Source organism: Micromonospora zamorensis, from assembly GCF_900090275.1.
GTDB lineage: Bacteria > Actinomycetota > Actinomycetes > Mycobacteriales > Micromonosporaceae > Micromonospora > Micromonospora zamorensis.
The window spans coordinates 2,688,354-2,744,681 of record NZ_LT607755.1 but is presented as its reverse complement, the minus strand read 5'-3'; the positions used below and the strand labels follow the sequence as shown (position 1 = coordinate 2,744,681).

56 protein-coding genes (1 of these 56 cut by a window edge) are annotated in these 56,328 nt (G+C 70.5%); 23 read left to right on the top strand and 33 right to left on the bottom strand.

What is annotated here, in order from left to right:
• Positions 1 to 211 precede the first annotated feature (211 nt).
• Positions 212 to 1,996, bottom strand: a complete 1,785-nt coding sequence (gene arc / locus GA0070619_RS11835; protein WP_088948109.1) for a proteasome ATPase — start codon at positions 1,994 to 1,996, stop codon at positions 212 to 214.
• 177 nt (positions 1,997 to 2,173) lie between these two features.
• Between arc and GA0070619_RS11830 the strand changes: the two genes are divergently transcribed.
• Complete coding sequence (locus GA0070619_RS11830; protein WP_088948108.1) at positions 2,174 to 2,464, top strand: ferredoxin; 291 nt, start codon at positions 2,174 to 2,176, stop codon at positions 2,462 to 2,464.
• A gap of 52 nt (positions 2,465 to 2,516) precedes the next feature.
• On the opposite strand, the gene GA0070619_RS11825 is transcribed toward GA0070619_RS11830, so the two are convergent.
• The 3 genes from GA0070619_RS11825 to GA0070619_RS11815 are packed head-to-tail and all read right to left on the bottom strand — an operon-like array spanning position 2,517 to position 5,216.
• Positions 2,517 to 3,089, bottom strand: coding sequence for a hypothetical protein (locus tag GA0070619_RS11825; protein ID WP_088948107.1), 573 nt, complete (start codon positions 3,087 to 3,089; stop codon positions 2,517 to 2,519).
• A gap of 46 nt (positions 3,090 to 3,135) precedes the next feature.
• On the bottom strand, positions 3,136 to 4,128 hold the full coding sequence (locus tag GA0070619_RS11820; protein WP_088948106.1) for a tRNA (adenine-N1)-methyltransferase: 993 nt from the start codon (positions 4,126 to 4,128) through the stop codon (positions 3,136 to 3,138).
• Complete coding sequence (locus tag GA0070619_RS11815; RefSeq protein WP_371410010.1) at positions 4,125 to 5,216, bottom strand: M50 family metallopeptidase; 1,092 nt, start codon at positions 5,214 to 5,216, stop codon at positions 4,125 to 4,127. Before GA0070619_RS11815 ends, GA0070619_RS11820 begins: the two co-directional genes overlap by 4 nt.
• A gap of 140 nt (positions 5,217 to 5,356) precedes the next feature.
• On the opposite strand from GA0070619_RS11815, the gene GA0070619_RS11810 reads away from it, so the two are divergent.
• The 5 genes from GA0070619_RS11810 to GA0070619_RS11790 all read left to right on the top strand — a co-directional run bounded on the left by GA0070619_RS11810 (position 5,357) and on the right by GA0070619_RS11790 (position 11,396).
• Positions 5,357 to 6,271 (top strand): RecB family exonuclease, encoded by a 915-nt coding sequence (locus GA0070619_RS11810; RefSeq protein WP_088948104.1) that lies wholly within the window; start codon positions 5,357 to 5,359, stop codon positions 6,269 to 6,271.
• Between the two features lie 218 nt (positions 6,272 to 6,489).
• Complete coding sequence (locus GA0070619_RS11805) at positions 6,490 to 7,176, top strand: response regulator (RefSeq protein WP_088948103.1); 687 nt, start codon at positions 6,490 to 6,492, stop codon at positions 7,174 to 7,176.
• Between the two features lie 360 nt (positions 7,177 to 7,536).
• Positions 7,537 to 8,304 carry an ABC transporter ATP-binding protein gene (locus GA0070619_RS11800; protein WP_088948102.1) on the top strand — a complete coding sequence of 256 codons (768 nt, stop codon included), beginning with the start codon at positions 7,537 to 7,539 and terminating at the stop codon, positions 8,302 to 8,304.
• Positions 8,304 to 10,859 (top strand): ABC transporter permease, encoded by a 2,556-nt coding sequence (locus GA0070619_RS11795; protein WP_088948101.1) that lies wholly within the window; start codon positions 8,304 to 8,306, stop codon positions 10,857 to 10,859. The genes GA0070619_RS11800 and GA0070619_RS11795 overlap by 1 nt, the downstream gene beginning before the upstream one ends.
• A gap of 159 nt (positions 10,860 to 11,018) precedes the next feature.
• Positions 11,019 to 11,396: a carboxymuconolactone decarboxylase family protein gene (locus GA0070619_RS11790; RefSeq protein ID WP_088948100.1), complete on the top strand. Its 378-nt coding sequence runs from the start codon at positions 11,019 to 11,021 to the stop codon at positions 11,394 to 11,396.
• 14 nt (positions 11,397 to 11,410) lie between these two features.
• Here GA0070619_RS11790 and GA0070619_RS11785 read toward each other — a convergent pair whose 3' ends face one another.
• From GA0070619_RS11785 to GA0070619_RS11775, 3 genes are all read right to left on the bottom strand, one after another.
• Positions 11,411 to 12,067: an HAD family hydrolase gene (locus GA0070619_RS11785; RefSeq protein ID WP_088951733.1), complete on the bottom strand. Its 657-nt coding sequence runs from the start codon at positions 12,065 to 12,067 to the stop codon at positions 11,411 to 11,413.
• A 120-nt stretch (positions 12,068 to 12,187) separates the two neighbouring features.
• Positions 12,188 to 12,931 carry a neutral zinc metallopeptidase gene (locus GA0070619_RS11780; RefSeq protein WP_088948099.1) on the bottom strand — a complete coding sequence of 248 codons (744 nt, stop codon included), beginning with the start codon at positions 12,929 to 12,931 and terminating at the stop codon, positions 12,188 to 12,190.
• Between the two features lie 187 nt (positions 12,932 to 13,118).
• Positions 13,119 to 13,337: a hypothetical protein gene (locus GA0070619_RS11775; protein WP_157743981.1), complete on the bottom strand. Its 219-nt coding sequence runs from the start codon at positions 13,335 to 13,337 to the stop codon at positions 13,119 to 13,121.
• Between the two features lie 248 nt (positions 13,338 to 13,585).
• Between GA0070619_RS11775 and GA0070619_RS11770 the strand changes: the two genes are divergently transcribed.
• The gene (locus GA0070619_RS11770; RefSeq protein ID WP_231927465.1) at positions 13,586 to 13,978 is read left to right on the top strand and encodes a YciI family protein; all 393 of its coding nucleotides are present in this window, start codon (positions 13,586 to 13,588) and stop codon (positions 13,976 to 13,978) included.
• Positions 13,979 to 13,981: 3 nt separating this feature from the next.
• On the top strand, positions 13,982 to 15,229 hold the full coding sequence (locus GA0070619_RS11765) for an RNA polymerase sigma factor (protein ID WP_088948096.1): 1,248 nt from the start codon (positions 13,982 to 13,984) through the stop codon (positions 15,227 to 15,229).
• Positions 15,230 to 15,232: 3 nt separating this feature from the next.
• On the opposite strand, the gene GA0070619_RS11760 is transcribed toward GA0070619_RS11765, so the two are convergent.
• A complete protein-coding gene (locus GA0070619_RS11760; protein ID WP_088948095.1) occupies positions 15,233 to 16,333 on the bottom strand; it encodes a calcium:cation antiporter in 1,101 nt (366 codons plus the stop codon).
• A gap of 112 nt (positions 16,334 to 16,445) precedes the next feature.
• Here GA0070619_RS11760 and GA0070619_RS11755 point away from each other — a divergent pair, with 112 nt between their 5' ends.
• Both GA0070619_RS11755 and GA0070619_RS11750 read left to right on the top strand, forming a co-directional pair.
• Positions 16,446 to 16,808 carry a metalloregulator ArsR/SmtB family transcription factor gene (locus GA0070619_RS11755; protein ID WP_172862031.1) on the top strand — a complete coding sequence of 121 codons (363 nt, stop codon included), beginning with the start codon at positions 16,446 to 16,448 and terminating at the stop codon, positions 16,806 to 16,808.
• Positions 16,805 to 17,320, top strand: a complete 516-nt coding sequence (locus GA0070619_RS11750) for an SRPBCC family protein (RefSeq protein WP_088948093.1) — start codon at positions 16,805 to 16,807, stop codon at positions 17,318 to 17,320. Before GA0070619_RS11755 ends, GA0070619_RS11750 begins: the two co-directional genes overlap by 4 nt.
• Here the strand turns inward: GA0070619_RS11750 and mug are convergent.
• Positions 17,317 to 17,886, bottom strand: a complete 570-nt coding sequence (gene mug / locus GA0070619_RS11745) for a G/U mismatch-specific DNA glycosylase (protein WP_088948092.1) — start codon at positions 17,884 to 17,886, stop codon at positions 17,317 to 17,319. The two genes, GA0070619_RS11750 and mug, sit on opposite strands and share 4 nt — an antisense overlap.
• A 74-nt stretch (positions 17,887 to 17,960) precedes the next feature.
• Between mug and GA0070619_RS11740 the strand changes: the two genes are divergently transcribed.
• On the top strand, positions 17,961 to 18,704 hold the full coding sequence (locus tag GA0070619_RS11740) for an SAM-dependent methyltransferase (protein WP_088948091.1): 744 nt from the start codon (positions 17,961 to 17,963) through the stop codon (positions 18,702 to 18,704).
• 37 nt (positions 18,705 to 18,741) lie between these two features.
• Positions 18,742 to 19,551, top strand: coding sequence for a CPBP family intramembrane glutamic endopeptidase (locus GA0070619_RS11735; RefSeq protein WP_157743980.1), 810 nt, complete (start codon positions 18,742 to 18,744; stop codon positions 19,549 to 19,551).
• A 15-nt stretch (positions 19,552 to 19,566) separates the two neighbouring features.
• Here GA0070619_RS11735 and GA0070619_RS11730 read toward each other — a convergent pair whose 3' ends face one another.
• From GA0070619_RS11730 to GA0070619_RS11720, 3 genes are all read right to left on the bottom strand, one after another.
• Positions 19,567 to 20,430, bottom strand: coding sequence for a phosphatase PAP2 family protein (locus GA0070619_RS11730; RefSeq protein WP_231927382.1), 864 nt, complete (start codon positions 20,428 to 20,430; stop codon positions 19,567 to 19,569).
• A gap of 104 nt (positions 20,431 to 20,534) precedes the next feature.
• Complete coding sequence (locus tag GA0070619_RS11725) at positions 20,535 to 22,178, bottom strand: MDR family MFS transporter (RefSeq protein WP_088948089.1); 1,644 nt, start codon at positions 22,176 to 22,178, stop codon at positions 20,535 to 20,537.
• A complete protein-coding gene (locus GA0070619_RS11720; protein ID WP_231927381.1) occupies positions 22,175 to 22,648 on the bottom strand; it encodes a MarR family winged helix-turn-helix transcriptional regulator in 474 nt (157 codons plus the stop codon). Before GA0070619_RS11720 ends, GA0070619_RS11725 begins: the two co-directional genes overlap by 4 nt.
• 109 nt (positions 22,649 to 22,757) lie before the next feature.
• On the opposite strand from GA0070619_RS11720, the gene GA0070619_RS11715 reads away from it, so the two are divergent.
• From GA0070619_RS11715 to GA0070619_RS11695, 5 genes are all read left to right on the top strand, one after another.
• Positions 22,758 to 23,378: a TetR/AcrR family transcriptional regulator gene (locus tag GA0070619_RS11715; RefSeq protein ID WP_088948088.1), complete on the top strand. Its 621-nt coding sequence runs from the start codon at positions 22,758 to 22,760 to the stop codon at positions 23,376 to 23,378.
• Between the two features lie 224 nt (positions 23,379 to 23,602).
• Positions 23,603 to 25,174, top strand: coding sequence for an MFS transporter (locus GA0070619_RS11710; protein ID WP_088948087.1), 1,572 nt, complete (start codon positions 23,603 to 23,605; stop codon positions 25,172 to 25,174).
• A gap of 70 nt (positions 25,175 to 25,244) precedes the next feature.
• A complete protein-coding gene (locus tag GA0070619_RS11705; protein WP_197699638.1) occupies positions 25,245 to 26,228 on the top strand; it encodes an Lrp/AsnC family transcriptional regulator in 984 nt (327 codons plus the stop codon).
• Positions 26,229 to 26,653: 425 nt separating this feature from the next.
• Positions 26,654 to 27,832 carry a ThuA domain-containing protein gene (locus GA0070619_RS11700; protein ID WP_088948086.1) on the top strand — a complete coding sequence of 393 codons (1,179 nt, stop codon included), beginning with the start codon at positions 26,654 to 26,656 and terminating at the stop codon, positions 27,830 to 27,832.
• Between the two features lie 88 nt (positions 27,833 to 27,920).
• Positions 27,921 to 30,749 (top strand): PQQ-dependent sugar dehydrogenase, encoded by a 2,829-nt coding sequence (locus GA0070619_RS11695; protein ID WP_088948085.1) that lies wholly within the window; start codon positions 27,921 to 27,923, stop codon positions 30,747 to 30,749.
• A gap of 119 nt (positions 30,750 to 30,868) precedes the next feature.
• On the opposite strand, the gene GA0070619_RS11690 is transcribed toward GA0070619_RS11695, so the two are convergent.
• Positions 30,869 to 31,453 (bottom strand): hypothetical protein, encoded by a 585-nt coding sequence (locus GA0070619_RS11690; RefSeq protein ID WP_088948084.1) that lies wholly within the window; start codon positions 31,451 to 31,453, stop codon positions 30,869 to 30,871.
• Positions 31,454 to 31,723: 270 nt separating this feature from the next.
• Between GA0070619_RS11690 and GA0070619_RS11685 the strand changes: the two genes are divergently transcribed.
• Positions 31,724 to 32,638, top strand: coding sequence for an NAD-dependent epimerase/dehydratase family protein (locus GA0070619_RS11685; protein WP_088948083.1), 915 nt, complete (start codon positions 31,724 to 31,726; stop codon positions 32,636 to 32,638).
• On the opposite strand, the gene GA0070619_RS11680 is transcribed toward GA0070619_RS11685, so the two are convergent.
• From GA0070619_RS11680 to GA0070619_RS11670, 3 genes are all read right to left on the bottom strand, one after another.
• Positions 32,635 to 33,075 (bottom strand): GNAT family N-acetyltransferase, encoded by a 441-nt coding sequence (locus GA0070619_RS11680; protein ID WP_088948082.1) that lies wholly within the window; start codon positions 33,073 to 33,075, stop codon positions 32,635 to 32,637. The genes GA0070619_RS11685 and GA0070619_RS11680 overlap by 4 nt on opposite strands.
• Positions 33,076 to 33,120: 45 nt before the next feature.
• Entirely contained in the window at positions 33,121 to 33,324 is a 204-nt protein-coding gene (locus GA0070619_RS11675) for a hypothetical protein (protein ID WP_088948081.1), read from the bottom strand.
• Positions 33,325 to 33,476: 152 nt separating this feature from the next.
• Positions 33,477 to 34,343, bottom strand: coding sequence for a LysR family transcriptional regulator (locus GA0070619_RS11670; RefSeq protein ID WP_088948080.1), 867 nt, complete (start codon positions 34,341 to 34,343; stop codon positions 33,477 to 33,479).
• A gap of 158 nt (positions 34,344 to 34,501) precedes the next feature.
• On the opposite strand from GA0070619_RS11670, the gene GA0070619_RS11665 reads away from it, so the two are divergent.
• Both GA0070619_RS11665 and GA0070619_RS11660 read left to right on the top strand, forming a co-directional pair.
• Complete coding sequence (locus GA0070619_RS11665; protein WP_088948079.1) at positions 34,502 to 35,221, top strand: SDR family oxidoreductase; 720 nt, start codon at positions 34,502 to 34,504, stop codon at positions 35,219 to 35,221.
• A gap of 121 nt (positions 35,222 to 35,342) precedes the next feature.
• Entirely contained in the window at positions 35,343 to 35,837 is a 495-nt protein-coding gene (locus GA0070619_RS11660; protein ID WP_157743979.1) for a GNAT family N-acetyltransferase, read from the top strand.
• Between the two features lie 24 nt (positions 35,838 to 35,861).
• Here GA0070619_RS11660 and GA0070619_RS11655 read toward each other — a convergent pair whose 3' ends face one another.
• From GA0070619_RS11655 to metH, 10 genes are all read right to left on the bottom strand, one after another.
• Entirely contained in the window at positions 35,862 to 36,182 is a 321-nt protein-coding gene (locus GA0070619_RS11655; RefSeq protein ID WP_231927380.1) for a VOC family protein, read from the bottom strand.
• 627 nt (positions 36,183 to 36,809) lie between these two features.
• Positions 36,810 to 37,211, bottom strand: coding sequence for a hypothetical protein (locus GA0070619_RS11650; protein ID WP_088948078.1), 402 nt, complete (start codon positions 37,209 to 37,211; stop codon positions 36,810 to 36,812).
• A gap of 99 nt (positions 37,212 to 37,310) precedes the next feature.
• Positions 37,311 to 37,811, bottom strand: a complete 501-nt coding sequence (locus GA0070619_RS11645) for a hypothetical protein (protein ID WP_088948077.1) — start codon at positions 37,809 to 37,811, stop codon at positions 37,311 to 37,313.
• Positions 37,808 to 38,398: a CDP-alcohol phosphatidyltransferase family protein gene (locus tag GA0070619_RS11640; RefSeq protein WP_088948076.1), complete on the bottom strand. Its 591-nt coding sequence runs from the start codon at positions 38,396 to 38,398 to the stop codon at positions 37,808 to 37,810. Before GA0070619_RS11640 ends, GA0070619_RS11645 begins: the two co-directional genes overlap by 4 nt.
• Positions 38,395 to 38,622: a hypothetical protein gene (locus GA0070619_RS11635; protein ID WP_088948075.1), complete on the bottom strand. Its 228-nt coding sequence runs from the start codon at positions 38,620 to 38,622 to the stop codon at positions 38,395 to 38,397. The genes GA0070619_RS11640 and GA0070619_RS11635 overlap by 4 nt, the downstream gene beginning before the upstream one ends.
• Positions 38,623 to 38,979, bottom strand: coding sequence for an ArsR/SmtB family transcription factor (locus GA0070619_RS11630; RefSeq protein WP_088948074.1), 357 nt, complete (start codon positions 38,977 to 38,979; stop codon positions 38,623 to 38,625).
• 510 nt (positions 38,980 to 39,489) lie between these two features.
• Entirely contained in the window at positions 39,490 to 40,176 is a 687-nt protein-coding gene (locus GA0070619_RS11625) for a Type 1 glutamine amidotransferase-like domain-containing protein (protein WP_088948073.1), read from the bottom strand.
• Between the two features lie 226 nt (positions 40,177 to 40,402).
• On the bottom strand, positions 40,403 to 40,729 hold the full coding sequence (locus GA0070619_RS11620) for a zinc finger domain-containing protein (RefSeq protein ID WP_088948072.1): 327 nt from the start codon (positions 40,727 to 40,729) through the stop codon (positions 40,403 to 40,405).
• A gap of 778 nt (positions 40,730 to 41,507) precedes the next feature.
• Entirely contained in the window at positions 41,508 to 41,936 is a 429-nt protein-coding gene (locus GA0070619_RS11615) for a hypothetical protein (RefSeq protein WP_157743978.1), read from the bottom strand.
• Between the two features lie 1,255 nt (positions 41,937 to 43,191).
• Entirely contained in the window at positions 43,192 to 46,692 is a 3,501-nt protein-coding gene (gene metH, locus GA0070619_RS11610) for a methionine synthase (protein WP_247668084.1), read from the bottom strand.
• Between the two features lie 277 nt (positions 46,693 to 46,969).
• Here metH and GA0070619_RS11605 point away from each other — a divergent pair, with 277 nt between their 5' ends.
• Positions 46,970 to 47,839: a PAC2 family protein gene (locus GA0070619_RS11605; protein ID WP_030332815.1), complete on the top strand. Its 870-nt coding sequence runs from the start codon at positions 46,970 to 46,972 to the stop codon at positions 47,837 to 47,839.
• Between the two features lie 126 nt (positions 47,840 to 47,965).
• Entirely contained in the window at positions 47,966 to 48,757 is a 792-nt protein-coding gene (locus GA0070619_RS11600; RefSeq protein WP_088948070.1) for a GntR family transcriptional regulator, read from the top strand.
• A gap of 178 nt (positions 48,758 to 48,935) precedes the next feature.
• Here GA0070619_RS11600 and mshC read toward each other — a convergent pair whose 3' ends face one another.
• The 4 genes from mshC to GA0070619_RS11580 all read right to left on the bottom strand — a co-directional run bounded on the left by mshC (position 48,936) and on the right by GA0070619_RS11580 (position 52,478).
• On the bottom strand, positions 48,936 to 50,174 hold the full coding sequence (mshC, locus tag GA0070619_RS11595) for a cysteine--1-D-myo-inosityl 2-amino-2-deoxy-alpha-D-glucopyranoside ligase (protein ID WP_088948069.1): 1,239 nt from the start codon (positions 50,172 to 50,174) through the stop codon (positions 48,936 to 48,938).
• Positions 50,175 to 50,240: 66 nt separating this feature from the next.
• The gene (locus GA0070619_RS11590; protein WP_088948068.1) at positions 50,241 to 51,059 is read right to left on the bottom strand and encodes an SCO1664 family protein; all 819 of its coding nucleotides are present in this window, start codon (positions 51,057 to 51,059) and stop codon (positions 50,241 to 50,243) included.
• Complete coding sequence (locus GA0070619_RS11585; RefSeq protein WP_088948067.1) at positions 51,056 to 51,640, bottom strand: DUF3090 domain-containing protein; 585 nt, start codon at positions 51,638 to 51,640, stop codon at positions 51,056 to 51,058. The genes GA0070619_RS11590 and GA0070619_RS11585 overlap by 4 nt, the downstream gene beginning before the upstream one ends.
• Positions 51,641 to 51,755: 115 nt before the next feature.
• Complete coding sequence (locus GA0070619_RS11580) at positions 51,756 to 52,478, bottom strand: MSMEG_4193 family putative phosphomutase (protein ID WP_088948066.1); 723 nt, start codon at positions 52,476 to 52,478, stop codon at positions 51,756 to 51,758.
• Positions 52,479 to 52,637: 159 nt separating this feature from the next.
• On the opposite strand from GA0070619_RS11580, the gene GA0070619_RS11575 reads away from it, so the two are divergent.
• The gene (locus GA0070619_RS11575) at positions 52,638 to 53,366 is read left to right on the top strand and encodes a YoaK family protein (protein ID WP_088948065.1); all 729 of its coding nucleotides are present in this window, start codon (positions 52,638 to 52,640) and stop codon (positions 53,364 to 53,366) included.
• A 27-nt stretch (positions 53,367 to 53,393) separates the two neighbouring features.
• Here the strand turns inward: GA0070619_RS11575 and GA0070619_RS11570 are convergent, their stop codons facing one another.
• The 3 genes in view from GA0070619_RS11570 to GA0070619_RS11560 are tightly spaced (at most 27 nt apart) and all read right to left on the bottom strand, a layout consistent with a single transcriptional unit that may run on beyond the window.
• On the bottom strand, positions 53,394 to 55,055 hold the full coding sequence (locus GA0070619_RS11570; protein WP_231927379.1) for an ammonium transporter: 1,662 nt from the start codon (positions 55,053 to 55,055) through the stop codon (positions 53,394 to 53,396).
• Between the two features lie 27 nt (positions 55,056 to 55,082).
• Positions 55,083 to 56,108, bottom strand: coding sequence for an urea transporter (gene yut, locus GA0070619_RS11565; protein ID WP_088948064.1), 1,026 nt, complete (start codon positions 56,106 to 56,108; stop codon positions 55,083 to 55,085).
• A gap of 21 nt (positions 56,109 to 56,129) precedes the next feature.
• Positions 56,130 to 56,328, bottom strand: the end of a protein-coding gene (locus GA0070619_RS11560) for an urease accessory protein UreD (RefSeq protein ID WP_088948063.1). It continues 719 nt past the right edge of the window; 199 of the gene's 918 nt are visible here — the last part of the coding sequence; the start codon falls outside the window, past its right edge; it ends in the stop codon at positions 56,130 to 56,132.

Genomic DNA, 56,328 nt, shown 5'->3' with positions numbered 1-56,328 from the left:
ACGGGTGCACCGTGCGGATCCGGTCGATGGGCGGCCGGGTCGGCCACGATGGGCCGGCTACGACGCAGGCTCTCCTCGGGCCGGGCGGGCTCGCCGACGGCAGCGACGTAGCTGTGCCGGGCCGGATCACCGGGGAAAGCAGCGAAGCGGCGTCTCGCGGTGGGACGCACACAGCGGCGGCACCGGACGGGTCCGGTGCCGCCGCTGGCGGTCAGAGGTACTGGCCGGTGTTGCTGGCGGTCTCGATGGACCGACCGGCCTCGGCGCCCTTGCCGCCGGAGACGAGCGTGCGGATGTAGACGATCCGCTCGCCCTTCTTGCCGGAGATGCGGGCCCAGTCGTCGGGGTTGGTGGTGTTGGGGAGGTCCTCGTTCTCGCGGAACTCGTCGACGCAGGCGTCGAGCAGGTGCTGCAGGCGCAGCCCCTTGCGGCCGGACGTGAGGAACTCCTTGATGGCCATCTTCTTGCTCCGGTCGACGATGTTCTGGATCATCGCGCCGGAGTTGAAGTCCTTGAAGTAGAGGACTTCCTTGTCACCGTTGGCGTAGGTGACCTCGAGGAAGCGGTTCTCCTCGGTTTCGGAGTACATCCGCAGCACCACGGCGTCGATCATGGCCGCCACGGTGGCCTGGGCGTCGGCCCCGTGCTCGGCCAGGTCGTCCGGGTGCAGGGGCAGCCCGGAGAGGATGTACTTGGAGAAGATGTCCTTGGCCGCTTCGGCGTCCGGTCGCTCGATCTTGATTTTCACGTCGAGTCGACCGGGGCGCAGGATCGCCGGGTCGATCATGTCTTCCCGGTTGGAGGCGCCGATGACAATGACGTTCTCCAGGCCCTCCACGCCGTCGATCTCACTGAGCAGCTGCGGGACGATGGTGTTCTCCACGTCGGAGGAGACACCGGAGCCGCGGGTCCGGAAGATCGAGTCCATCTCGTCGAAGAACACGATCACCGGGGTGCCCTCGCCGGCCTTCTCCCGTGCCCGCTGGAAGATCAGCCGAATGTGCCGCTCGGTCTCGCCGACGTACTTGTTGAGCAGCTCAGGGCCCTTGATGTTGAGGAAGAAGCTGGTGTGCTTCTCCTTGCCCTGCCGTTCGGCGATCTTCTTGGCCAGCGAGTTGGCCACCGCCTTGGCGATGAGCGTCTTGCCACAGCCGGGCGGGCCGTAGAGCAGGATGCCCTTGGGCGGGCGGAGCTGGTGCTCACGGAACAGGTCCGCGTGCAGGAAGGGAAGCTCCACCGCGTCGCGGATCTGCTCGATCTGCGACTGAAGGCCACCGATGTCGCCGTAGTCGACGTCGGGCACCTCCTCCAGGACCAGCTCCTCGACCTCGCTCTTCGGGATCCGCTCGTACGCGTAGGCCGAGCGGGGCTCGATCATGAGCGAGTCGCCGGCCCGGATCGCCGAGCCGATGAGTGTCTCGGCGAGGTGCACGATGCGCTCCTCGTCGGAGTGGGAGACCACCAGCGCCCGGTCGCCCGGCCCGCCGTTCGGCCCCTCCAGGATCTCCTTGAGCATCACCACCTCACCGACCCGCTCGTAGCCGAACGCGTCGACGATGTTGAGCGCGTCGTTGAGCAGGACCTCCTGGCCACGGCGCAGGTCACCCACCTCGAGCGAGGGCGAGACCGCGACCCGTAGCTTGCGGCCACCGGTGAAGACGTCCACCGTGCCGTCCTCGTGCTTGGCCAGGAAGACACCGTAGCCGCTCGGCGGTTGCGCGAGCCGGTCGATCTCCTCCTTGAGCGTCACGATCTGCGTGCGAGCTTCCTTGAGGGTGCTCACCAGCCGGTCGTTGTTCTCGGTCAGCCGCGCCAACTGTGCCTGGGTGGCCGCCAGCCGCTCTTCGAGCTGCCGGACGTGTCGGGGGCTTTCGGTCAACTTGCGCCGCACCAGAGCGAGTTCCTCCTGAAGGAACGCGACCTGCGTGGAGAGATCGTGGGCTTCCTTCTCCCACCGTGCGGCGCGCGAGTCCGCGTCGTCGCTGCGTGCTGCCACGTCCCACCTCCCCGGGGGGCTTGAACGTTCTGCCCTAACACTAGCCGCTATGAGGCCGATTCGGTCCCACGCAACACCCTCGTCACCGAACCTTGATCGCCAAGGGTGGCCTGACGGGCCGTTACCGGCGTTCGGGTACCGTCGAAGCGTAGGACGGGAGAACATGGGGGGTGCACCGTGGCCGAGGTCGCGACCGATCAGCTGCAGGTCTGGGTGGACCAGGATCTCTGCACAGGCGACGGGCTCTGCGTGCAGTACGCGCCAGAGGTTTTCGAGTTCGACATCGACGGTCTTGCCTACGTCAAGGGCACCGACGGTGAGCTGCGGATGGCGCCGGGCAGCCGCGTCGACGTGCCGGAGCACCTGCGACTCGAGGTGATCGACTCCGCGAAGGAATGCCCCGGCGACTGCATCCACGTGGTGCGCGGCGACGGTGTCGAGGTCGCCGGCCCGGACGCCGAGGACTGAGCGACCCACCGGCCGGGCCGCACGGCCCGGCCGGCCCCGAAAGGGGTACGCCTCAGAGCATCGGACGACCGACCACCGAGGCGACCAGCCGCGCGAACTCCTCCAGCCGGGCGATCTGACCCGCTCCGCCGTCGTCGAGGGTCTTGCCGAAGCGCAACGCGTCGTGCCGTGGTGTGCCGGCCATCTCCTCGGTCGGCGGCGCCTCGTCCAGTGAGGTCAGCAGCAGGTAGACGTCGATGCTGTCGACCCGGATCTCGCCGCTCTCGGCACGGTTGAGTCGCCGCCGGCAGCCGACCTCGGTGACGGTCGAGACCGGCACCACCCGCAGCGACGAGGTCATCGAGCCCGGGGGGCCCTCCTCCGGAGGCACGTCCTCCCCGTGCCAGAGGATCAGGCGGCTGCCGTCGCAGACGACGACCTCCTGCCACACGCCGTTGACCTCGTTGACGAAGCGTTCCAGGGTGAAGCCGAGCACCGACGCCCCACGCAGCACGCCGCCGAGTGCCTCCAGGGCGACGTCCGGGTCGCGCAGGTAGGCCCGCGCCGCCGACTCCAGATCCTGGTACGGCGACCAGTCGGGAAAGACCGCGGGAAGGTCACCGCCGCCGTAGCCCGGTCGGCTCATGCCGGCGCCTCCCCCTGCTCGGCGGTGCCCACGCCCAGCTCGATGGTCACGGCCTGTCCATCTCCCCCGTACCGTCGGGCTGCGCACCGGCCGCCTGGGCGGCGGCGGCCTGTCGGGCCGCCTCCGCCTCACGCAGGTCCTGGCGGCGCTGCGCGTACGCCTCGTTGCCCTTGCTGGGCTTGCGCCGACGCGGCGGCGCTGTCACCCCCGGGGCGAGCTTGCGCGCGGACACCAGGAACGCGGTATGCGCGATCATCCGGTGGTCCGGGCGGACGGCGAGGCCCTCGGCGTGCCAGTCGCGGACCAGGGACTCCCAGGCGCGCGGCTCGGTCCAGCCGCCCCGCTCGCGCAGCGCCTCCACCAGCTCGGAGAGCTGCGGCGTGGTGGCGACGTAGCCGATGAACACCCCGCCGGGCACCAGAGCCCGCTCGACCATGTCGAGGGTCTCCCAGGGGGTCAGCATGTCCAGGATGATCCGGTCGAAGCCGGTCTCCTGGCACTGCGCGACGTCGCCGACGTGCAGATTCCACGACGGGTGCGGCCCGTTGAAGAACGCCTCGACGTTGCGCTTGGCGATCTGGGCGAAGTCGTCACGCAGCTCGAACGAGTGCAGCTCACCCTCGGTGCCGACGGCGCGCAGCAGGGAGCAGCTCAGCGCGCCGGAGCCGGCGCCGGCCTCGAGGACCTTCGCGCCGGGGAAGATGTCACCCATCGCGACGATCTGCGCGGAGTCCTTCGGGTAGATGACCTGCGCGCCGCGCGGCATGGACAGCACGTAGTCCGACAGGAGTGGCCGCAGGGCCAGGAACGCGGTGCCGCCACCGGCGGTGGTCACCACACTGCCGTCGGGGAGCCCGATCAGCGTGTCGTGCGCCAGGATGCCCCGGTGGGTGTGGAACTCCTTGCCCGGCTCCAGCGTCACGGTGTGCATCCGCCCCTTGGGGTCGGTCAACTGGACCCGGTCGCCGGGCCGGAACGGCCCTCGGTGCACGGGTGTCAGCGCCGGGGTGGCGGGGACGGTGGAGGGAGTTGCGGTCACGGTGTCATCTTCCGGTTGGGTTCGAGGAGCTGTGCCAGGTCCGCGATGTGCAGAATGCCGACGACATCTTCGCCTGACGTCACCACGTACTGCGCGCCCGGGTGGGTCTGTACGGCCTCCATCACCCGCTCGCCGTCCCACCCGAGGGTGAGCGTGGGAAGTGTGCCCAGGGACCGGGCCACGGCGTCCACCGCCAGCCAGGGCCGGCGCTCGACGGGGACCGCCTCGGCGGCGGCCGGGTCGACCAGCGCCACCGGTCGGCCGGTGGAGTCGGTGACCAGCAGGGCGGCGTCGGGTTGAGCGGCGTCGGCGCGTCGGCGCTGCGCCTCGGCCAGGGGCGTGCCGGTGCCCACCGGCCAGACCGGGCGGGCCAGCCGGGAGAGGTCGATCAGCGGGAACCGGCGGCTGACCCGGGCGGCCCGGATCGACTGGCCGGCGCCGCGCCAGAGGGTGACGGCGACCAGCAGCATCAGCGGCAGCGCCAGCGGCGCCAGGCGGTCGGTGACGGTGAGCAGCAGGACCACGACCGTGGTGCCGACGGCGACGACGCGGCCGGCCCAGCCGGCAACCTCGGTGCCGAGGTGCCGGTCGCGGGTCAGCCCCCACACCGCGGCGCGCAGCGCCCGGCCACCGTCGAGCGGCAGCCCGGGCAGGCTGTTGAACAGCGCGACGATGACGTTGCTGACCGCGAGCTGGAAGGCGAGCTGGTGGGCCACTGTCCCCTGGGGCAGGGCAAGCGTGGCGGCGACCGCGAGGACGCCGAGGACCGCGGAGACCGCCGGGCCGGCCAGGGACACCAGCAGGTCGACGCGGGGGGACGGGGCGTCCCGGTCCATCTCGGTGTAGCCGCCGAGCAGTTCCAGGGTGATTCCGCGCACACCGATGCCGTACCGCCGGGCGGTCAGGGCGTGACCCAGCTCGTGCAGCAGCACCGAGCCGAGCAGCGACACCACGAAGCCGAAGCCGATCAGATAGCCGCTGATCTGCGGCAGGTCCAGCTGCCGGCGGGCGAACTCGGCGTACAGCACGGCGATGAGCACCGCGAACAGGACCATGGAGACGTTGAGGTGCAGCGGCACCCCGAACACCCGGCCGACGTTCAGGCCGGGGCGCCGGTCGGGTCGGCGCGGCGGCCGGGATGTCTGCTCCATCGCCACGATGCTACGGACCGTCGCTGTGTGGGGCGGGCGGCGGTCGGTGTCACACCGGTGCCCTAACCTTTGCCGACATGACGGCGGAACCGGTCACCACTCCCCAACCTTCCACCCCGGCACAGGCGCCGCCGACGGTGCGGGCCTCGCTGTCGCCGTCGCGTGCGGCGGATTTCAAGACCTGCCCGCTGCTCTACCGGTTCCGCAGCATCGACCGGCTGCCCGAGCGCACCACCATGGAGCAGGCCCGGGGCACGCTGGTGCACGCGGTGCTGGAGCGCCTGTTCGACCTGCCCGCGCAGGGCCGCACACCGGCGGCGGCCGGCGATCTGGTGGCCCCACAGTGGGACCGGCTGGTCACCGAGCAGCCGGAGCTGGCCGGGGTGTTCGACGGCGCGGAGCCGGCCGACCCGGTGGAGTTCCTCCGCTCGGCCGCCGGGCTGCTGGAGGGTTACTTCGCCGTGGAGGACCCGACCCGGTTGGAGCCGGCCGAGCGGGAGAGCCTGATCTCGGCGGTGGTCGACGACGAGTTGCTGATCCGGGGTTACCTCGACCGGCTCGACGTCGCCCCGGACGGGGCGCTTCGGGTGGTCGACTACAAGACCGGCGGCGCTCCACGGGAGGCGTTCGAGGCGCGGGCGCTGTTCCAGCTCAAGTTCTACGCCCTGGTGCTGTGGCGCACCCGGGGGGTGGTGCCCCGGGTGCTGCGGCTGCTCTACCTGCGCGACGCCGAGGTGTTGGACTACACGCCGGACGCCGACGAGTTGGTCCGCTTCGAGCGCACGGTGGTGGCCCTGTGGCGGGCCATCGAGCAGGCCACCGCCCGGCAGGATTTCCGGCCTCGACCGAGCAAGCTGTGCGACTGGTGCAGCCACCAGGCGCTCTGCCCCACCTTCGGTGGCACTCCGCCGCCGTTCCCGGTCGCGGCGGCGAGTGCCGACCCGCTGCGCGACTCCCGGTCGGTTCCGGTGGTGCCGGGCGCCGACGAGTGACAGCCGCCCCCCGCGTCGCGGTGAGGTCGGTCCGGCTCCGGCGACGCTGATCGCCTCCTCGGGTCGGTGGGCGAGCCGCGCCGATCGGTTGGGGACCCGACCGCGGCGGTGCCGCTGCGGTCGGGACAGGGCGACCGGCCGGCCTCTACGGTGATCCGCGACGCACCCGCCGACGTACGCGAGGATGACCGGGTGCGGCAGGCCGGACAGGAGGCGAGATGACCGAACAGGCGACCCCGGGGCGGCCGGTGCGGATCCTGCTCGCCGACGACCAGCCGCTGCTGCGTACCGGGTTCCGGATGGTGCTGGGCGCCGAGGACGACCTGCACGTGGTGGCGGAGGCCGGTGACGGCGTGGAGGCGGTGGAGCTGTCCCGCCGGCTGCTGCCCGACGTCGTGCTGATGGACATCCGGATGCCCCGGATGGACGGGGTGGCCGCGACCCGGGCGATCGTCGACGCCCGACTCCCGGTGCGGGTGCTGGTGCTGACCACCTTCGACCTGGACGAGTACGTGGTGGGCGCGTTGCGTGCGGGCGCCAGCGGGTTCCTGGCCAAGGACGTGCCCGCCGAGGAGTTGATCGCGGCGATCCGCACGGTCGCCGGTGGGGACGCGGTGGTGGCTCCCCGCATCCTGCGGCGACTGCTGGACCGGTTCGCCGAGCTGCTGCCCGACCCGGCGGCGACGCCGTCGGCGGCGCTCGACGCGCTCACCGACCGGGAACGCGAGGTGCTGGTGCAGGTCGCCCGAGGGCTGTCCAACGCCGAGATCGCGGCGGTGCTGTCGGTCAGCGAAACCACCATCAAGACCCACGTGGGGCATGTGCTGACCAAGCTGCGGCTGCGCGACCGGGTGCAGGCCGTCGTGCTGGCGTACGAGTCGGGCTTGGTCCGCCCCAGGGCGTAGCCGCCGGCGGCCCGACTACCTCACCCGGCGTACTCGAAGATCCCACCGTGGGGTGACGGCCGCCGTTGCCTCCGTCACCTACCGTGACCGGAGACGGCCCGGCGCGGTTGACCCTCCTGTGACGTGAGGGGACACAGTCGGAGCCGGCGGGGGGGTTCGCCAGCTGGAAACACGCTCGACCGGTCGCCGGGTCAGGGGCAACCCTGATCCGACATGGGGGTGCACCCGCAGCGGAATATCCGCTCCGGGTCAGCCCCTGGGCGGACGGGGCGGGCGTGAGCAGCACCGATGATTGAACTAGTCGCGCCGGACCATCGGGGGGCGGCGTGCATTTTCGGACAGACGGAAGAGGTAGATGACGTGACCGCGACGGTAGGCCAGCAGGCGCAGGCCGCGGCCCGGGCGAACGACGTGTGGAAGGTGTACGGCAGCGGCGAGGCTCAGGTCATCGCGCTGCGGGGGGTCAGCGCGGAGTTCGAACGTGGCCGCTTCACCGCGATCATGGGGCCGTCGGGGTCCGGCAAGTCGACGCTGATGCACTGCCTGGCCGGCCTGGACTCGGTGACCCGGGGGACGGTGCAGATCGGTGAGACGACCGTGACCGGGCTGGGTGACGCGGGTCTGACGAAGCTGCGCCGCGACAAGGTCGGGTTCATCTTCCAGCAGTTCAACCTGCTGCCCACTCTGACCGCGAAGGAGAACATCCTGCTGCCGCTGTCGATCGCCGGGCGCAAGCCGGACCCGGCCTGGTACGACACGGTGATCAACACGGTCGGTCTGCGGGACCGGCTGGACCACCGGCCGGCGCAGCTCTCCGGCGGGCAGCAGCAGCGGGTGGCGTGTGCGCGGGCCCTGGTCTCCCGCCCGGAGGTGATCTTCGCGGACGAGCCGACCGGCAACCTGGACTCGCGCTCCGGCGCGGAGGTGCTCGGCTTCCTGCGCAATTCGGTGCGCGAGCACGGCCAGACCATCGTCATGGTCACCCACGACCCGACCGCCGCCGCGTATGCCGACCGGGTGGTCTTCCTCGCCGACGGGGAGATCGTCTCGGAGCTGATCGAGCCGACCGCCGAGACGGTGCTGGACACCATGAAGAAGCTGGACACTCCGGCTGAGGTGGGCAACTGATGTTCCGGGCGACACTGAAGAGTCTGCTGGCCCGCAAGGTCCGGCTGATCCTGTCCGGGCTGGCGGTCGTGCTCGGGGTCATGTTCGTGTCCGGCGCCTTCGTGCTCACCGACACGCTGGGCCGTTCCTTCGACTCGGTCTTCGCCGACGGCTTCTCCGAGATCGACGTGAACGTCGCGGCGAAGCCGAAGGTGGAGCTCAACGAGATGGAGGGCGAGCAGACCTCCGCTCCCCTGCCGGCCGCCCTGGTGGACCGGGTGAAGCAGGTGCCGGGCGTGGCCTCGGCCACGGGCATCGTGAACGCCGACGGCGCGCGGGTGATCGGCAGCAACGGCAAGGTGGTCAGCTCGTTCGGTCCGCCGCAGCTGGGCGAGAACTGGACCGGCGAGAGCGACCTGCTGCAGCTGCGCGAGGGCCGCGCGCCGCAGGCCGAGGACGAGATCGTCATCAACAAGTCCCTGGCCACCACGGCGAAGGTGCAGGTCGGCCAGAAGGTCGGCGTGCTCACCGCGTTCGAGTCGAAGAAGCGGGACTTCACCCTGGTCGGCATCGCCGGTTACAGCGGTGACCGGGACTCCATCGGCGGGGTCAACGAGGTCTTCTTCACCACGCCGGTGGCGCAGCGGCTGATGCTGGGCGAGCCGGACACGTTCAGCAGCATCACCGTGAACGCCGCCAACGGGGTCTCCGACGAGAAGCTGCGCGACGACGTGGCCCGCACCCTGGGCGCGGACTTCGACGTGAAGACCGGCGAGCAGGTGGCCGCGGACGCCTCGGCCAGCCTGAAGGAGGGCCTGTCCTTCTTCAACAAGATTCTGCTCGGCTTCGCCGCGGTGGCGCTGCTGGTGGGCACGTTCCTGATCCTCAACACCTTCTCGATCATCGTGGCCCAGCGCACCCGCGAGTTGGCGCTGATGCGCGCCATCGGGGCCAGCGGGCGGCAGATCATCGGTTCGGTGGTGCTGGAGGCCATCGCGGTCGGTCTGATCGCCTCGGTGCTCGGCCTCGCCGCCGGCATCGGGGTGGGCGCGCTGCTGGCGTTCCTGTTCGGCAAGCTGGCCGGCGGCCTGACCCTGGCCGGGATCGGTGTGCCGGCGGCTGCGGTGATCGGGTCGTTCGCCGTGGGACTGGTCATCACTGTGGTGGCGGCGCTGCTGCCGGCGCTGCGGGCATCGCGGATCCCGCCGATCGCGGCGATGCAGGACGTGGCCACGCCGGACCGGCCGTTGACCAAGATCACCGTGACCGGGTCGGTGGTCACCGGCATCGGCGCGGTGCTGCTGTTCCTCGGGCTCAGCGGCAACGCCGGCGGTCAGACCCTGGCCACCATCCTCGGTGGGGTGCTGTTCGCCTTCATCGGCGTGGCGCTGCTGACCCCGCTGATCAGCCGGCCGGTGGTGAGCCTGCTCGGGGCGATCTTCTCCTGGTCGGTGCCGGGCAAGCTGGGCCGGCTCAACTCCGGGCGCAACCCGCGCCGTACGGCGATCACCGCCGCGGCGCTGATGGTCGGCATCGCGCTGGTCACCGGCGTCACGGTGATCCTCGACTCGGCCAAGGGCAGCATCAGCGCGCTCGCCCAGGACACCATCAAGGCCCAGCTGGTGATCTCCGGTGTGCAGGGCGGTCCGCGCCCGCCGAGCTTCGACCCGGGCGTGTTGGACAAGGCGAAGGCCCTGCCCGGCGTGCAACTGGTCGACGGCGAGTACGGCGACATGGCGAGGGTCGACGGCGAGAGCACCTGGGTCGCGGCGAGCAGCGACATCGCGTCGCTGCGGCAGATCTTCGGCGCGAAGGCCACCGCCGGTGACATCGACCGGCTCGGGCCGACCCAGATGCTGGCCAGCTCGGACACCGCCACGTCCCGTGGCTGGTCGGTGGGCTCGACGGTGAACGTGCAGCTGACCCGCGGTGAGGTCCGGACCTACACGGTCAGCGGCATCTACGAGTCGTCGCAGCTGACCAACCCGGTGACGCTGCCGCCGGCCGCGGCGAAGGACTTCGCCATCCCGCAGCCCATCCAGGGCTTCATCCAACTGGCCCCGGGCGCGCGGGTGTCCGACGTGCAGCCGCAGGTGGAGGCGCTCCTCGCAGACAGCCCCGAGGTGTCGGTGGCCGACCGGGACGCGTTCATCGAGCAGCAGACGAGTTCGCTCGACGGCCTGCTCACGATGATCCAGATCCTGTTGGCCCTGGCCATCATCATCGCCGTGCTCGGCATCATCAACACCCTGGCGCTGTCGGTGCTGGAGCGGACCCGCGAGCTGGGTCTGCTGCGGGCGATCGGCCTGCGCCGCGGCCAGACGATGGGCATGATCACGGTGGAGGCGGTGGTGATCTCCGTGTTCGGCGCGTTGCTGGGCGTGGTGGTCGGCACCGGCCTCGGCGCCGCGGTGGTCGAGGCACTCAAGGACGAGGGCATCACCGACCTGATTCTCCCCTGGGGGCAGATGGGTGTCTTCCTCGGCCTCGCCGCGATCATCGGGGTGGTGGCAGCGGTGCTGCCGGCCATCCGGGCGGCCCGGATCAACGTGCTGGGCGCCATCGCCCACGACTGACCGGCACCATCGATGCCCCCGGTCGCCTGGCGATCGGGGGCATCGGCCGTCGCGGGCTGACCGATTCGACAGCGGCCGCCAGCGATCGACTGCCAGGCTGGTGGTGCCGGCAGGGCACCGGCCCGCCAGCGACCACGGCGGTGAGCGGGGGCCGGTGACATGACCGATCAGGACGCGTACCAGCGGGCACTCGACAACGCCGAGCGGCTCCTCGGTCAGCCACTGGTGCTGCCACTCGGCGAGGGCGAACCGCCGGTCGGGCACGACTTCCGTCGTCTCGCCACCGTGCAGACCTTCGGCGAGGCATGGCCCCGGGAGGGCCTGGACCTGCGCAGCCGCTGCCTCGTCTCGGTGGCGGTCGCCGCCACCCTCGGCACCCACGAGCCGCTGCGGGGCCAGCTGCGCATCGCTTTGAGCTCGGGCGTGACCAAGGAAGAGATCGTCGAGGTGTTCATCCACCTGGCCGCGTACGCGGGGGCCGCGAGAGCGTTCGACAGTTACCAGGTGGTCGGGGCGGTCTTCGCCGAACGCCCGTGACCCGGGTCGACCCGTCAGCCGGTCGCCGCGGCCCGGTCGGCCAGCAACGCCGCGAGAAACTCCAGGTCCACGCCGGTCAGGCTCTCCGTCTGGCGTACGCCGACAGTGCTCGCGAGCGCCACCTCCGCCGGTACGGCCAGCACCGCCGCGCCGGACGCGAGCGCGCTGGCCACCCCGGTCGCCGAGTCCTCGATCGCCACACAACGCTCGATCGGCACACCCAGCAGCCGCGCCGCGGTCAGGTAGGGCTCCGGGTGCGGCTTGGCCGCCACCACCTCGTCACCGGCGACCACCGTGTCGAAGTTGTCCCGACCCAGCGTGTCCAGGGCGATCTCGACCAGCGCCCGAGGGCTGGAGGTGACCAGCGCGGTGGGGATTCCCGCCGCGCGGACCGCGCGCAGCAGCTCGAACGCGCCGGGACGCCAGGGCAGGCCGGTGCGGAACAGCTCCAGGATCCGCGTGTTGATCCACGCCCCGCTGATCTCCGGATCCCGTTCGGGCTGCCCCAGGTCGTCGTGCAGGATGCGCATCGACTCGGCCATGGCGGTGCCGACGATCGAGCGGCGGGCGTTCTCGGACAGCTCCCCGCCGTACTCCTGGGCGAGTTCCTGCAGCGCGACGTCCCACAGCTTCTCGCTGTCGACCAGCGTGCCGTCCATGTCGAAGAGCACGGCGGCGGGGTGATGGCTGCTCAGCGGATCCTCCAGGGTCGTGGCCGACATCGGCGATCCTGCCAGGCCGAGCCACCGCCGACGGCCGCGACGGGTGCCGACGTGATCCGGGCAACCCGTTCAGCCCAGGTCGCAGGCCTCCAGGGAGCGCTCGTAGCCGCGGAAGAACGAGTCGGTGCGCTGCTCGGCGGTGCCGTGCGAGCCCTCCGCGAACCACGGTTGGTCGGGGTCGTCGCCGACCGCCGCCACCCCCTCGCGGAACTCGTCCAGGTCGCCTTCGGCCAGGGTCAGCGCGCCGGCACGCACCGAGTCGCCGAGGTACGCCCCGGCCATGCAGTCGGCCTGCAACTCCTGCTGGATCGTGAAGCTGTAGTTGATGCCGAGGCGCACCTGGATGCCGTGCGCGTACTCGTGGCCGAGCAGGTAGAACACGAACGCGTCGCCGACCTGGCGGAACGCCGCCACGGACCAGGCGACGTCGTACGCGATGAAGTCGCCCTGCGAGCAGTAGACGGCGTTGTTGCGGGGCAACGGCTGACCACCGCAGGACACCTCACCCGCCCGCTGGTAGGGGGTGATCCGCCGGATGGGTTGGAACCGCTGCCCGGACTCCTTGAACTGGGCCGCCCAGTAGCGCTCGGCGATCTCCTGCGCGTCGGCGACGTCCTGCTCGAACTCGGCGACGCTGGTGGTGCTGTCGGCCCGGGTGGTGCTCGGCCCCGGGGATGCCTGCGACCGGCCCGGGGTGGGACGCTCGCCCTCCGGCTCGGCCAGCCCGCCGCCCGCACAGGCGAGTGACACCAGCGCGGCGATCAGCAGGGCGGCCACCGGACCCCGGGCATCGCGCCTCGACCGTGTGCCCACTGTGCCTCCCCAGACATCGGTGCTCGCGGTGGTAGTACCCCGACGATGCGACCGAAACGCCCCGTCACCGGTTTCACGCGCGGCGCGACCGGACGGTTCACGGCGGCGGGCTCGACGGGCGGCGGGCTTTACGGGCGGCGGCTCCAACCGGCGGCACTGCCCGGGCGGGTCCTACGGGCAGTGACGCTCAACCGCCCGACTCGCGACCGCGCTGCCAGGTGCCACCCTGGTCGCCGTGCCGCTCGGCCTCGTACCGCTGCTGCCGCACCCGGGCATCCCGCCCAGCCACCGGCTCGTCGCCCCCAACCCCACCGACCCGGGTCCCCCGCCCCCGCCGAACCACAACCCCGAACGCGGAACCAGCCACCACCACAACGATCCCCAGCACCACCCACACAGTCCCCATCCCGCCAAGCTAACCCCCACCCACCACCCGTTGACTTGTCCCTGTTGCCCCGCCCCGGTGATCAAGAACTTTGCGTCAGCCCGCCCGGCGTGTCGTGACGGAAAGCTCTTGATCACCGGGGCGGGCCGGGGTGGGGTGGTGGGGTTGGGGGTGGGGCGGGTGTCCGGGGTTGGGGGTTGGGTTCGACGTTTCTGGTGAGGCGGTGCCGCGGCGGCACCAGCCAACAGGAGGGAGCACCCGTGAAGTACATGATTCTGCTCTACGGATCGCAGCAGGACTACGACGTGTTGTCGGGGCGGGCTTCCGACCGGCCCGCGATGTCGGCCGAGCAGATCGCGGCGATGCACCAGCACATGGAGACGTTCCACCAGGCGCTGGCCGAGTCCGGGGAGCTGGTCGACGCCCAGGGCTTGAGCGAGCCCGTGCACGCGCGCCGGGTGCAGGTACGCGAGGGCGCACCCGTGGTCACCGACGGGCCGTACCCGGAGACGCAGGAGGTCCTGGCGGGTTACACGATCGTGGAGTGCGCCAGCTTCGACCGGGCCACCGAGATCGCCGCCGGCCTGGTCGACCCCAACGCCCCCGGCGGGTACGTGGACGTGCGGCCGGTGCTGGAGGGCATCGAGGACCTGGCCGGCTGACCGGTGCCGCAGACACCTGTCGAGGACCTGCTGCGCGAGCTGGCGCCGCAGGTCCTCGGCGCGCTGGTACGTCGCTACGGGCATTTCGACACCGCCGAGGACGCGGTGCAGGAGGCGCTGATCGCGGCGGCGGGCGGTTGGCCGCGCGACGGCGTACCGGACAACCCGCGCGGCTGGTTGATCACCGTCGCGTCCCGCCGGCTGACCGACCTGCTGCGCCGGGAGCAGGCCCGCAGGCGGCGGGAGGACACGGTGGCGCGGTGGGTGCTGCCGGAGCAGTGGCGCGCTCCGGCGGCTGACCAGCCGACGGCCGACGCGGACGACACGCTCATCCTGCTCTTCCTGTGCTGCCACCCGGCGCTGTCGCCGGCGTCGCAGATTGCGCTCACGCTGCGCGCCGTGGGCGGGCTGAGCACCGCCGAGGTGGCGCGTGCGTTCCTGGTGCCGGAGGCGACGATGACCCGGCGGATCAGCCGGGGAAAGCAACGGATCCGCGACAGTGGACTGCGGTTCGCGCCGCCGACCGGCCCGGAGCGCGCGGACCGGCTCGCCGCCGTGCTGCACGTGCTCTACCTGATCTTCACGGAGGGGTACGCGCGCACGGCCGGCCCCGGGTTGCTGCGCGCCGACCTGACCGCCGAGGCGATCCGGCTGACCCGCCTGGTGCACCGGCTGCTGCCCGACGATCCCGAGGTCACCGGGCTGCTCGCGTTGATGCTGCTCACCGACGCCCGCGCGCCGGCCCGGCTCGGGCCGCACGGCGAGTTGGTGCCGATGGCCGAGCAGGACCGGAGCCGGTGGCGGGCCGACCAGATCGCCGAGGGGGTCGAGCTGATCACCGGGGCGCTGCCGCGCGGGGTCGTCGGGCCCTACCAGCTCCAGGCGGCCATCGCGGCGGTGCACGACGAGGCGTCCAGTGCGGCGGCGACCGACTGGCCGCAGATCACCGCCCTGTACGAGGTGCTGCTCGGCATGTCCGACAACCCGGTGGTGGCGCTCAACCACGCGGTGGCGGTGGCGATGAGCCGCGGGCCGTCGGCCGGCTTGGCGCTGCTCGCCGACCTGGCCGACGATCCCCGACTGGCCGACGACCCACGGCTGCCGGCCGCCCGCGCCCACCTCTGGGAGCTGGTCGGTGAGCGGGTCGCGGCGCGGGAGGCGTACCGGATGGCGGCGTCGCGGTCGACGAACCTGGCGCAGCAGCGCTACCTGAACGCCCGCGCGGACCGCCTCGCGGGCGGCAACGTGTGACGGTCAGGGGCTCGCGGCCAGGAAGACGAAGGCGGCCATCAACACCAGGTGTACGCCACCCTGCAGCACGTTGGCCCGACCCGGCACGACGGTCAGCACCGCGGTCACGGCGGTCAGCGCGAGCAGCGCGAGCTGGGTGCCGCCTAGGCCGAGCAGCAGCGGGCCGTCCAGCCAGATCGAGGCGATCGCGATGGCCGGGATGGTCAGGCCGATGCTGGCCATCGCGGAGCCGAGCGCGAGGTTCAGGCTGGTCTGGACGCGGTCTCGGCGGGCGGCGCGGGCGGCGGCCAGGGTCTCCGGCAGCAGCACCAGCAGGGCGATGATCACGCCGACAAACGCGTGCGGCAGGTTCGCCGCCGCGACCCCGGCCTCGATGGTCGGGGAGACCGTCTTGGCGTCGCCGACCACCGCGACCAGCGCCACCAACAGCAGGCCCAGGCTCACCAGCGCGGCGCGGGTCGTGGGCGGTTTGGCGTGCTCCTCCGTCTCGATGACCTTGCCCCGGCTGTCGACCGGCAGGAAGTAGTCGCGGTGCCGGCCGGTCTGCACGAGCACGAACAGCCCGTACAGGGCCAGCGACGCGACGGCGGCGAAGACGAGTTGGGCCGGGCTGAACTCCGGGCCGGGGCGGGCCGTGGTGAAGCTGGGGATGACCAGGCTCAGGGTGGCCAGGGTGATCACGGTGGCCAGCGCACCGCCGGTGCCCTCCGGGTTGAACACGGCCACTCGGCGGCGCAGCGCCCCGAGCAGCAGGGACAGGCCGAGTATCCCGTTACAGGTGATCATGACGGCGGCGAAGACGGTGTCGCGGGCGAGCGACTGGGTCTTCTCCGGCCCGCTGATCATGAGCGTGACGATCAGGGCCACCTCGATCACGGTGACCGCGACGGCGAGCACCAGGGACCCGTACGGCTCCCCCACCCGGTGGGCGACCACCTCCGCGTGGTGCACGGCCGCGAGCACCGCGCCGCCCAGCAGCACCGCGACGAGCACGATGACGGGCCCAGGCAGGCTCCGCCCCCAGGTGACCATCAATATCAGGACGGCGAGCACAGGTACGACAAACGTCCAGTCGGTCAAGCGGGAGCGAAGGAGGGCGGCCATGCCTTACAGAGTGCCAGGTCAAGTGATCATGTGCCCACCATCGACGCGGCGAAATGCGGCCGTCCGTGGCCTTCACCACGCTAACCCGTAACCGATAGGTTACGCTTCCCAGGTGAACGAGGTGGCCACCGCGATCGCGGATCCGGTACGACGGCACATCCTGACCCTGCTGCGCGACGAGCCGTTGTCCGCGGGTGACATCGCCCAGCGATTCGTGATCAGCCGACCCGCGATCAGCCGCCACCTGCGGCTGCTGCGCGAGAGCGGTCTGGTGCACGATGAGATGGTCGGCCGACAGAGGATCTACCGATTCGATCCGCGCCCGCTCGCCCCGCTGGTCGACTGGCTCGCCGCACTCGCGGCCCCCGACCGGTGGGAGCGGCACCTCGACGCGTTGGAGACCGAGGTCTATCGCACCCGCCGAGAGCGCCGCAGCCGCGGCCCGGCGGAGCACCGAAGGGAGCACACGGCATGACCCGTACACCCGCCGGACGCCTGTTTCGCACCGCCACCGGCCACGATCTCGTCCTGACCCGGACGTTCCGCGCCCCGGCGACGGACGTCTGGGCCAGCCTGACCGAGTCGGAGCGCACGGCCCGCTGGTTCGGCCCCTGGAAGGGCGACGCCGCGCCCGGACGGACCATCCAGGTTCAGATGGCGTACGAGGAGCAGCAGCCCTGGTGTGACGTGCGCATCGACGCGTGCGAACCAGAGCGACGCCTCGCCGTGTCGATGATCGACAGCTACGGGACCTGGCTGCTGGAGATGGTGCTGACCGAGACCGACGGCACCACCGAGCTGCGGTTCGTCCAGCACCTCACCAGCGTGGAGGGCATCGCCGAGGTCGGCGCCGGCTGGGAGTACTACCTGGACATGCTGGTCGCCTCCCGGGACGGCTCACCCCTCCCCCAGTTCGACGACTACCACCCCACGATTCAGCCCTACTACCAGGCGCTGGCCGCCGAGGCGTCCACCCCGCACGCCTAACCGTCGATCTCCTGGCGCAGCTTGCCAAACTCGGCGGTCAACGCCGGCAGCGGAAAGTGCGCGTTCAGACCGCTGGGGTTGGGCAGCACCCAGAGCCGGGCCGGGCCCAGCCGGTCCGGCTGCGGACCCAGCCCGGCCCGGGGTCGGACGAAGGCGATCCGGTACGCGGTCACCCCGAGGATGGCCACCCACCGCGGCCGGTACCGCTGCGCCTTCACCGCCAACCCCGTCACGCCGGCCACCAGCTCCGCCGACGTCAGTTCGTCGGCGCGGGCGGTGGCCCGGTTGCTCAGGCTGGTGATGCCCAGGCCCTGGCGCAGCAGCTCGTCGTGTTCCCACGGGTGCAGCTCCCGGTCGGTGAAGCCGCCGCCGTGCAGGGCCGGCCAGAACCGGCTGCCTTTGCGGGCGAAGGGCAACCCCACGGCGGCGGAATAGAGGCCCGGGTTGAAGCCACAGAACAACACCCGCAGGCCGGGGCCGATCACGTCCGCGAGGCCCCGGCCGGCCGCCGCCGCCACCTCCTGCGGGGTCGGCCGCCGAAACGGCCCCGCCTGCTGCGCGCCCATCTGACCGATCCTGCCGTACGCCGGAGTGTCGGACCCGGCGCACGCCGACGATCACGCCTTGACACCCTCAACGCATGCAGTCAACCGACCACCTCGCCGCCAGCCGCTACGCCCGGATGCGCTGGAACACTCCGCTGTCGCAGGAGCACGCGGCGTTGCTGCTGCAACGACTCGACGTCCGCCCGGGCGCGCGCGTGCTCGACCTCGGCTGCGGCTGGGGTGAGCTGCTGCTGCGGGCGGTCGCCGCCGGAGGCGTGTCCGGCCCGGTCGCGACGAGGGGCGTCGGCGTCGACACCGACGACGCTGCCCTCGCCCGGGGGCGGCGGCTGGCCGCGGGGCGGTCCCTGAACCGGCACGTCGCCTTCGTGATGGGCGAAGCGGCGGCCTGGCAGGAGCCCGCCGACCGGGTCCTCTGCATCGGCTCGGCGCACGCCTTCGGTGGCACCGACGCCGCCCTCGACGCCCTCGCCAGGGTGGTCCGGCCCGGCGGAAGGCTGCTGTTCGGTGAGGCGTACTGGGAACGTCCCCCCACGCCGGCTGTCGAGCAGACCTTCGGAGCGGAGGTCACGGATCTGCCGGGGCTCGTCGAGGCCGCCCGTGACCGGGGATGGCGGGTGCTGCACCTGAGCACCGCCGACCAACGGGAATGGGACGACTTCGAATCCACCTGGCTGGCGGGCCGCCAGGAGTGGCTGCTCAGCTACCCGGAGGACCCCCGGGCGGCCGACGTCCGCGCGGAACTCGACGACCGCCTGCGCGAGTACGTCGACGGCTATCGCGGCGTTCTCGGCCTCGCCTACCTCGTCCTCGGTCGCTGACCGGTCGCCCTTGCCACCGCTGGCTACGCTGCGCGTGGTGAGCGCCGGACCTCGTCTCGCCCTGCCCTGGCGGGTCCTCGTCGTGTCCGTCGGCGCGGTGCTGGTGTGGCTGCTTGTCGGGGCTCTTCTCGATGGCGACTACGACCGCCCGACCCATGTGGCCAGGGCCATCCTCACGACGGTGCTCGTCGTCCCCCTGGTGGTGGCCGCCCGTCGCCTGCTCGACCGTCGCCCCTGGACCGGTCTCGGGCTGCCCTCCGTGCGCACCGGTTGGCGACGACTGCTGCTCGGCATGGCCTGCTGGCTCATCCCCGCCGCCGTGGGGTTCGCGCTCTGCCTCGGCTTCGGTTGGGTCGAGATCCGCCTGCGCACCTCCGCGGCGCACGTCCTGGGCGTGGCGGCGCTGCTGGTCGTCCTCGTCTTCCTGTACGAGGCGCTGCCGGAAGAACTCGTCTTCCGCGGCTACCTTCAGCGCAACCTCGCCACCCGGTTACCGGCCTGGCAGGCCGTCCTCGGTCAGTCCGTGTTGTTCACCCTGTTCGGGTTCCTGGTCGGCGCCGCCACCTCCCCCGACAGACTGCTGCTGTTCTTCGTCTTCGCTCTGCTCCTGGGTGGCTTCCGGGTCGCCACCGGCGACATCTGGGCGGGCATCGGATTCCACGTGGCCTTCCAGACCGTCGCCCAACTGTTCGGCGACGTGGGCGCCGTCTTCGACGTGACCGGATCGGGCGTCCTGGGACTGGTCGCCATGGGTGCCCTACCGTTCACGTTCGGCTGGGCAGCCGTGCAACGGCTGCACCGCGACCGCCTGAGCTGGCAGGCACGTGAACCGGAGCCGACCGGCTGACGAGCACACCAACGGTCATGGCGTTCGCACGACGTCACCAGCGTCGGCTCGCCGGGGTGGGTGACCGGGCGGCGCCTGCGGAGCCGGTACGCGCTGGCGGGGCCATCCGCCCGGGCGCCGCGTCGGCGGGTGGGTGGGCTGGTCGCCGGCGCGGGGCCTGGGCAGCACCAGGCAGACGATGGCGAGCAGCACGGCCGCGACGATGCCGTCGAGCCAGTAGTGGTTGCCAGTGGTCACCACCACCAGCAGGGTGGCGAGCGGGTGCGCCAGCCACAGCCACCGCAGGCGCCCGCCGGTCACCGCGATGAGCGCGACGGCCACGGCGAGGGCCCAGCCGACGTGCAGGGAGGGCATGGCGGCGTACTGGTTGCTCAACGCGTCCGTGTCGGGTGGGCCGTAGACGGCGGGCCCGTAGCGGCTGCCCGTGTCCACCATGCCGGTCAGGGCGGTCAGTCGCGGCGGTGCCAGCGGGACCAGGAAGTGCAGCGCCAGTGCGGCCGCGGTGAGCCCGGCGAGCATGCGACGCGTCCAGAGATAACGCACGGGGTGTCGTACGTACAGCCAGACCAGACAGAGGACCGTGGCGGGGAAGTGCACGTACGCGTAGTAGCCGTTGGCCAGGTGCACCAACAGCTCGTGGGAGAGCACCGGGCGTTGGAAGGCGGCCTCGTCGGGCAGGTGGAACAGGCGCTCCAACCGCCAGATCCACTCCCCGTTTCCCACAGCGGTCGACACCCGGTCGGCTCCCGCCACCCGAGCCGCCTTGTAGATGAGAAACAGTGCGGCGACGAGCCCCAGCTCACGGAGAGCCCGGCGCAGTGCGGCGGCTCGCCGGGCGGGTGCCGCCGGCCGCGCCGCTGGCAGCTCCGCGGTATCCACAGACCCCTCGATTCGGTGACGTTCGCTCGTACCGGTCCTGGCTGGACAGAACGGGGCCGCCGCCGTCTTCGGACGGCGGCGGCCCCGGGTCGGACGGCCCGACGTCAGCGTCGGGGGGTCGGTCCGTCGTGCGTGGTGTCGGTGCGCACCTGGTCGAAGGCGGGTGCGCCGTCGATCGCGTCGGCGGCGACGGCGGTCGACGTGGCGGCGTCCGGCAGGTCGAGGCTGGTCCGCAGGGTGATCGGCTTGAGCAGGAGCGCGGCGACGATGCCGACGACCCCGATGGCGGCGGAGATGAGGAAGATGTGTCCGGTGGCGTCACCGTACGCGGCCCGGACAATGTCCTGGACCTGCTCAGGCAGGGCGGTGATGTTGAGGTTGCTGCTGCCACCCGCGCTGCCGGAGGTGGGGATCCCGGCGGCGGCGAGGTCGTGGGTGATCTGGTCGCTGACCCGGCGGGCGAGGACGGCGCCGAGAACGGAGACGCCGATGGTGCCGCCGAGCGACCGGAAGAACGCGACGCTGGAACTGGCCGCCCCGATGTCCTTGAGCGAGACCGTGTTCTGGACGGCGAGAACGAGGTTCTGCATGGTCATACCGACGCCGACACCGACGATGAACATGGCGGCGCCGACCAGGACGAGCGACGTCTCGTGGTCGATGGTGCCGAGCAGGGCGAACCCGGCGACGAGGAGGATCGAGCCGGCGACGATGTACGGCTTGATCTTTCCGCTCTTGGTGATCAGCCGACCGGCGACGATCGAGGAGCCGAGGACGCCGGCCATCATCGGGATGGTGAGCAGGCCTGCCTCGGTCGGGCTGTAGCCGCGGCCGATCTGGAAGTACTGGCCGAGGAAGACAGCACCGCCGAACATGGCCATGCCGACCGCGAGGCTGCCGAGGATGGCCAGCGCGGTGGTGTGCTGACGCACGATGCCGAGCGGGACGACCGGCTCGGCAGCGCGCGACTCGACCCAGACCGCCAGTGCCAGCAGGACGAGCGTGCCGCCCACCATGGCCGCGGTCTGCCAGGAGGCCCAGGCGAACGAGCTGTCGACGAAGGAGATCCAGATCAGCAGCAGACTGACGCCAGCGGCGATGAGACTGGCACCCAGGTAGTCGATCTTGACGTTCTCGCGCCGTGCGGTCGGCAGGTGCAGGGTGGCCTGGAGCAGGATCAGCGCGATGGCGGCCACCGGCACGCCGACGAAGAAGCACCAGCGCCAGCCGAGCCAGGACGTGTCGACGATGAGGCCGCCGAGCAGCGGACCGCCGACCGTCGCGACGGCCATGACTCCACCGAGGTAGCCGTTGTAGCGGCCCCGCTCGCGCGGCGGGATCATGGCCGCGATCGCCACCTGGACGAGGGCCTGCAGGCCGCCGACCCCGATGCCCTGGAACGCGCGGGCGGCGATGAGCTGGCCGGCGCTCTGCGAGAAGCCCGCGATGACCGAGCCCACCAGGAAGACCACGATGGCGACCTGGATGAGGGTCTTCTTGTTGAACAGGTCGGCCAGTTTGCCCCAGATCGGGGTGGTTGCCGTCGCGGTGAGCAGGGTCGCGGTGACCACCCAGGTGTACTGGGTCTGCGAGCCGTTCAGCGATCCGATGATCTTCGGAAGCGCGGTCGAGACGACCGTGCTGCTCAGCATCGCGACGAAGAGCACCAGCAGCAGGCCACTGAGCGCTTCCAGTGTCCGCCGATGGGTCATCGGCTCAGCGCCGGCCGTGATGGTGGGTGCGCTCATCGCGCGGCCTCCAGGTTGTCGTTGTCGTTGTTTCCGAGGGCGACCTCGATGTCGCCGGTGAACCGGCCGAGGGCGGCACTGAGCGCCGCCACCTCGTCGGGAGTCCAGTCGGCGAGCGCTCGTTCGAGCACCTCGCCGTACCAGCGGTGGCTGTCGGCCAGGGCGGCACGGCCGGCCGGGGTGACCGCCAGGAAGGTCGCCCGCCTGTCGGTCGGGTCCGGCCGCCGCTCGACCAGGCCGTGCGCGACGAGCGCCGCGACCGAGCGGCTGACGGTCGACGCGTCCAGCCGAGTGCGGTCGGCCAGGTCGCGGGCGTGGCAGTCGCTGGAGAGCTGATCGATCTGCACGAGCATGCCGAGCATGCCCGCCGGAATCGCCGGGCGTTCGTCAGCCCGGCGCTGCTTCAGCAGTCGAACGCTTCTGACCAGGTCGTACAGGCGAAGGCCGAGTTCACGAGCGCCGCTTTCCACGTCTGCTCCCACACAAGAGTTGGTTGCCTCAAGCAAGCATTCACCGATCTTGCCCACTAGGCAAGTTTGCTCATTGAGAAGTCGCTCACCCGCACGTACCCTCGGTGCGATGGACGAGACGACCGGTCTGCGGGAGCGCAAGAAGGCGGCCACCCGTCTCGCCCTGCACGAGGCGGCCCTCCGTCTCGCCGCCGACGAGGGCATCGACGCGGTGACGGTCGAGGCCATCGCCGACGCCGCCAACGTCTCGCGGCGAACCTTCTCCAACTACTTCTCGAACAAGGAGCAGGCCCTCTTCCACGGCGACACCATGCGCCTGCACCGGCTGTTGCAGCTGATCCGCGAACAGCCCGTCGACGAGGCGCCGTGGACCGTCCTGAGCCGGGCAGCCGAGCGCCTCACCGAGGAGGTCTTCGGCGGTTCCGAGCCCTCCTGGCTGACCCAACGCCGGAAGCTGCGCGGGCACCCCGGTCTGGCCCCACACCAGGTGGCGGCGTACGCCGCGATCGAGCGCGAGCTGGCCGCGGAACTCGCCCACCGGCTCACCGACGACGACGTGGCACTGCGCTCCCGCCTCCTGGCCGCGACCTTCCTGGCCATCCTCCGGGTCGCCGTCCAGCACTGGATCGAGCATCCGGGCGACCCGATGGCGGAAACCGTCCGGACCGCACTCGCCGCGGCCGCTCCTGCGGCGGCGCACCGGGGCCACCGGACCAGCACCGGCACCTGACCCCGCTCTCCGATCCCCGCAGAGTCCCCAGGGCCTTCGTGCCTCCGGTTCGCCCACGGGCTCAGCTCCCGCTGGCCGTCCGGGAATGTCGGAAAGCCTCGCCTCCGGGGGCCGATCCGTCGGTATTCCGGGATTCGACGCGATCGGCGGGCGACGCACCTCAACGGCACGGATGCTGACACGTCGGCCGGACACCCGGTCCGCCGAAGAGGAGCTGCGCGCAGATGGCAACAACGGACAAGGCGTCGGGAGACCGGCTCGGCGCGACACTCGTCATGGCCTGCCTGGGGGTGTTCGTCGCATATCTGCCGGTGACGACGGTGTCGGTGAGCCTGCCGGCGATTCAACGAGGGCTGAACGCGTCGACCGCCGACCTGTCCTGGGTGTCGGACGCCTTCGTCCTGCCGATGGCCGCCCTGATCCTGACCGCCGGCGTCTTCGGCGACGTGCACGGGCGCAAGAAGGTCTTCCAGGCCGGCCTGCTGTTCTGCGCGATCGGCGCGTCCGTCGCGCTGTCGGCGCAGTCGATCGCGATGGTCTGGGTCGGCCAGGCGCTGGCCGGCGTGGGCGCGGCCGCTCTGCTGCCCGCCACGCTGGCGCTGATCAGCCACGCCGTGCCGGACCCGAGGAAGCGCGGCCGGTACATCAGTCTCTGGGCCACCTCCCTGATGCTCGCCCTCGCGCTCGGCCCACTCCTCGCGGGGGCGATCCTCGAGCACGCGTCCTGGCGGTGGATCTACCTACCGGCCATCCCGCTCGCCCTGCTCACCGCCCTGATCGCCATTCCGCTGGTGACCGACTCGCGGGCGCCGGGAAAGCGGCACCTGGACTGGCCGGGACAGATCACCGCCGCCCTGGCCATCGTCGCTCTGGTCTTCGCCGTCATCGAGGGCGGCGCCGGCTCGTTCACCGACCCCGTCGTGCTCCTGGCGTTCGCCGTGGCCGCGCTCAGCCTCGCCGCGTTCCTCGTGATCGAGCGGCGGAGCAACTCGCCGATGCTGAGCCCCGCCCTGTTCGCCAGCCGCGGGTTCAACGCCACCGCCGTGATCGCCGCCGTCAGCTTCATGGGCGTGATCGGCAGCATCTTCGTGCTCAGCCTCTACCTCGGCCTGGTCCAGCAGCTGTCGACCATGGAAGCGGCGCTGCGGCTGCTGACCAACACGGCGGTCCCGGTCGTCGTGGGGCCGCTGATCGGCCGCCTCATGCACCGCGTGCACGTGCGCTGGCTGCTCAGCGCCGGCCTGTTCATCGCGGCGATCGCCCTTTTCCTCCTCAGCGGCGTCGACGCCGACACGTCCTTCGGGCAGCTGAGCTGGCGGCTCGCGCTGTTCGGGCTGGGCCTCGGCGCGGTGCTGACCCCGATGACCGCGACCGCGGTCAGCTCCGTACCGTTCCAGCTGGCCAGCATGGCCGCGGCGGCGAACAACGCCTTCCGCCAGGTCGGCGGCGCGCTCGGCCCCGCCGTCCTGGGCGCCCTGCTGACCAGCAGGGCGGCCAGCTCCCTGCCCGGACACCTCGCCGACGCCGCGGTCAGCGATGACCACCGGCAGGCCGCGACCGCGGCGATGGACGACAGTGGCTTCCAGGCGGTCGCCGCCGTCGACTACGGCGCTCAGCGGGACGTCGCTCTGAACGCCCTCGACAAGGCGTTCCTCGACGGCTTCCACCTGTCCCTGAGCGTGTCGGCCACGCTGATGCTCATCGCCGCCCTGGCCGCGGTCCTCCTGCTGGGCCACCCGCGCCCGGTACGCGGCCCACAGCCAGCCGCCCAGCGACCCGAATCCGTCCCGGCCTGACCTCGCCAACCGAAGGACGGCGGCGTCACCGGCTCCTACGCTGGTGACGCCGACGACGATCAGGAAGACCGTGACTCCTTCCCTGGACCAGCTCGACCTGCAACTGCTGCAGGCCCTGCAACTCGACGGTCGCGCCCCCTTCAGCCGGATCGCCGCCGCCCTCGGCGTCTCGGACCAGACCGTCGCCCGCCGTTTCCGCCGCCTGCAAACCCAGGCAGGGCTACGCGTGCTGGGCATGACCGACGAGAGCCGCGTCGGCCGCTCCAACTGGATCGTCCGGCTCCGGTGCACCCCGGACATGTCCGAACGGCTGGCCGACGCCCTCGCCCGCCGCCCGGACACCTCCTACGTCGCGCTGATCTCCGGCGGCAGTGAGGTGGTCTGCGAGATAAGGCCCCGCAGTCGCGCCGCCCGCGACGAACTGCTGCTGGGCCGGTTGCAGCGCACCCCACGGGTGATCGGGTTCAGCGCACACTGCCTGTTGCACCGCTTCTACGGCGGTCCCCTGCGCTGGCTGCAGAAGGCCAACGCCCTCAGCGCCGAGCAGGAGGCGGCGCTGCGCCCCGCGCCGCTGGACGCGGCCGCCCCGGGCACCGTCACGGTCGACGACACCGACGAGGCGCTGCTCGCCGCGCTGTTCCGGGATGGCCGGACCGGCCTCGCCGACCTGCAGAGAGCGTGCGGCCAGTCCGAGGACGTGGTGCGGCGCCGCCTGGATCGGCTGCGCGGCAACGGCGCGCTCTACTTCGCCGTGCAGTATCTGCCGGAACACGTGGGCCGCGAGATCGGCGCGATGCTGTGGCTGACCGTGGCGCCGTCCGCGCTGGCCGCGGCCGGGCACGCGCTCGCCGAGCACGCGGAGGTAGAATTCGCCGCCGCGGCCACCGGCCAGGCCAACATCATCGCTGCCGTCCGGTGCCGGGGCACCGAGGAGCTGTACGCGTACCTGAACGACAAGATCGGCGCGCTGGACGGCATCCGCACCGTCGAGACCGCGCTGATGCTGCGCCAGATCAAACAGCTGGCGCTCGCGCCTGCGGCCGTACCGGACTGAAGAGTCCCGGTGGCACCGTCCAGTGGGTGGTAGCCGGCGGGCACGGGCTTGACGGAGCGCAGACATCGGAGGTTTACTGCGTCAGCGATGCATGTCGATGAGCTTCGATCGTCCACATTGGCCGGCTGAGGTCGTCGTCGCTGCCATCGTGAACGCGTCGTCGCCGTCGCGCCAGCCGTCTCCTGGCACTGTCGGCAGCGATGCGACGCTCCCCCCTCGGCGGGCGGGGAGCACCCGGCACGGCAACCCGCACTGCGCAGCGTCGCGCTCCCCCGCAGGACGATCCCCACCGGCACGGCACCACCCCGCACCATCTCAGCCGAGCATCGGCGGCCCGGCTCCGTACCACCGCCATCTCGGCCCCGGCGAGCCCCCACAGCTCCGTGACGCGCGCCCGGGTCGACGCTCAGCAGAGGAGCAAGAGCATGCGTTCCCGTCCCCGTCTGTTAGCACTCGTCACCGGCCTCGCTGTGTTCCTGACCAGCCTGGTGGCCCTTCCGACGCCGGCCTCGGCGGCACCGCTGACCAAGGTCCTGGTGTTCAGCAAGACCGCCGGCTTCCGACACTCGTCCATCCCGAACGGCATCGCCGCGATCCAGCAGCTCGGCTCCGCCAACGGCTTCACCGTGACCTCGACCGAGGACGCCGCCCAGTTCACCACCAGCAACCTGGCCCAGTACCAGGCGGTGGTCTTCCTGTCGACGACCGGTGACGTCCTCAACGCCAGCCAGCAGACGGCCTTCGAGTCGTACATCGCCGCTGGTGGCGGGTACGTCGGCGTGCACGCAGCCGCCGACACCGAGTACAGCTGGCCGTGGTACGGCTCGCTGGTCGGTGCATGGTTCGACTCGCACCCGGCGATCCAGACCGCGACCGTGAAGATCGAGGACCGGACGAACCCGTCGACCGCCCACCTGAGCGACACCTGGGTCCGCTCCGACGAGTGGTACAACTACCGCACCAACCCCCGGTCCAGCGCGCGGGTCCTGGCCAGCCTCGACGAGTCGTCCTACAGCGGCGGCAACATGAGCGGCGACCACCCGATCACCTGGTGCAAGGCGTACGGCGGTGGACGGGCCTGGTACACGGGCCTCGGGCACACCGAGGCGTCGTACACCGACCCGAACTTCACCCGGATGCTGCTCGGCGGCCTCCAGGTCGCCGCGGGCTCCGTCACGGCAGACTGCTCGCCGCGCACCACGACTCCGCCGCCGAGCGGCTCCACGCTGCGGGCCCGGGCCAACAACCAGTACGTCAGCGCGCTCAACGCCACCACCGCGCTGATCGCCAACCGCAGCAGCGTCGGCACCACCGAGCGGTTCGACCTGGTCAACCTCGCCAACGGCAACGTGGCGCTGCGCTCCAAGGGCAACGGGCAGTTCGTCGCCGCCGAGAACGCCGGTGCCGCCGCGCTGATCGCCAACCGGGCCACCGCCGGCGCGTGGGAGACGTTCCAGCTCGTGCGCAACTCCGACGGCACGGTGAGCCTGCGGGCCACTGTGAACAACCGTTACGTCGCCGCCGAGAACGCGGGCGCCTCCGCGCTGATCGCCAACCGGACCTCCATCGGTCAGTGGGAGAAGTTCGACCTCGTCACCGGCTGACCTGGTCCCCCGCACGTTCCCCACGATCCCCATCTGGTCGTGGTGCGCCCCCGCGCGCCCGTCCACCGGTCGTCGAGAAAGGACGATCATGCTTTCGTACCCCCGGCGCTGGCCCCGGGCTCTCCTCGCGGCGGTCACCACCGTCGCGAGCGTGACCCTGGCTGTGGCCGCACCGTCGACCGCCCAGGCGGCGGTCATTCCCGCCTCCGACTATCAGCAGGTCAAACTCGCCACCGGCTCGGCCGAGCTGGGTGAGGCCATGTCCCTGGCCGTGCTGCCCAACCGCTCGGTGCTCCACACCGCCCGCAACGGTGTGCTGCGGGTGACCGACGTGGCCGGCAACACCAAGGTGTCCGGCACCCTGTCGGTCTACACCCACGACGAGGAGGGGTTGCAGGGCGTCGCCGTCGACCCCAACTTCGCCAGCAACCGGTGGATCTACCTGTACTACTCGCCCACGTTGAGCACGCCGTCCGGGGACGCACCGACCACCGGCTCGCAGTCTGACTGGGACCGGTGGAAGGGGCACCTGCGGCTGTCCCGGTTCACGCTCAACAGCGACGACACGCTCAACCTTGGCAGCGAGAAGATCGTGCTCCAGGTCGCCAACGACCGTGGGCAGTGCTGCCACGTCGGCGGTGACCTGGACTTCGACGCCGCCGGCAACCTGTACCTGACCACCGGCGACGACACCAACCCGTTCGAGTCGTCCGGCTACGCGCCGCTGGACGAGCGGACCAACCGCAACCCACAGTTCGACGCCCAACGCTCGGCGGGCAACACCAACGACCTGCGGGGCAAGGTGCTGCGGATCAAGCCGCAGGCGGACGGCACGTACACCATCCCGTCGGGCAACCTGTTCGCGCCCGGCACGTCGGGCACCCGTCCGGAGATCTACGCGATGGGTCTGCGCAACCCGTTCCGGATGAGCGTCGACAAGGCGACCGGTGTCGTCTACCTCGGCGACTACGGCCCCGACGCCGGGAGCACGAACTCCAGCCGTGGCCCGTCGGGTCAGGTCGAGTTCAACCGCATCGCGGCGCCCGGCAACTACGGCTGGCCGTACTGCACGGGCGCCAACACCAGCACGGAAACATACAATGAATACACCTTCCCGTCCGGGCCGTCGCAGTCCAAGTACAACTGCACGGGCGGGCCGACGAACAACTCGTTCCGCAACACCGGGCTCGGCACGCTGCCCGCGGCGAAGCCGGCCTGGATCAAGTACGCGGGTGACTCCGGCTCACCGTCGGAGTTCGGCAGCGGCTCGGAGTCACCGATGGGTGGGCCGGTCTACCGGTACGACGCCTCGCTCAACTCCAGCATCAAGTTCCCGGCGTCGCTGAACGGCCAGTTCTTCGCCGGCGAGTACGGCCGCCGCTGGATCAAGGCCATCGCGGTCAACTCCGACGGCTCCCGGGGGGAGATCTCCAACTTCCCGTGGAGCGGCACGCAGGTCATGGACATGGCCTTCGGCCCGGACGGCGCGCTCTACGTGCTGGACTACGGCACCGGCTCGAACAACCAGGCGCTGTTCCGGATCGAGTACATCGGTGGTGGCAACCGCAGCCCGATCGCTGTCGCCTCGGCGAACCCCACGTCGGGGGCCAACCCGTTGACTGTCACCTTCTCGTCGGCCGGCAGCGCCGACCCCGAGGGTGGGGCGCTGAGCTACCTGTGGACGTTCGGTGACGGCACCACGTCGACGGCGGCCAACCCCACCAAGACGTACACCACGAACGGCACGTACTCCCCCACGTTGAAGGTCACCGACCCGACCGGCCTGTCCGGCACGGCGAGCCTGGTCATCACCGTCGGCAACACGGCCCCGACGGTGACGCTGACCGCGCCCACCGACGGGCAGTTGTTCAACTTCGGTGACACGGTGCCTTACCAGATCTCGGTGAGCGACCCGCAGGACGGCACGATCGACTGCTCCAAGGTCAGCCTGACGTACGCGTTGGGCCACGACAGCCACGCCCACCAGATCACCTCGAAGAACGGGTGCAGCGGCTCGATCACCGTGCCGACCGACGGGGAGCACGACTCGGCGGCCAACATCTACGGCGTCTTCGACGCCGCCTACACCGACAACGGTGGGCTCACCACGCACAGCATCAAGACCCTGCAACCGAAGCACCGGCAGGGTGAGCACTTCAGCGCCCAGTCCGGCGTCCAGGCCACCGACCACACCAACGCCGAGGGTGGCCGTACCGCCGGGTTCATCGAGAACAACGACTGGATCTCGTACCAGCCGTACAACCTGTCCAACGCGACCCGGTTCACCGCCCGGGTCTCCTCGGCCGGCGCTGGCGGCACCATCGAGGTCCGTGCCGGCTCCGCGACCGGATCCCTGCTGGGCACCGCCACGGTGCCGGTGACCGGTAGCTGGGAGACCTTCGTCGACGTCTCCACCGCCATCAGCAACCCGCCCAGCGCGTCGACCTCGCTGTACCTGGTGTTCAAGGGCGGCACGGGCAACCTGTTCGACGTCGACGCGTTCACCTTCACCACCGGCACCACCACCCCCAGCGGGGGGATCACGCTGCGGGCGCAGGTCAACAACCAGTACGTGTCGGCGGTCGGCACCAACCCGCTGATCGCCAACAAGGCCAGCGTCTCGACGACCGAGCAGTTCGACCGGGTGGACGCCGGCAACGGCAACATCGCCCTCCGGTCACGCGCCAACGGGCTGTACGTCTGCGCCGAGAACGAGGGCGCGGAGCCGTTGATCGCGAACCGCACGACGGTCGGACCGTGGGAGACCTTCCAGATCATCACCAACTCGGACGGGACGGTCGGCCTGCGGGCACTGGCCAACAACCAGATCGTGGCCGCCGAGGACGCCGGGGCGGGGGCGTTGATCGCCAACCGCACGTCGGTCGGCTCCTGGGAGAGGTTCGTCCTCACTGGCTGAGCGACGGAGCCCGGCCTGGTCGGTGGCCGGGCCGGCCCGCTGATCCAGAGTGGGAGTCCGGGGCGGGCGGTGACATCCGCCCGCCCCGGTTTCTCTCGCCGTCGTCTCGGGGTGCGGACTCAGGAGTCTGCCGGCACCCCTGCCTCGAGCTGACCGATCATCGGCGCGAGGAGGTCGTTGAGTTCCCGGGCCAGCACCGCCACGGCTCGGCGCGCGGTGAGCGCCACGGAGTCGTCCGGACCGTCCGGGGCGGGCGGCAGGTCGTCGAGCGGGAGCGGTGCCTCCACCTGGAGCATCGCCCGCAGGTGCGGGCTTCGCGTCTGATCCTGCTCCGTCGGTGTGGTGAACTGGCCGAACAGCTGGGGCCAGTCTCGCCAGCCGCGGTCGCGCTGCCACTGCTTGGTCCAGGTGAGCTCGGCCGGCCAGCCGGAGACCACCGTCACGGCGCAGACCATGCTGCCGTCCCACGGGCTTCGCGTGCAGGTCGCCGACACGATCCGCCGGTGCCAGCGGACGAAGCCGGGCGACAGCTCGCCGGCGATCCGCCAGGCCGTCGCCGCGAACTCGACCGGGGCGATGTCACCCCAGGTCACGGCGAACTCGTCGATCCGCCCCAGCACCTCGGCCTCGTAGCGGCCCCGCCCGTCGGTGCCGTGCTCACGGTCGAACTGCTCATCCAGCCAGAAGGCGCGCGGCTCCGGCATCGTCTCCCCCGTTCGTCGCGATGGCACCCCGCCTTCGCACCCGGCCCCGGTTGGTGAGGACGGTTCCCGGCACGGTGCGGAGGGTGCCGCAGTCAGGCAACCGTCACTGACCGTACACGAGCTGACCACATTGGATCGGCTGTTCGCGCTTGGCGTGAGCGGTGCGACGTCGGAGCGCACCGGGCATCGGCGGCGGGATTCCGCCACTGCAAGCTCGATGACAGCCGTGGCGGCTTGACAAGTACCCGGATCCAGAGTGGACGATGCACCGTGCGAATTCTCGTGGTGGGTGGCAGTGGCCTGATCGGCGCTCATGTCGTGGACGTGCTGCGCGAGCGCGGCCATGCCACCACCACTGTGGCGCGTACCGCCCATCCGGGCGTCGACCACCTGCTCGATGTCGGGTCCGCCTCGATCGAGGAACTGCGGCCGTTGCTCGCCGGGCACGACGGCGTCGTGTACGCCACCCGCACCGACGAGCAGAAGCCGTTGCCCAAGCCGATCTATCCGGAGTTCCGCCGCGACAACGTCGAACCGGTGGTACGCCTGTTCACCGCCGCCCGCCTGGAGGGCCTCACCCGCGGGGTCGTGATGGGGTCGTACTACACCTATTTCGACCGGCTGCATCCGCAGTGGCGGCTCGCCGAGCGTCACACGTACATCCGTTGCCGGCTGGAGCAGGCCCGCGAGGGACGCGCGGCAGCCGGCCCGGATCTGCCGGTCGCCGTCCTCGAACTGCCCTTCGTCTTCGGTCGGGCCGGTGACCGGCTGCCGAACTGGGCCGGGCCGCTGGACCGGTGGGCCCGCTCCCGTACACCTCTGGTCGCGCCGACCGGCGGAAGCGCCGCGGCCTCGGCCCGCAGCGTGGCCGAGGTCGCGGCCGACGCCCTGGAGCAGGCCAGCGGCGCGGACATCCCGGTCGCCGACGAGAACCTGACCTGGGCCGACATGATCGCGCGCATCGCGGACGCGGTCGGCCGACGCCGCCGGGTCGCCCGGCTGCCGGCCGGCGCGGCGAAGGCCGCGCTGCGCCTCGGCAGCGCGCTACAGGCCCTCGCCCGCAAGGAGTCGGGCGTCAACCCCAGCTACCTCGCCGATCTCCTGCTCGCCGAGCTGTTCATCGAGCCGACGACCGGCCGGCCGCTGGATCCGGCGCTGCGGGAGACCTTCGCCCGACAGGCCTAGGCCGGTGGTCGGGCGAGATAGGCGGTCTTGACGTCGGGCGAGAACCCGCAGGCGCGGTAGAAGCCGTGCGTCGCGGGGTTGCGCGAACCCGTCATCAGCATCGCCTTGTAGCAGCCCGCGTCCCATGCAGCCTGGAGCGTGTCGGCCATGATCTGCCGCCCCAGACCGGTGCCTCGCCGTGATTCCTCCACGACGACGTTCTCGATGACGGCGTACGGGGACGCCGACCGGCTCAGGTTGGGGATCACGTTGAGGTACGTCGAGGCGACGACGGCCCCGTCCAGTTCGAGGACGAAGAGGTGCAGCCCCGGTGAGCCGAGGATCTGCCGGAAGACCGCCGCGCCGGAGTCATCGTCCAGCACCGGATCGTCCGGGTTCAGCTGTCGGTAGAGGCGGATGATCTGCGCCAGGTCGTCAGGCCGAGCCGCACGGAACATGCAGTGAGCGTAACCAGAGCCGCCACCGCGGCCGCTCCCACGTCGCTACCGATCGACGCGTCTCATGCTGCGATACACCACGGTGATGATCAGGAAGAGCGTCCCGACCAGCACGAGGGTGATCACGGCGTTGACCGCCACGGGCAGGTCCTGAACCAGGTACTGCTTCACGTAGTTGCTGCAGAGGATGACGGGGACGTAGATCCACCAGGGTGCCCACTTGCCGTTCGGTTGCTCTTCCCCGCTCACGGACGACCTCTTTCGACAGTGCTGCCAGGACCCCCGCCGACCGTGCGGCGACGCTGCATCCACCCTGGCCCCGAATGTCGGCCGTGCCATCGACGCGGGGAACGAGAACGGCCTCATCAGTTGGTACCACGACCCGACCCGGACGCCGTCGCTCACGCCTGCGCCTGCCGCGCGGCGATCTCGACGAACTCCCGCACCAGCGGCGACCGGTCGTCCTCGGCCCAGGCCAGGCACACCTGGTTGTGCCCGAGGTCGCCGACGGACACATGGACGACGTCCGGCCTGGTGTAGAACGTCGCGGTCGACAGCGGCAGGATCACCACCCCGGCGTAGGCGGCGACGTGTTCCAGCTTCTCCTCGACGGAGTTCAGCTCGGGTCGGGGGCGGGGGTCGGGATCCGTCGGACGGTTCGGCAGGTCCCGCCACTCGGGCACCGCGTCCGGGTCCTGGAGCAGCCGCTCCTCGACGAGCTCGGCCAGGTCGACCGATTCCTTCCCGGCCAGGCGGTGCTCCTGGGGCAGGATCACGACACGGGGTTCGGTGAACAGGGGGCGCAGGCTCAGGCCGCGCTGGTCGATCGGAAGCCGCACGTAGCTGACGTCGGCGCGCCCCTCGCGTACCACCTCGGCCTGGTCGTTCCAGGAGGTACGGACGACACCGACGGACAGGTCGGGGTGCCGATCGGCGATCGCGCGAGCCTCGGCGGTGACGATGATGCCGGGCATGAACGCGATGGTGAACGTCGGTCTGCCGTGCGCGGCACGTTGCACCCGCCGGTGCAGTGCCTCGGCGGAGGCGAGCAGCGGACGAGCGTCGGTCAGGAGTTGGCGGCCGGCCTCGGTCAGCACGGTGGAGCGACGATCACGGACGAAGAGCTCCGCGCGGAGTTCGTGCTCGAAGGCCCGGATCTGGCGTGACAGGACCGGCTGGGCGATGTGCAGCCGCGCGGCTGCCCGACCGAAGTGCAGCTCCTCGGCGACCGCCACGAAGTAGCGCAGCTTGCGCAGATCCACGTCCATCCGGTCCCCGTCCGGTTCGGGTTGCTGATCGTTCCACGATACCCACCGGCTTCATGCTCATCGGGTATCACAGCAGGTGAAAGAGGTCTTGGACGCGGGCGTCGGGGTCGACGCATGGTGGGAACCGTCTTCACCACGAACCCCGGAAGGACACGATCATGAACCTCAGCGACCAGCGTGTCGTCGTACTCGGCGGAACCTCGGGAATCGGGCTCGCCACCGCCACCCGGGCCGCCCGCGAGGGCGCCCAGGTCGTGGTCGCCTCCCGCAACCGGCTCAGCGTCGACCGCGCCCTGGCGACCCTGCCGACCGGCACCCAGGGGTACGTCGCCAACCTCACCGACCCCGGCGACGTGGCCCGGCTGTTCCAGGGCCTCGGGCCGTTCGACCACCTCGTCTACACCGCCGGTGAGCCGCTCGCGCTGATGTCCGTCGACGCCCTCGACCTCGCCGCCGCCCGTACCGCCTTCGACCTGCGCTACTTCGGCTCCCTGTCGGCGGTCAACGCGGCACTGCCGTACCTGCGCCCAGGTGGGTCGATCACCCTCACCACCGGCACCGCCAACCACCGGCCGAGCGCCAGCTGGTCGGTGGCGGCCAGCATCACCGGGGCGATCGACGCGCTGGTCCGCGCGCTCGCCGTCGAACTCGCCCCGATCCGGGTCAACGCCGTCTCCGCAGGCGTGATCCGCTCGCCGCTCTGGGACCCGCTTCCGGAGGAAACCCGAGAGCAGATGTACGCCCAGCTCAGCGGGTCACTGCCGCTCGGTCGGGTGGGCGAGCCGGAGGAGGTTGCCGAGGCCTTCGTCTACCTGCTGCGGGCGACCTATGCCACCGGCACGGTGGTGACCGTCGACGGCGGCACCCTGATCGCCTGAGCCGGACTCGATCACGTCGATCATGGAGTTGTGGTGCCCGGAACACGGCAAACCTTTACCTTTGTCACCCACCACAACTCCATGATCGACAGAGTGCCTGGTTCTGTGGCAGGGTTTGGCGGTGAAGGACTTCGGTGTCCGCGCGGCCAGCTCGGCAGATCGCGCGTTCCTGATCGACATGCTCACGGCGGCAGTGAACTGGTTGCCGGAGCGCAACTGGCCCCGCGAGCAGATCCTGGCTGACCCGGCGCTGGCGCACTACGTCACCGGTTGGATGCGGCCCGACGACTTCGGGATGGTCGCGACAGAGCCGGCGGATCGGCCGATCGGCGCAGCCTGGTTCCGGTACCTGACCGCCGCCGACCCGGGTTACGGGTACGTGAGCGACGACGTGCCGGAACTGACCATCGGTGTGGTGGAGTCGTGGCGGGGCCAGGGGGTGGGTCGGGCCCTCCTGCGCGCCGTCCTGAACGCCGCGCGCGAGCGCGGCGTTCGCACCGTCTCGTTGAGCGTGGAAAGGGCGAACGTCGCCAGACAGCTGTACGTGGCTGAAGGGTTCCGCACTGTCGAGTCGTTCGAGAACGCGGACACGATGGTCGCCGAGATCCAGGCCTGACGCTCACGAACACCCGCCGGGCCCTCACCTGAGCTGCTCGGCCAGCCCGACGATGATGCCCTCGGGACCGCGGACGTAGCAGAGCCGAAAGATGTCCTCGTACCGCTCCAGCTCGCCCACGAGGTCCGCGCCACGGGCACGTAGGCGGGCGACGACGTCCTCGATGTCGTCGACGGCGAACATGATGCGACGAAGACCGAGCGTATTCGCCGGCGCGTCCCTGGGCTCGGGGCTGATCGCCTTCGGCGTGTGGAACATCGCCAGCTCGACCTTGCCCTGGCCGTCCGGGGTGCGCAGCATCGCGACCTCCTGTCGGACGTCGTCGACCCCGATGACACGCTCCACCCACCGTCCCTCTGCCCTCCAGCTCCATGCCCAGTTCGACGAAGAACGCAATGACAGCGTCGAGGTCCTCGACAACGATGAGGACGTTGTCCATCCGCTGGATCGCCATGCTGGATCTCCCTGGTCCGGTACGGCCCCTGTGGCCGCATCCTCCCCCGGGACGGAGCCGCCCGGCCGTTCTCGACACAGGTTTCGTCAGTCAGTGGCTGGCCCCCTGTCGGGCCAGGGCCCGGGTCGACGGCCACGGCCGGCAGGGCCAGGTCCGCACGTTAGAGTCCGGCCGTGGACAGCGGCACGTCCCTCGGTGTTCGCCGTCGTGACGGCCACGACGACGGTGCTGTCGTCGACAACCCAAGTAGTTCCTGGCGATTGTGCGGGCGCATTAGCGGCTCGGCCCAGTTGTCTCGATCGAGTCGTCGGTTCTGAAGAACCGCACGGAGGCCGACACGAGCAGCTGCTTGTCGCGCTGGCTTAGTTCCGGGAGTCGTCTACCAACGGCTTGTCGAAGAGGTCCCCACCATCGGGGGAACCCGGTGGTGCAGGAACTTCTCTCGCCGGTGTGATGCCCCTCGCCGCCGCGCTCGTTGTTGTCCTGCAGGCAAGCAGGAGGATGCGGGTGGTGAAGCGTCAGCGGTTCCTGCGGAACTCAACGAGGTCGCAACTGTCGGGATCGCCTTCGAACCGGTACAGCCAGGGCTCAGCGCGATCGCCTGAAATCCACAGTTGGGTATCCCCGAGCCTCAGATCCTCGCTGGTATCCGAGGCGACATCGAGGGTCCAGGTGCCTTCTGCGGTGCGTTCCACGAGATCGGGCGGCACGTTGCTGGCGCCATAGTGACCGTCTTCGCGTAGCTCGATCTTCGCGCCGCCAGAACTGGTGTAGACACCTGCCAGGTCCGACACGGTGATGTCCGAGGGTGGACCGGGCGCGCATCCGAGGTACCGGGAACACCCTGCGGTCGCCGGCACGACCACGATGAGCGACAGGGCGGCGGCGAGTCGCCAGGCTCTTCCCACCAGAGGCTCCATCCTGCCCGGAGGATACGGGGTCGGGCGGCAGTGGAGTCTAGCAGTCACCTTGATCCACACCGGACCTGAATTGGTGAGGCCTCGGCTCCGACGGTCTGCTCAGTAGCCAGCGAAGTGCGGAGCCAGCGCGATCGTCACGAAGCGGATCGTCCGGCCCAGCAGGCAGGTCACCGCGAAGGCCGTGGAACGCATGGGTGTACGGCCCAGGTAGACGCTGGCGGCCAGCAACGGCGGGAACCCGGTGATGGCGCTGACCAGCAGCATCCCGGTGGCCTGGCGAGGGCGTTCCATCACCTCGACGAGTCGCGCCCCGGCCGCCTTCGGACGGGCGAGCATCGTCGCCAGCCGCCCCGCCGGCTCCCGCACGGCGGGTGTGCGCCTGCTGAGCCGGCCTTGCAGCCAGGACGAGTGGATCGCGCCGCGCGCGGCGAGGAAGATCAGGACCTTGCCGGCAGTCTGACCGGCCGCGGCAGCTACACCCAGCGCCACCGACGGCGCGCCGGTCGTCGCCACGGCCGCGATCAGGTACGGCTCGGCCGGTGTGAACGGCAGGAAGGCCGACAGGACCCCGACGGCCGCAGCCGCCAGGACGGCGATCATGGCCGGGTGTGCGGCAGGCCCGCCGGCAACTTGGCGGCGCAGACCAACGAGACGACCTTCACCGCGGCGATCGCGAGGGCGAACGTGACGGCCACGGCCGTCGGGGCGACGATCGCCAGGATCACCACCGCGGCGGTGTTCAACGCCTTCGCAGGCGGCGACCAGTTCCACAGGTAGATGCGGCGATCGACGCTGGCGAAGTAGTTCGGACTCAGCAGCGGCCAGCGCAGGAACATCAGGCTCAGCAGCTGGTCGATGACCATGAACTGGACGAGAAACACCGCGACCGGCAGGGCGGTGGCGGGCCGCAGCACGACCAGCGCGGCGGCACAGGCCGACGTGCAGGCACGGTCGGCGACGATGTCGAAGACCGCGCCGGTGCGCGTCTCCTGCCCCAAGGCCCGGGCGGCGGCGCCGTCCAGGATGTCACCGATCCAGTAGATCAGGTATGCGGCGACGAGCAGGTGGACGCTGCGGTGGGTCAACGCCGCCACGGCGAGCGCCACCGAGATGGCGGTCCGGACGGCGGTGATGGCGTTGGGGACGTTGACCAGCGTGACCGGCGGGCTGAGGCCGAGGGCTGTCATTCGGCGTCCTTGAGGATGCGGTGCATCTCGGCGGTGCGTCGGTTCAGATCGGCCAGCTGCGCGCCCATGTCGGCGAGCAGGCGCTGCGTTTCGGCGGCCTGCTCCGCGTACTGCCGCTGCAGTTCGCCGGAGACGGCGACCCGCTTGCGGACGCCGGCATACCAGATGGCCGCGATGACCACGGCGGCGATGACGATGAGGAAGACCGAGGCGGCGATGTCCATCTAACTGTTTCCTTTGGGTACGGCGTCGCCGTCTCCGGCGGTGCTCAGGGTCGTGGCGGCGACCGCCACCACGTCGGGCGTGAGGTGCAGTGAGAACGGGGTGGCCTCGTAGTACTTGAGTGCCTTGCCGTCCGCGGACAACTCCAGATGCGCGGTGACCAGCCCCGCCTTTTCCAACTTCTTGAGGTGCACCTGGAGCAGCGCGCGGCTGATGCCCAGGTCGCGGGCGAGTTGTGAGACGTAGGCGCGTTCGCCGGCCAACGCCGCGAGCACACGCAATCGGTGCGGGCTGGCCAGCGTGGCGAGGACCTCGACCAGCCGGTCACCGCTCAGCTCCCATACCTCACCTTGGCTCATGCCAACTATTATTGGCATACGCAAGTCAGAGCGTCAACTCGGGGTGGGGCGAGCGGCGCCGGAAGCGTATTTTCGACGCAACCGTCCGAATCCAATGGGGTAGCTGCCCGGCGGCGGCGCGGCTCTACGACCGCCGGCGTCTGAGGCCGACCTCGTGGCGGCGCAGGAGGCAGTCGGCCGGCCGCTGCCGCCGGACCTGCGGGCCTGGTGGTTGTACGCCGACGGGGCGCATTCCGGCCTTCAGGTCGACGGAGGGTGGCTCATCCCGCCCGGCTTCGTGCCCTACCCGATCGGTGAACCGTTGGAGAGTCGACGCTTGTGGATGGACGGCGGCCCCAGGAACGGCTGCGTGATGGAGTTCCATCGGGACACTGGCGCACTGGCGCACTGGCGCAGCCACCATGGGCAGATGTGGCCGACATGCTCGACGACATTGCCGAGCAACTGGAGGAAGGCGAGGCGGAACTCGATGACTCAGGTCGGATCGACTGGCCATGATGTCCGTCTCGGTCAGGGGTTGATCAGTCTCCAGTCGCCTTCGGAGATGACCTCAACCGTGCCATCGACCACCTTGATGGCGGTGTTGTCGTCGATGGCGTAAGTCGGGACCGGGATTCCGGACGCCCATTTCTGGATGTTGGACAGCTCGGTGTCCTCCATCTCCGGATGGTTGAGGTGGGGGTACAGAGTGAAATCCACCAGCCCCAGCGCCCGATCGGCGTCCTGCGCCATGTCGCTGCCGTCAGGGACGAATTGACTGTCGAATTCGGCGTCGCAGTTGTACGGGGTGACCGCGATGCTCCCGGCACTGACCCCCACGTAGACCGTGTCACTCAACGACGGCAGGAGGTCGGCCAGGCCCGACTGACGCAGCCAATAGGTCAGGTACAGCACATCGCCGCCCCAGACGAGGAGGGCATCGGCCTCCCGGACCGCCGGGACCCAGTTCTCCTCTCGAATGGTCGGCAGCGCGGTGAGCTCCAACATCCCCAGGGATTTCCAACCGAGCTGGGACAGCGGGATTGAAGCCTGGCCGTGGATCGCCTTCCATGCCCTCTCAGCTCCACCGGGGAAGGGGTAGACCGCGGTGGGGATGAACAGGGCCGTGGATTCGGCGATCGGCTTGCCCAGCAGGTCGACGAGCGCATCGGAGATGCTCGGGTTACAGATGCCCGACGACGTGAGAAGAAACTTCATGGAATCCGCTCTCCTGAAGCCACCACATGACGGCGATCATGTTGTCCATTGAGGCCAGCGTCCCGGCTCGCCGAGCCGAGCGACACACCGCTGGATCATCCGCTGGCGGCCGTCCAACCGTCAACCGCCTCCGCCCGCAGCGCTCCGCGAGCTGCACGGCAGGAGCCGAGCATGCCTCGGTGGCAGCTCGGTCCTCGTGACACGCTGCGGGTCCGGGCAGGAGACGTCAGCGAAGCGGATCGGGGAAGGGGACTTCTCCCCTCAGCGCCTTCTCGGCCAACTCCGTCCGCTCCGCATGAAGAACGTTGTCCTGCAGAGGGTGCCTGGGCACGTTGACACACCGCTGACCTGCCAAGACCTCGCACACAGGGCATTCCAGGAAGAGCCCGTTCGACGGCACCAACTCGACGCCCTGAGACAGCGCCGCCCTGCCGATCTTGACGATCGAGTGGTACAGGTCGGGGTCCTGATGCCGGGCCGCGGCAGCAGCGACCTCCCGCAGCCCTTCCCAGAACCGTTCGGCAGCCCTTGGCTCCTCCACGTTGATGCGCACGCCAGCGCCTGCCCGCAACCAGGCCGACGAAACCCCGGCACGGTCTCGGACTCGTTCACACCAACAGATCTCAGCCGCCCGCCACTTGGCGTTGTATTGATCGTGAGCGGCCCGGAGACGCCCTGATCGTTACGGGCGGTACGTCCATCGGCAGGACGGCTCCCCCTCCTGAGTGCCACTGCCTCCACTGCCGCAGACGGTTCAGGGAGGGGAGTGGCGCGCCCGGCGAGGTACATAGCCTGACCTGGGAACGGTCTTACGCCACGTCCATCGCTTGATCGTTCCACGAATGCTTGAAGAAGGCGTCTTAGCAGTGGCCCTCCAACCAGGTGTCGACGCCGGCCAAACCTATCTATACCTGACCAGTTAGCAGAGGTGGCTGGTTCCAGGCATAGCGAGCATGCTGGGCCACATCCCCCTAAGCCGGGTCACGAGACGAAATTAGAATTTTCCCATCTCTGGACTGTCCGCGCTAACCCCAGCCTGAGTAGTAGGCTAATCGGTCAGTAATGTCGTACCCGAGTTCGGCGAGCGCCTTGCGGGTTTTCGCATCGTCGGCTACGCGCCGTTCGATTCTGTAGGGAAAATTGCTCCACTCGGCACATCGCCGTTGTTGGGCTGCTCGCGGCTTGGTGGAAGCCCAAGGACTGAGTTGACGACCAGGCGGCCGACCGTCTCAACCTTCGACGACGGTCGGCCTCTTCATCGCGGCCCGGTACGCCTGCTACTGCATCACCAGCTCGTCGTGCCGGTGAGGACTCCTCATGGTGTCCTAGAACTAGCCGCAGTATGTGAGCGTGCAGTAGAGCTGAACGCTGTTGCCGCCGACCTGGCCTTCGGCGTAGAAGTCGTTGTTCGGGTACTGGTTCGCGAGGTAGATCGGCCCGGCGTACTGGCTGTATTGGTTCGCATCCTCCTTCGATCCGTACGTCACCCCGCCGCCTGCGGGCACCCTGACGAGCGTCGCTCTGGTGTATTTCGTCGTGCCGGTGGTATTGAACGTCACGGCACACATGGTGTTACTGTTCCGGTGCTTCGAAACCACGAGACGGCCGTTGGGGAATTCGTGCGCCTTAATGCGCATGTACTCCGAGCCGCCGCAGATTTCCGGTCCAGTCGCCGCGTGCGCCGGGGTCGCCATCCCTCCGACGAGGAGAACCGTGGCGAGCGCGGCGCCAACCCCACTAGCAATTTTCAACTTTTTCATGGCGAGGATTATAGACATGACCCCTGTCGATCTGACTAGCGCCGAGGTGGCGGCCGTGCGCCCGCGGTCTCGACATGCTCGTCCGGTTCATCGGGCTCGCGGATGCGGCTGTGCTCCCACCTGGCTGTGCCACCCTGCTCGCCCACGAAGGGCAGCGGCACCACCTTCCCGAGGAACTTCGCGCCGACGCAGTGGGTCATCCATGCAGGCGCGGACGTGGAGCGCGTCCTGCAGGACTGCTAGGCGACAGCCGGTCATCGGGGTGAGGGCATTGCAGTGATCGCCTGGCTGGAAGCATGGGCGGATGAGGTCGAGGCTACGCAAGCTACACATCGACGGCCGGAGGTTCACCTGGAAGGCCGACATCCGATCCGCATCTGACCCGGACGGTCGTCTGCACCGCTGCATAAGGCTCCGCGTGTGGGGTGCAGGAAAAAACGGTCACGTCCTACAGGTCGACCTGACCGAGCTGCCCTCCTCAGCACCCACCGTTGCCTCTGGCTATCCGTACGTCGAGACCGACGTGCACGGCAGTGGGGAAACGTATCCGTTCCCGACAGCTGCGGACGTACGCATTCTTGTCTGTTACGGGCTGAGCGCTGGTTGGACACCGGAGGCGTTGGGTGGGACGTTCCAAGTCACCCCGGCAGCTGAACTCGAGCTACCGGGGTTTGCCATCACCGATCTTCTATGGGCCGTTGACCAGCACCGCTAGTGCTGGGCGCAGACCGACGGCGTCAGGTGCCCGCACGACAACAATGACCGACTGCCAGAGCTGGCCGCACGTGTCACCCACGTCCCGAGACTGGTCTGTCACCTACATCCTGAGACCCGACATCGCCGGCAGTCCGGCCGGCCCGGTCAGAGGCCAAGGCTCCACCTGATGTTCGCCAAACGATCGGGTGAGGCTGTCTAGAGGAGCTTTGCCGTTCTCGGCGGTGCCGAGCGAGGGGTCGGCCGATGACGTCGCTGGTGGTGTAGGCAGTCATTCCGAGCGTGAGCAGGTGCGGCCGCTGGTCGGCCGTCCAGTCCGCGGTTTCATTGCCTGCTCGGATCAGCTCGGGGGCCACGTGTAGTAGTAGCGACGTCTCCTCCCTACCAGGGAGGGCCTCACGCGCCGGGCATTGATGCGCCCTTCGGTGAGGACCAGGCCGCCGAGGACGTCCCGGAAGCCGTTGACGGCCTGGAGACGGCGTGATCATGGTTCGAGGGCCCTCGGGACGACCGTAATTGCAGGTCAGCGACCTTGCGCCCGTCACTTGGCGTTGAAGTAGCTGGCCTCCGGGTGGTGGACCACGATCGCGTCGGTGGCCTGCTCCGGCATCAGCTGGAACTCCTCGGACAACTCGACCCCGATCCGCTCCGATCCGAGCAGGTCCACGATCTTCGCCCGGTCCTCCAGGTCAGGGCAGGCCGGGTAGCCGAACGCGTACCGGCAGCCCCGGTAGTCGTTGCGCAGCAGACCGGCCAGGTCCGTCGGGTCGTCGTGGCCCAGCGGACGGCCGTCGGGCAGGGTCAGCTCCGCCCGGATGCGCCGGTGCCAGTACTCCGCGAGCGCCTCGGTGAGCTGCACGGACAGGCCGTGCACCTCCAGGTAGTCGCGGTACTCGTTGCGGGCGAACAGCTTCGCCGCGTACTCGCTGACCGGCTGGCCCACGGTGACCAGTTGCAACGCGACCACATCGAGCTGGTCGCCCTTGGGCTTGAAGAAGTCCGCCAGGCAGAGCCGCCGCTCCTGGCGCTGGCGGGGAAACGAGAACCGGGCGCGCTCCGCGTGCCCGTTCTCGTCGAGCACCACCAGGTCATTGCCTTCGGAGTACGCGGGGAAGTAGCCGTACACCACGGCTGCCTCCAGCACCTGGTCGGCGATCAACCGGTCCAGCCAGTAACGCAGACGCGGCCGGCCCTCGGTCTCCACCAGCTCGTCATAGGACGGACCGTTGCCGCCTCGGGCGCCGTTCAGCCCCCACTGCCCACGGAAGGTGGCCCGCTCGTCGAGCAGCGCCGCGTAGTCGGCCATCGGAACGCCCTTGATCACCCGGGTGCCGAAGAACGGCGGGGTGGGCACGGCCACGTCCACTGCCACGTCGGAGCGGGTCGAGGAGTCGTGCAGCTCCGGCAGGGACTCGCTGACCATGGACCGTTGCCGTTCCCGGCGGGCCCGCCGCGCCGCGAGCGCCGCTTCCCGCTCCGGGTCGATCACCGGCGCGCCGCCACGCTTGGCGGTCATCACCTTGTCCATCAGGGACAACCCCTCGAAGGCGTCCCGGGCGTAGTGCACCTGCCCGGGGAACATCGACCGCAGGTCGTCCTCGACGTACGCGCGGGTCAGCGCCGCCCCACCCAGCAGGACGGGCCAGCGCTCCGCGACCCCGCGCGTGGCCATCTCGGCGAGGTTTTCCTTCATGATGACGGTGCTCTTGACCAGCAGCCCGGACATGCCGATGGCGTCGGCGCGGTGCTGCTCGGCGGCGTCCAGGATGGCGCTGATCGGCTGCTTGATGCCGATGTTCACCACCTCGTAGCCGTTGTTCGACAGGATGATGTCGACCAGGTTCTTACCGATGTCGTGCACGTCGCCACGCACGGTGGCGAGCACGATGCGGCCCTTGCCGCCGTCCTCGACGGTCTCCATGTGCGGCTCCAGGTAGGCCACCGCGGTCTTCATCACCTCGGCGGACTGGAGCACGAACGGGAGCTGCATCTGGCCGGAGCCGAACAGCTCACCGACCACCTTCATACCGTCCAGCAGGATGTCGTTGATGATCGACAGCGGGGACCGGCCGCCGGCCATCGCCTCGTCCAGGTCGGCCTCCAGGCCGTTGCGCTCACCGTCGATGATCCGCCGCTTGAGCCGCTCGTCCAGCGGCAGCGCCGCCAACTCCTGCGCCCGGCTGGCCCGGGCGCTGGTCACGTCGACACCCTCGAACAGCTCCAGGAAACGCTGCACCGGGTCGTACCCCTCGCGGCGCCGGTCGTAGACCAGGTCCAGGGCGACCTCGCGCTGCTCCTCGGGGATCTTCGACATCGGCAGGATCTTGCTGGCGTGCACGATCGCCGACGTCAGCCCGGCCTGCACGCACTCGTGCAGGAACACCGAGTTGAGCACCTGCCGGGCGGCCGGGTTGAGCCCGAAGGAGATGTTCGAGATGCCCAGCGTGAAGTTGACGCCCGGGTAGCGGCGGGTGATCTCCCGGATCGCCTCGATCGTCTCGATGCCGTCGCGGCGGGTCTCCTCCTGGCCGGTGGCGATCGGGAAGGTCAGCGCGTCGATCAGGATGTCGGAGCGGTCCAGGCCCCACCGGCCGGTCAGGTCGTCGATCAGCCGCGCCGCGACCCGGACCTTCCACTCCTGGGTACGCGCCTGCCCCTCCTCGTCGATGAGCAGCGCCACCACTGCGGCGCCGTGCTCGCGGACGATCGGCATCACCCGCGCGTACCGGGAGTCGGGACCGTCGCCGTCCTCGAAGTTCACCGAGTTGACCACGCACCGGCCGCCGAGCATCTCCAGACCGGCCTCCACCACGTTCGGCTCGGTGGAGTCCAACATGATCGGGAGCGTCGACGCGGTGGCGAACCGGCCGGCCAACTCGCGCATGTCCTGCGTGCCGTCGCGGCCAACGTAGTCCACGCACAGGTCGAGCAGGTGCGAGCCGTCGCGGGCCTGACTGCGGGCGATCTCCACACAGGCCCGCCAGTCGCCGGCGAGCATCGCATCCCGGAACGCCTTGGAACCGTTGGCGTTGGTCCGCTCCCCCACCATCAGCACCGACGCGTCCTGGGCGAACGGCACCGGGTGGTAGACCGAGGAGACACCCGCCTCGTGCCGGGGCTCACGGGCCGGGGCGGTGACGCCGTGCAACCGCTCGGACAGCACCCGGATGTGCTCCGGGGTGGTGCCGCAGCAGCCGCCGACCAGCCCCACGCCGTACTCGGTGATGAACCGCTCCAGGGCCTCGGCCAGCTCCACGGGAGTCAGCGGGAAGTACGCCCCGTCGGCGGTCAACACCGGCAGGCCGGCGTTCGGCATCACCGACAGCGGGATGCGGGAGTGCTGCGACAGGTACCGCAGGTGCTCGCTCATCTCCGCCGGGCCGGTCGAGCAGTTGAGCCCGATCAGGTCCACCCCGAGCGGCTCGATCGCCGCCAGGGCCGCACCGATCTCGCTGCCCACCAGCATCGTGCCGGTGGTCTCCACCGCCACGTGACAGATGATCGGCACCGACTGGCCCAGCTCGGCCATCGCCCGCTTCGACCCGACCACCGCCGCCTTGACCTGGAGCAGGTCCTGACAGGTTTCGATGATCAACGCGTCCGCGCCACCGACGATCAGGCCGGCGGCGTTCTCCTGGTAGGCGTCGCGCAGGGTCGCGTAGGCGGCGTGCCCGAGGGTGGGCAGCTTGGTGCCCGGCCCGATCGACCCGAGCACGAACCGGGGCCGCTGCGGAGTGCTGGCCGCGTCGGCGGCCTCCCGGGCGATGCGGGCACCCGCCTCGGACAGCTCCCGGATGCGCTGCGGGATGTCGTACTCGGCGAGGTTGGCCAGGTTGGCGCCGAACGTGTTGGTCTCCACGCAGTCCGCGCCGGCGGCCAGGTAGGCGTCGTGCACCCCACGCACCACGTCCGGCCGGGTGACGTTGAGGATCTCGTTGCACCCTTCGAGGCCGTCGAAGTCGTCGAGCGTGAGGTCCGCGGCCTGCAGCATCGTGCCCATCGCCCCGTCGGCGATGAGAATCCGGTCGGCCAGCACATCCATCAACGAAGTCCGCACCCGTTCAGGTTAGTGCCGTCCCCACCGCACCCAGCGCCCCTCGGCACCCGATCCCATATTGTGTCAGCGGGATCACCCTGTCTGGTTCGTTCGTGTATGACCGGTCGTCGGTCCGGTGGACCGGCGCGGCCGACGGGCCGCATCCCTGCCCGGCACGTAGGCTGGCGGACGTGAAGGACAACAGGGACGCCGCTGTGCCACACGGTATGACGACCGGGCGCGATCCCGGCGCCGACCGCGACGAGCAGGGTGAGGTGACGGCGTGACCGAGTTCGACGGACTGCCGGTGCTGCGGTCCCCGGTGGCCATCGCCGCCTTCGAGGGCTGGAACGATGCCGCCGACGCGTCCACCGCGGCCGTCGAGCACCTGGAACAGGTCTGGAACGCGCGGCAGATCGCCGAGTTGGATCCGGAGGACTTCTACGACTTCCAGGTCAGCCGGCCCACCATCACCATGGCCGACGGGGAGACCCGCCGCGTGGAGTGGCCGACGACCCGGTTCATGGTGGCCAGCCCGGAGGGCACCGACCGCGACGTGGTGCTGATCCGCGGCATCGAGCCGAGCATGCGCTGGCGGACGTTCTGCGAGCAGGTGCTGGAGATCTGCCACAGCCTCGAGGTGGAACGGGTGGTGCTGCTCGGCGCGCTGCTGGCCGATGTTCCCTACACCCGGCCGCTGCCGATCAGCGGCAGTGCGTCCGACGCGCAGGCCGCCGAGCGCTACCAGCTCACCCCCACCCGCTACGACGGGCCGACCGGCATCGTCGGTGTGCTGCACGACGCCTGCACCCGCGCCGAGGTCGACGCCGTGTCGTTCTGGGTGCACGTGCCGCACTACGCCAACAACCCGCCGTGCCCCAAGGCCACCCTCGCCCTGCTGCACCGGGTCGAGGAGGTCGTCGACCTGCCGGTGCCGATGGCCGACCTGGCCGAGGAGTCCGCCGAGTGGGAGCAGCGGGTGCGCAGCGCCGCCGAGCAGGACGCCGAGCTGGGCGAATACGTCCGTGAGCTGGAGGAACGGGTCGGCGACGAGGGCATCACCCCGTTGACCGGCGACGAGATCGCCCAGGAGTTCGAGAAGTACCTGCGCCGACGGGGCGGTTCAGCCGGCCCGACCGCCGGCTCCTGGTAGCCAACTGTTCACTGCGGGCCCTCGGACCTTCTCTGGTCCGAGGGCCCGTTTTTTGGCGTGTCCGGGGTGGCGCCGTCACACCCGCTAGGGCATCCTAGGAACCTAGACGTGATCAAGGAGGCGGGTATGCAGATCAATCCCGGGGCCGCCGAGTTCCCGCACCGACAGATTGCCACGCAGCTCAAGGCCCAGGTCCGCCGCGGCGACTGGGGACCCGGCGAGCGACTGCCGTCCATCCCGGCCATCGCCGAGATGTTCGGCGTCGCCAAGCAGACCGTGCAACGCGCCGTCGACCAGCTGCGGGTCGAGGGCATCCTGATCACCAAACCCGGCTCCGGTACGTACGTCCGGGGCACCCGCCGCCGACTCAACCGACTCTCCCGAGGGCGGTACGGCGGCTTCCGCGGCTACCACACCGACCTGGCCGCCCGGTACCGCCAACAACTCGTCTCCGTCGGCCACTCCCCCGCCCCCGCCGAGGTCGCCGACGCGTTCGGGGTGCCCGACGGCACCAACCTGCTCTGCCGGCGACACCTCGTCCGCACCGACGACTCCCCCGTCGAGGTCGGCGCGTCCTGGTTCCTGCCCCGCGACACCGCCGGCACCTCGCTGGAGCGCACCGAGGCCTTCGGCCGCCCCCTCTATCAGGAGGCGGAGGAAGCCACCGGGCGGCGGTACGTCTCCGCCACCGACACGATCAGCGCCCGCCAGCCCAGCCGGGAGGAGGCCGAGACGCTCCAGATCCGGCCGGACACCCCGGTGCTGCACCTGCTGCACGTCGCGTACGACACGCACCACAAGCCGATCGAGGTGGCCCAGGCCACCTGGCCCGGCCCGATGACGACCCTCACCGAGGAATACAAGATCCCTGCCCCGACCCCCGACCCGGAGCCCGACCCCGGCCTGGTCCTGGGCTGACCCCGTCCCGCCCCCGCCCCGCGCGATCCGCGCCCATCCCGGTGACCGACTCGGGTTGCAGGAAATCGGGGCATCACACCGGCCCGGACACCGCGACTTCCTGAAAGCCGAGTCGATCACGACCGCCGCGGCGAGGCGCGCGGCGCTGCGGCACGCGTGCCGTCTGCCGGGAGAGGTGTCAGAGGCGGATGCCCAGGAGGGCGTCCACCGTGTTCGCGAAGAGGGCGGGCGCTTCGGCGTCATCCGTGGCGCCGGCGAGGGTCGCCTCGGCCCAGCGGTCGGCGACCGCCAGGGCACCGGGGGTGTCGAGGTCGTCGGCCAGGCGCTCGCGTACGCCGGCCAGCAGCTCCGCCCCGGACGGCCCGGCCGGCGCGGCGGCGGCCCGCCGCCAACGGTCCAGGCGCTCCTTGGCGGTCGTGAGCAGCTCGTCGGTCCAGGTGCGGTCGCTGCGGTAGTGCCCGGAGATCAACGCCAGGCGGACCGCCATCGGGTCGACCTTGTCGGCGCGCAGCCGGGACACGAAGACCAGGTTGCCGCGGGACTTGGACATCTTCTCGCCGTCCAGGCCGATCATCCCGGCGTGCACGTAGTGCTCGGCGAACGGTGCCTGACCGGTGAGCCGCTCGGCGTGCGCGGCGGACGCCTCGTGGTGCGGGAACAGCAGGTCGTTGCCGCCGCCCTGGACGTCGATCCGGTCGCCGAGCAGGTTCAGCGCGATGACCGCGCACTCGATGTGCCATCCCGGGCGGCCCGGGCCCAGCTCCCCGCCCGGCCAGGACGGCTCCCCCTCGCGGGCGCCACGCCACAGCAGTGGGTCCAGTGGGTCGCGCTTGCCGGCGCGGTCGGGGTCACCGCCGCGCTCCGGGAAGATCTCCAGCATCTGCTCGCGGGTCAGGTTCGACTCGTAGCCGAACCGGCCCGTGGCGGAGATGTCGAAGTAGACGTCGCCGGTGCCGTCGTCGAGGCGGTACGCGGCGCCGTCCTTGACCAGCACCTCGACCTTGTCGGCGATGTCCGGGATGGACTCGACAGCGCCCACGTAGTGCTCCGGCGGGATGATCCGCAGCGCCTCCATGTCCTCGCGGAACAGCGCCGTCTCCCGCATCGCCAGGACCACCCAGTCCTCGCCGTCGCGGGCGGCCCGCTCCAGCAGCGGGTCGTCGATGTCGGTGACGTTCTGCACGTAGCGCACCGGGCGGCCGGCGTCCCGCCACATCCGCTGCACCAGGTCAAACGTGATCATGGTGGCGGCGTGGCCGAGGTGGGTGGCGTCGTACGGGGTGATGCCGCAGACGTACATGCTCCCCGAGTCGGCCGGTTCGCTCGGGTGGACACCCTGCCGCGCCGAGTCGTACAGCGCCAACGGCTCGCCCCTGCCCGGCAGCCGTGGCACCTCGTGTCCCGCCCAAGACTCCATGGGATCAGCCTAGCCAGCCCGACGACGAGGTCGGAGCGCCTCACGGGTGATCAAGATGACAACGGGTCACATGGGTGGCCAGGGGATCGCCGGCCAGTCCTCCGGTGGCTGCGGGAAGCGGCCGGTCTCGCGCAACCGGTCGATCCGGGAGGCCACCTCGGTCACCTCACTGATGGTGAGGTGGTCGGCCAACTCCGCGCCGAGCGCGCCGGCGAGCTGCCCGGCGAGCCCGTCGAGCATCTCCACGGCGTCCGCGGGCAGCTGCTTGCCGGCCCAACCCCAGAGCACCGTACGCAGCTTGTCCTCCACGTGGAAGCTCACCCCGTGGTCCACGCCGTAGATCCGGTCGTCGGCACCGACCAGCACGTGAGCGCCCTTGCGGTCCGCGTTGTTGATTACCGCGTCGAGCACCGCGAGGCGGGCCAGCCGGGGATCGTCGGCGTGCGCGAGGGCGTACGCGGCGCCGTCGTCGTCGCGGGCCGCGGCGATCGGGAACCAGCGTGGCGGCAGCTCACCGGCCGGCAGGAACCCGACCAGCGGCTCGGCGTCCTCCGGCTCGTCGATCCACAGCTGGCAGGAGCCGGGGCCGAACGGGCCGTCGCGCAGCACGGTGGGCGGCACCAGGTCCCAGCCGGTCGCCCGGGAGACCAGGTATGCCGAGACCTCCCGGCCGGCCAGGGTGCCGTCGGGGAAGTCCCACAGTGGGCGCTCGCCCCGGACCGGTTTGTAGACGCAGCGGGCGGTGACCCCCTCCAGGGTCAGGATGCCGCGCAGGGTCGTGTTGGACGCGTCGACCAGCCGACCTTCCAGGTCGAGCACGCCGTCACGCAGCAGCCGCAGCGCGGCGTCGCCGTCCTGGCGAGGCTGGAGGCCGGACGAGGTCACCGGTGATAACCGTTGTGCCGCGGGCACAGGTGCCCGGCGGGGTCCAACGGTTGGCCGCAGAGCGGGCACGGCGGCCGGCCCGCGTTGACCACTCGCCGGGCCCGCTCGATGAACTGGCGGGTCGCCTGCGGGGTGAGCCGGACCCGGAGCCGGTCCAGGTCCTCGTCCGGCTCTTCGTCCTCGTCGTCGTCTTCGTCCTCGTCGTCCTCGTCGCCCAGCTCGACCTCGGGCTCCACCTCGCCCGCGGCGATCGCCTCGATCACCACGGTCGCGGTGTCCACGTCGAAGGCCAGCCCGAGGGTCCCGACCCGGAACTCCTCGTCGACCGGAGTGTCCAGTGGCTCGTTGTCGCCGATCACCGGCGCCAGCTCGGGCAGATCCACCCCGAAGCGACGTTGTGCCTCGGTGAGCAGCTCCTCCAGCTTCTCGGCGAGCAGGGACACCTGGACCTTCTCCAGCGCGACGCTGACCAGCCGGCCGCCGCCGCGAGCCTGCAGGAAGAACGTGCGCTCCCCCGGCGGCCCGACAGTCCCGGCGACGAACCGCTCCGGCGGTTCGAAGGCGTGCACCTGGTGGGTCATACCCACGACCCTATCCGGCCCGCCATGGCACCGCGCACCCCACCGACCCGAATCACCGTGGTCCCCGCCACGCCCGGCGCACCGGCCCTTGCACCCGGGCGTGGCGCACTCCGCCTCACCGGCCGGCCCCCGCGCCGCCGCCCACCGGGGCGTCGGAGTCGGCCGCGCTCGTCGCCGCCCGCGCCGCCCGGCGGCGCTTGCGTGGCGGCGGCGCCAGTGCGGCCAGGTCGCCCCCGGTGTCGTTGAGCCGCAGCAGGAACGGCCGCAGCGTCGTATACCGGATCGCCGTCACCGACGCCGGGTCGGCCACGATCCGCTGAAAAAGATCTAGGTGTACGCCGAGCGCGTCGGCCACGATCGCCTTGATCACGTCGCCGTGGCTGCACGCCAGCCAGACCGCCTCCGGGCCGTGCTCGGAGGTGATCCGCGCATCCCATGCGCGCACCGCCGCGACCGCCCGTGCGGCCATCGCCGCCATCGCCTCACCCTGCGGGAAGACCACGGCGCTGGGGTGCTGCTGGACCACCGGCCAGAGCGGCTCCTTCGCCAGCTTCTTCAGTGGCTGTCCCTCCCAGGCTCCGTAGCCGCACTCGATCAAGCCCTCCTCCACGAGCGGGTCGGCGTCGGGCAGCGCGAGCTCCAGGGTCTGCCGGCACCGGATGAGCGGGCTGGTCACCACTGCGGCGAGCGGCACCGACCGCAGTCGCTCGCCGACCGCGGCCGCCTGGGCCCGGCCCGTCTCGTCCAGCTCGACCGGCTGGCGGCCGGCCAGGCCGCCGTCGGCGTTCGCGGTCGTCCGGCCGTGTCGCAGAAGCAGAAGGGTCGCCACGGGGACCACCCTATGACCTGCGCCCGACCGGCAGCATCGCCCTCCGGCCTGCCCGTGTCCGCGTCGCCCGGTGGGATCGGACGGGAAACGGATCGAGCCGCGGCCTTGGCGGTAAAATACCGAATGCCAGGGTTGTCCGGTTCCTCTGTCCGGAGGGTGTGAAAGGCGATGGGAGACCCGGCACCCGCGCGGCCCTCGGCCATCTCGGACCCGCAGGACGTGTACGGGGAGTTTCGGCGCCCGCTCCTGGTCCTCGCCCTCACCACCGGCATCGCCGGCTTCGTGGACGCGTTCGCCTTCCTGCGCTACGGCGCGTTCGTCGCCAACCAGTCGGGCAACGCCGTCCTCCTGGGCATCGGCCTGGCCGGACGACACGCCGCCTGGCCCGAGTCCGCGGCCTCACTGATCGCGTTCGCCGCCGGGACGGGCGTGGTCTCACAGGTACGCGCGGCACGGAGCCCGTGGTCGCCGTCCTTGCGGGGACTCGCCTGCACCGTGGCCACGCTGGCACTCTGGGCGGTGCTCAACGTCCTGCTCCACCACGGCCGGCAGGGCGGGCCGCCGCGGATCGCGCTGGCCGCCGCGGGTGGCTTCGCCATGGGTGCGCTGGCGACCCTGTTCGTCCGCAGTGCCGGGATCACCACCCACATCACCTACCAGTCGGGCACGGTGGCGAAGATCGGCGAACGCGTCGGGCGTTGGCTCGCCGGACCGGACACCCGCCGGAAGCAGGCCCGCCAGGGCACCTTCCTCGGGCTCCTGGCACTGCTCTGCTACGCCACCGGGGGTGGCATCGGAACGCTGGCGCAGCAACAACCACGCTGGGTGCCGGCCTGGGGAACGCTCGCCCTGTCCACCGTGTCGTTCCTGCTCCGTTCCCGCCGGTCGAAGAGGTGACCGAGGCTCACGCCGACGTGCGCCAGCTCAGCGGACGTCCGTCGCGAGCTGGACGTCCTGCACGAAGCACTCCGAGCGCTCGGCACCGTAACGGCCCAGCACGTCCAGCACGGCGGACACCGCCTCGCGTTCCACCACGACCTCGACCCGGGCGCGGCCCACGAGGTCCTGGTCCTGCCAGTAGCCCCGGGGCAGCGAACGGGCAGTCGGTTCGGCGGTGGAGACCGTGGCGTCGAAGAGCACGATCGAGGTGGCTCCCGCACCGACCAGGGCGTCGCGTAGCTCCCGGGTGGTCGGCAGCAGCGTCGGATTGACCGTCGCGGTGACCAGCCGGGCGTTCTGAAGCGGCCGGGCGGGCCGTTCGGCGCCGCGTTCCCGTCCGGGTTCGCGTCGACGCTGCGGTGCGCCAGTGCCGTTGAGGCCCGCAACACCGCCCAGGTGGTACGCGTCGGCGTCCTGCTGGGCGTGGTCGAGGTTGTCCTGCTCGTCGGCGGGGGCACGGAGCCCGAGGACGGCCTGCACGGCGGCGGCGATCGCCCAACTGAGCACGAAGGAGAAGGCCACCACGGCGACCACGCCGACGATCTGGTGCCAGAGCAGGGACCCGCCGCCGCCGAAGAGGAGACCGTCCTTGCCGAGCGGGTTGACACCACTGTCGCCGAAGAAGCCGACCAGCAGCGAGCCGAGCATGCCGCCGACGAAGTGGACCGCGAGGACGTCCAGCGCGTCGTCGAGCCGGAGCAGATACTTCAACCGCAGCGCGAAGTGGCAGACGATTCCGGCGATCGCTCCGATGGCGATGGCCGAGAGGGTGTTGACGTACCCGGCGGCGGGGGTGACCGTCGCGAGTCCCGCGACAGCGCCGGAGACGCCACCCACGACGGTGCTGTGGCCGTCCTTCAGCCGCTCCGCCACCAGCCAGACGAGCATGCCGGCGGCGGCCGCGAGATGGGTGTTGATCAGCGCCTGGGCGGCGAGCCCGTTGGCCTGGAGTCCGTCGCCGCCGTTGAAGCCGAACCATCCGAACCAGAGGATGCCCGCCCCGAGGATGGTCAGCGGGATGGAGTTGGGCGGGGACGCGGTGCGGGGCCAACCACGGCGGCGTCCGACGACCAGCAGGGTGCCGAGCACCGCGGCTCCCGCGGAGGCGTGGACCACCATGCCGCCGGCCCAGTCCTGGGTGCCGAACCGGGCCAGCCAGCCGTCGGGGTGCCAGAGCCAGTGCGCGACCGGCGCGTAGACCACGATGGACCAGATCGCCAGGAACGCGACCCAGCCGGCGAACCTCAGCCGGCCCGCGGTGGCGCCGGTGACGAGCGCGGGCGTGATCACCGCGAACATCATCTGGTACGCGACGAACGCCAGGGTCGGGATGGTCACCTGGCCGGTGACCACGTGCAGGTGGGGTGCGGGCGGGACCCGAAGGTCGTTGAGGCCGAAGAGTTCGAGGTTGCCGAAGAGGCCGGTGCCGGCGTCGTCTCCGAAGGCGATGGTGTAGCCGACCAGCACCCAGGTCAGGCTGACGACCCCCAACGCGACCATGTTCTGCTGCAACATCGCGAGCACGTTGCGGGTGCGGACCATTCCACCGTAGAAGACGGCCAGGCCGGGGGTCATGAACAACACGAGGCCGGCGCAAACCAGCACCCAGGCGGTGTCGCCCGAGTTCACCGCGTCCTGAGCGAGCACGGAAGCTCACCTCTCCTCTCGGTACGGTCAGACGGAGTGCTTCACCGTCGAGACGACGGTCTCCTTGGCGCGTTCGTGGTTGGGCACCGGCGCGAAGTGCCGTTTGGGCAGCAGCAGCAACCAGGTGGCGATGTTGAAGGGTCCGGTGAGCACCGGGATGGCCAGTGGGGTGAGCACTGTCGCCAGGGCCATCTGGACGAAGAGCGTCAGGGCGATTCCGAAGAGGGTGTAGAGGGTCACCAGCGCTCCGGGACGGTGCAGCACCGCACCAACGGCGATCGCCGTCAACACCGCGTTGAAGCCGAACAGGCCCTTGTCCAGGGAGGCCGCGTCGGCGCCGAACCAGAGCGCCAGCAGTGTCGCGCCGACCGCGCCGATCACCGCGAAGAGCGCCGACCAGCGGGAGTTGACCAGCAGCGCGACCAGGATGATCAGGCCGGTGACCCAACTGTTGATCAGATAGATCTGGGAGACCCCGCGCAGGAAGGTGGGGACCAGGCCCCAGTCGAAGCGGCCACCGGTCAACTGCCCCTCGCCGGGAAACATCGGCTTCAGGTTGGTCAGCACGGTGAACCGGTCGAACTGGTACGCGGCCAGCAGCAGCACCCAGGTGGTCAGCACGAACGGCATGGTGAACGCGGTCAGGCCCCAGGTCTTGAAGATCGCGTTCAGGGCCAGTGTGACAACTGTCGTGGCGATCGCTCCGAGCACCAGGTAGAGCCACATCAACGGCCGGTCGTCGAGGAATGTCGGGACGGCGATCCCGGTCAGCAGCGGGCTGAAGCCGAACAGTCCCTTGCGCAAGGAGGGCTCGTCCACCCGCAGGGCGACGGCCGTGGCGGTGCCGACGACGAGACCGAGGACCGCTCCCCCGAGGATCCGTGGTTGCCCGTTCTCGAACGCTCCCCAGGCGATCGCGACGAGGACGAGCAGCCCGGTGAGCGGGTTGTTCTGCAGGACGACCTGTGCCGGCCCGCGCAGGCAGGCGTCGACGAACCCGATCAGAGGGTTGTGGTCACTCAGCCTGTCCCAGCTGCGGGTCACGCTCGGCACGGCATTCTCCTTGGGGATCCGTCATCGCCAACTGAAGGCCGGCGGGAAGGTCCGGCCGGTCACCTCTTCGCGGGCGGCCACGCAGAAGGCACGGACCGCGGCACGGACCGGCTCGGTCTCCTGGCCGAGGACCTTGAAGATGAGGCCCGCGTCGTTCGGCAGTCGACTGACGGCGCTGGCCAGCGGCGTCTCCTCGTCCCAGACCGGCGTCGAGGTCCGT

Excerpts from the sequence above, each read along its gene's own strand:
- GA0070619_RS11825 (WP_088948107.1), bottom strand. The coding sequence starts at position 3,089 with ATGAGCCGACCGGGCTACGGCGGCGGTGACCTTCCCGCGGTCTTTCCC.
- GA0070619_RS11810 (WP_088948104.1), top strand. The coding sequence starts at position 5,357 with ATGACGGCGGAACCGGTCACCACTCCCCAACCTTCCACCCCGGCACAG.
- GA0070619_RS11805 (WP_088948103.1), top strand. The coding sequence starts at position 6,490 with ATGACCGAACAGGCGACCCCGGGGCGGCCGGTGCGGATCCTGCTCGCC.
- GA0070619_RS11795 (WP_088948101.1), top strand. The coding sequence starts at position 8,304 with ATGTTCCGGGCGACACTGAAGAGTCTGCTGGCCCGCAAGGTCCGGCTG.
- GA0070619_RS11790 (WP_088948100.1), top strand. The coding sequence starts at position 11,019 with ATGACCGATCAGGACGCGTACCAGCGGGCACTCGACAACGCCGAGCGG.
- GA0070619_RS11775 (WP_157743981.1), bottom strand. The coding sequence starts at position 13,337 with ATGGGGACTGTGTGGGTGGTGCTGGGGATCGTTGTGGTGGTGGCTGGT.
- GA0070619_RS11770 (WP_231927465.1), top strand. The coding sequence starts at position 13,586 with ATGATTCTGCTCTACGGATCGCAGCAGGACTACGACGTGTTGTCGGGG.
- GA0070619_RS11760 (WP_088948095.1), bottom strand. The coding sequence starts at position 16,333 with ATGGCCGCCCTCCTTCGCTCCCGCTTGACCGACTGGACGTTTGTCGTA.
- GA0070619_RS11750 (WP_088948093.1), top strand. The coding sequence starts at position 16,805 with ATGACCCGTACACCCGCCGGACGCCTGTTTCGCACCGCCACCGGCCAC.
- mug (WP_088948092.1), bottom strand. The coding sequence starts at position 17,886 with ATGGGCGCGCAGCAGGCGGGGCCGTTTCGGCGGCCGACCCCGCAGGAG.
- GA0070619_RS11740 (WP_088948091.1), top strand. The coding sequence starts at position 17,961 with ATGCAGTCAACCGACCACCTCGCCGCCAGCCGCTACGCCCGGATGCGC.
- GA0070619_RS11725 (WP_088948089.1), bottom strand. The coding sequence starts at position 22,178 with ATGAGCGCACCCACCATCACGGCCGGCGCTGAGCCGATGACCCATCGG.
- GA0070619_RS11715 (WP_088948088.1), top strand. The coding sequence starts at position 22,758 with ATGGACGAGACGACCGGTCTGCGGGAGCGCAAGAAGGCGGCCACCCGT.
- GA0070619_RS11710 (WP_088948087.1), top strand. The coding sequence starts at position 23,603 with ATGGCAACAACGGACAAGGCGTCGGGAGACCGGCTCGGCGCGACACTC.
- GA0070619_RS11700 (WP_088948086.1), top strand. The coding sequence starts at position 26,654 with ATGCGTTCCCGTCCCCGTCTGTTAGCACTCGTCACCGGCCTCGCTGTG.
- GA0070619_RS11695 (WP_088948085.1), top strand. The coding sequence starts at position 27,921 with ATGCTTTCGTACCCCCGGCGCTGGCCCCGGGCTCTCCTCGCGGCGGTC.
- GA0070619_RS11690 (WP_088948084.1), bottom strand. The coding sequence starts at position 31,453 with ATGCCGGAGCCGCGCGCCTTCTGGCTGGATGAGCAGTTCGACCGTGAG.
- GA0070619_RS11680 (WP_088948082.1), bottom strand. The coding sequence starts at position 33,075 with ATGTTCCGTGCGGCTCGGCCTGACGACCTGGCGCAGATCATCCGCCTC.
- GA0070619_RS11670 (WP_088948080.1), bottom strand. The coding sequence starts at position 34,343 with ATGGACGTGGATCTGCGCAAGCTGCGCTACTTCGTGGCGGTCGCCGAG.
- GA0070619_RS11665 (WP_088948079.1), top strand. The coding sequence starts at position 34,502 with ATGAACCTCAGCGACCAGCGTGTCGTCGTACTCGGCGGAACCTCGGGA.
- GA0070619_RS11650 (WP_088948078.1), bottom strand. The coding sequence starts at position 37,211 with ATGGAGCCTCTGGTGGGAAGAGCCTGGCGACTCGCCGCCGCCCTGTCG.
- GA0070619_RS11645 (WP_088948077.1), bottom strand. The coding sequence starts at position 37,811 with ATGATCGCCGTCCTGGCGGCTGCGGCCGTCGGGGTCCTGTCGGCCTTC.
- GA0070619_RS11640 (WP_088948076.1), bottom strand. The coding sequence starts at position 38,398 with ATGACAGCCCTCGGCCTCAGCCCGCCGGTCACGCTGGTCAACGTCCCC.
- GA0070619_RS11635 (WP_088948075.1), bottom strand. The coding sequence starts at position 38,622 with ATGGACATCGCCGCCTCGGTCTTCCTCATCGTCATCGCCGCCGTGGTC.
- GA0070619_RS11630 (WP_088948074.1), bottom strand. The coding sequence starts at position 38,979 with ATGAGCCAAGGTGAGGTATGGGAGCTGAGCGGTGACCGGCTGGTCGAG.
- GA0070619_RS11625 (WP_088948073.1), bottom strand. The coding sequence starts at position 40,176 with ATGAAGTTTCTTCTCACGTCGTCGGGCATCTGTAACCCGAGCATCTCC.
- GA0070619_RS11615 (WP_157743978.1), bottom strand. The coding sequence starts at position 41,936 with ATGAAAAAGTTGAAAATTGCTAGTGGGGTTGGCGCCGCGCTCGCCACG.
- metH (WP_247668084.1), bottom strand. The coding sequence starts at position 46,692 with ATGGATGTGCTGGCCGACCGGATTCTCATCGCCGACGGGGCGATGGGC.
- GA0070619_RS11600 (WP_088948070.1), top strand. The coding sequence starts at position 47,966 with ATGCAGATCAATCCCGGGGCCGCCGAGTTCCCGCACCGACAGATTGCC.
- mshC (WP_088948069.1), bottom strand. The coding sequence starts at position 50,174 with ATGGAGTCTTGGGCGGGACACGAGGTGCCACGGCTGCCGGGCAGGGGC.
- GA0070619_RS11585 (WP_088948067.1), bottom strand. The coding sequence starts at position 51,640 with ATGACCCACCAGGTGCACGCCTTCGAACCGCCGGAGCGGTTCGTCGCC.
- GA0070619_RS11575 (WP_088948065.1), top strand. The coding sequence starts at position 52,638 with ATGGGAGACCCGGCACCCGCGCGGCCCTCGGCCATCTCGGACCCGCAG.